The 53,246-nt window shown below is 64.3% G+C and carries 43 protein-coding genes and 1 pseudogene (1 of these 44 only partly in view); 9 read left to right on the top strand and 35 right to left on the bottom strand.

The features are described 5' to 3' along the window. Positions 1-206 precede the first annotated feature (206 nt). From ACZRMO_RS25625 to gspG, 19 genes and pseudogenes are all read right to left on the bottom strand, one after another. Positions 207-1,184 carry a LysR family transcriptional regulator gene (locus tag ACZRMO_RS25625; protein ID WP_463974688.1) on the bottom strand — a complete coding sequence of 326 codons (978 nt, stop codon included), beginning with the start codon at positions 1,182-1,184 and terminating at the stop codon, positions 207-209. Between the two features lie 51 nt (positions 1,185-1,235). Then, the gene (locus ACZRMO_RS25620) at positions 1,236-2,177 is read right to left on the bottom strand and encodes a peptidylprolyl isomerase (protein ID WP_463974687.1); all 942 of its coding nucleotides are present in this window, start codon (positions 2,175-2,177) and stop codon (positions 1,236-1,238) included. Further along, entirely contained in the window at positions 2,174-2,641 is a 468-nt protein-coding gene (locus tag ACZRMO_RS25615; RefSeq protein ID WP_463974686.1) for a YbjN domain-containing protein, read from the bottom strand. Before ACZRMO_RS25615 ends, ACZRMO_RS25620 begins: the two co-directional genes overlap by 4 nt. A 20-nt stretch (positions 2,642-2,661) precedes the next feature. Further along, positions 2,662-3,288, bottom strand: a complete 627-nt coding sequence (locus ACZRMO_RS25610) for a DNA repair protein (RefSeq protein WP_463974685.1) — start codon at positions 3,286-3,288, stop codon at positions 2,662-2,664. A gap of 19 nt (positions 3,289-3,307) precedes the next feature. After that, entirely contained in the window at positions 3,308-5,008 is a 1,701-nt protein-coding gene (locus tag ACZRMO_RS25605) for a putative porin (RefSeq protein WP_463974684.1), read from the bottom strand. A gap of 41 nt (positions 5,009-5,049) precedes the next feature. Then, positions 5,050-5,754 (bottom strand): energy transducer TonB family protein, encoded by a 705-nt coding sequence (locus tag ACZRMO_RS25600; RefSeq protein ID WP_463974683.1) that lies wholly within the window; start codon positions 5,752-5,754, stop codon positions 5,050-5,052. A gap of 3 nt (positions 5,755-5,757) precedes the next feature. Further along, a complete protein-coding gene (locus ACZRMO_RS25595) occupies positions 5,758-6,183 on the bottom strand; it encodes an ExbD/TolR family protein (protein WP_017738393.1) in 426 nt (141 codons plus the stop codon). Between the two features lie 11 nt (positions 6,184-6,194). Beyond that, a complete protein-coding gene (locus ACZRMO_RS25590) occupies positions 6,195-7,994 on the bottom strand; it encodes a DUF2341 domain-containing protein (protein ID WP_463974682.1) in 1,800 nt (599 codons plus the stop codon). Positions 7,995-8,018: 24 nt separating this feature from the next. Continuing rightward, entirely contained in the window at positions 8,019-9,602 is a 1,584-nt protein-coding gene (locus tag ACZRMO_RS25585) for a ShlB/FhaC/HecB family hemolysin secretion/activation protein (protein WP_463974681.1), read from the bottom strand. Positions 9,603-9,867: 265 nt separating this feature from the next. After that, positions 9,868-10,231, bottom strand: a pseudogene (locus tag ACZRMO_RS25580) (transposase); the annotation flags it as partial. 259 nt (positions 10,232-10,490) lie between these two features. Then, entirely contained in the window at positions 10,491-22,994 is a 12,504-nt protein-coding gene (locus ACZRMO_RS25575) for a filamentous haemagglutinin family protein (RefSeq protein WP_463974680.1), read from the bottom strand. Between the two features lie 185 nt (positions 22,995-23,179). Beyond that, positions 23,180-24,382 (bottom strand): substrate-binding domain-containing protein, encoded by a 1,203-nt coding sequence (locus ACZRMO_RS25570; RefSeq protein ID WP_463974679.1) that lies wholly within the window; start codon positions 24,380-24,382, stop codon positions 23,180-23,182. 448 nt (positions 24,383-24,830) lie between these two features. Further along, positions 24,831-26,042 carry a type II secretion system inner membrane protein GspF gene (gene gspF, locus ACZRMO_RS25565; RefSeq protein ID WP_463974678.1) on the bottom strand — a complete coding sequence of 404 codons (1,212 nt, stop codon included), beginning with the start codon at positions 26,040-26,042 and terminating at the stop codon, positions 24,831-24,833. Next, a complete protein-coding gene (gspE, locus tag ACZRMO_RS25560; RefSeq protein WP_463974677.1) occupies positions 26,042-27,460 on the bottom strand; it encodes a type II secretion system ATPase GspE in 1,419 nt (472 codons plus the stop codon). The genes gspF and gspE overlap by 1 nt, the downstream gene beginning before the upstream one ends. A gap of 775 nt (positions 27,461-28,235) precedes the next feature. Beyond that, positions 28,236-30,515: a type II secretion system secretin GspD gene (gene gspD, locus ACZRMO_RS25555; protein ID WP_463974676.1), complete on the bottom strand. Its 2,280-nt coding sequence runs from the start codon at positions 30,513-30,515 to the stop codon at positions 28,236-28,238. Next, the gene (gene gspM, locus ACZRMO_RS25550; protein WP_463974675.1) at positions 30,512-31,015 is read right to left on the bottom strand and encodes a type II secretion system protein GspM; all 504 of its coding nucleotides are present in this window, start codon (positions 31,013-31,015) and stop codon (positions 30,512-30,514) included. Before gspM ends, gspD begins: the two co-directional genes overlap by 4 nt. After that, positions 31,008-32,054 carry a type II secretion system protein GspL gene (gspL, locus tag ACZRMO_RS25545; protein WP_463974674.1) on the bottom strand — a complete coding sequence of 349 codons (1,047 nt, stop codon included), beginning with the start codon at positions 32,052-32,054 and terminating at the stop codon, positions 31,008-31,010. The genes gspM and gspL overlap by 8 nt, the downstream gene beginning before the upstream one ends. Continuing rightward, positions 32,051-32,920 carry a type II secretion system minor pseudopilin GspK gene (gene gspK, locus ACZRMO_RS25540; protein WP_463974673.1) on the bottom strand — a complete coding sequence of 290 codons (870 nt, stop codon included), beginning with the start codon at positions 32,918-32,920 and terminating at the stop codon, positions 32,051-32,053. Before gspK ends, gspL begins: the two co-directional genes overlap by 4 nt. An 8-nt stretch (positions 32,921-32,928) precedes the next feature. Beyond that, positions 32,929-33,378 carry a type II secretion system major pseudopilin GspG gene (gene gspG / locus ACZRMO_RS25535; RefSeq protein WP_017734605.1) on the bottom strand — a complete coding sequence of 150 codons (450 nt, stop codon included), beginning with the start codon at positions 33,376-33,378 and terminating at the stop codon, positions 32,929-32,931. 148 nt (positions 33,379-33,526) lie between these two features. On the opposite strand from gspG, the gene gspI reads away from it, so the two are divergent. Next, positions 33,527-33,892, top strand: a complete 366-nt coding sequence (gene gspI, locus ACZRMO_RS25530) for a type II secretion system minor pseudopilin GspI (RefSeq protein ID WP_463974672.1) — start codon at positions 33,527-33,529, stop codon at positions 33,890-33,892. On the opposite strand, the gene ACZRMO_RS25525 is transcribed toward gspI, so the two are convergent. Then, a complete protein-coding gene (locus ACZRMO_RS25525; RefSeq protein ID WP_463974671.1) occupies positions 33,879-34,310 on the bottom strand; it encodes a type II secretion system protein N in 432 nt (143 codons plus the stop codon). The two genes, gspI and ACZRMO_RS25525, sit on opposite strands and share 14 nt — an antisense overlap. Before the next feature lie 93 nt (positions 34,311-34,403). On the opposite strand from ACZRMO_RS25525, the gene gspH reads away from it, so the two are divergent. Beyond that, complete coding sequence (gene gspH / locus ACZRMO_RS25520; RefSeq protein ID WP_207044415.1) at positions 34,404-34,856, top strand: type II secretion system minor pseudopilin GspH; 453 nt, start codon at positions 34,404-34,406, stop codon at positions 34,854-34,856. Beyond that, positions 34,853-35,449, top strand: a complete 597-nt coding sequence (gspJ, locus tag ACZRMO_RS25515; RefSeq protein WP_463974670.1) for a type II secretion system minor pseudopilin GspJ — start codon at positions 34,853-34,855, stop codon at positions 35,447-35,449. The genes gspH and gspJ overlap by 4 nt, the downstream gene beginning before the upstream one ends. Here the strand turns inward: gspJ and ACZRMO_RS25510 are convergent. The 4 genes from ACZRMO_RS25510 to ACZRMO_RS25495 are packed head-to-tail and all read right to left on the bottom strand — an operon-like array spanning position 35,446 to position 38,046. Continuing rightward, on the bottom strand, positions 35,446-35,838 hold the full coding sequence (locus ACZRMO_RS25510; protein ID WP_463974669.1) for a hypothetical protein: 393 nt from the start codon (positions 35,836-35,838) through the stop codon (positions 35,446-35,448). The genes gspJ and ACZRMO_RS25510 overlap by 4 nt on opposite strands. 60 nt (positions 35,839-35,898) lie before the next feature. Next, on the bottom strand, positions 35,899-36,825 hold the full coding sequence (locus ACZRMO_RS25505) for a FecR family protein (RefSeq protein WP_463974668.1): 927 nt from the start codon (positions 36,823-36,825) through the stop codon (positions 35,899-35,901). A gap of 37 nt (positions 36,826-36,862) precedes the next feature. Then, entirely contained in the window at positions 36,863-37,408 is a 546-nt protein-coding gene (locus ACZRMO_RS25500) for an RNA polymerase sigma factor (RefSeq protein WP_017734599.1), read from the bottom strand. Next, on the bottom strand, positions 37,405-38,046 hold the full coding sequence (locus ACZRMO_RS25495) for a secretin and TonB N-terminal domain-containing protein (protein WP_463974689.1): 642 nt from the start codon (positions 38,044-38,046) through the stop codon (positions 37,405-37,407). The genes ACZRMO_RS25500 and ACZRMO_RS25495 overlap by 4 nt, the downstream gene beginning before the upstream one ends. Positions 38,047-38,262: 216 nt before the next feature. On the opposite strand from ACZRMO_RS25495, the gene ACZRMO_RS25490 reads away from it, so the two are divergent. Then, entirely contained in the window at positions 38,263-38,574 is a 312-nt protein-coding gene (locus ACZRMO_RS25490; protein ID WP_463974667.1) for a hypothetical protein, read from the top strand. A 226-nt stretch (positions 38,575-38,800) separates the two neighbouring features. Here the strand turns inward: ACZRMO_RS25490 and ACZRMO_RS25485 are convergent, their stop codons facing one another. Further along, entirely contained in the window at positions 38,801-39,868 is a 1,068-nt protein-coding gene (locus ACZRMO_RS25485; RefSeq protein WP_463974666.1) for an NAD(P)-dependent alcohol dehydrogenase, read from the bottom strand. Between the two features lie 146 nt (positions 39,869-40,014). Between ACZRMO_RS25485 and ACZRMO_RS25480 the strand changes: the two genes are divergently transcribed. Beyond that, positions 40,015-40,833: an alpha/beta fold hydrolase gene (locus tag ACZRMO_RS25480; protein WP_463974665.1), complete on the top strand. Its 819-nt coding sequence runs from the start codon at positions 40,015-40,017 to the stop codon at positions 40,831-40,833. Positions 40,834-40,953: 120 nt separating this feature from the next. On the opposite strand, the gene ACZRMO_RS25475 is transcribed toward ACZRMO_RS25480, so the two are convergent. Both ACZRMO_RS25475 and ACZRMO_RS25470 read right to left on the bottom strand, forming a co-directional pair. Then, positions 40,954-41,349 carry a DoxX family protein gene (locus tag ACZRMO_RS25475; protein ID WP_463974664.1) on the bottom strand — a complete coding sequence of 132 codons (396 nt, stop codon included), beginning with the start codon at positions 41,347-41,349 and terminating at the stop codon, positions 40,954-40,956. Positions 41,350-41,431: 82 nt separating this feature from the next. Continuing rightward, positions 41,432-42,307 carry a LysR family transcriptional regulator gene (locus tag ACZRMO_RS25470; RefSeq protein ID WP_463974663.1) on the bottom strand — a complete coding sequence of 292 codons (876 nt, stop codon included), beginning with the start codon at positions 42,305-42,307 and terminating at the stop codon, positions 41,432-41,434. Between the two features lie 112 nt (positions 42,308-42,419). Between ACZRMO_RS25470 and ACZRMO_RS25465 the strand changes: the two genes are divergently transcribed. Beyond that, entirely contained in the window at positions 42,420-43,649 is a 1,230-nt protein-coding gene (locus ACZRMO_RS25465; protein ID WP_463974662.1) for a YbfB/YjiJ family MFS transporter, read from the top strand. After that, positions 43,646-44,632 carry an NAD(P)H-quinone oxidoreductase gene (locus tag ACZRMO_RS25460; protein ID WP_463974661.1) on the top strand — a complete coding sequence of 329 codons (987 nt, stop codon included), beginning with the start codon at positions 43,646-43,648 and terminating at the stop codon, positions 44,630-44,632. Before ACZRMO_RS25465 ends, ACZRMO_RS25460 begins: the two co-directional genes overlap by 4 nt. 154 nt (positions 44,633-44,786) lie before the next feature. On the opposite strand, the gene ACZRMO_RS25455 is transcribed toward ACZRMO_RS25460, so the two are convergent. Both ACZRMO_RS25455 and ACZRMO_RS25450 read right to left on the bottom strand, forming a co-directional pair. Continuing rightward, complete coding sequence (locus ACZRMO_RS25455; RefSeq protein ID WP_463974660.1) at positions 44,787-45,908, bottom strand: alkene reductase; 1,122 nt, start codon at positions 45,906-45,908, stop codon at positions 44,787-44,789. Between the two features lie 79 nt (positions 45,909-45,987). Beyond that, positions 45,988-46,665 (bottom strand): type 1 glutamine amidotransferase domain-containing protein, encoded by a 678-nt coding sequence (locus ACZRMO_RS25450; RefSeq protein ID WP_463974659.1) that lies wholly within the window; start codon positions 46,663-46,665, stop codon positions 45,988-45,990. Between the two features lie 158 nt (positions 46,666-46,823). Here ACZRMO_RS25450 and ACZRMO_RS25445 point away from each other — a divergent pair, with 158 nt between their 5' ends. Beyond that, complete coding sequence (locus tag ACZRMO_RS25445; RefSeq protein ID WP_463974658.1) at positions 46,824-47,768, top strand: GlxA family transcriptional regulator; 945 nt, start codon at positions 46,824-46,826, stop codon at positions 47,766-47,768. Here ACZRMO_RS25445 and ACZRMO_RS25440 read toward each other — a convergent pair. Then, positions 47,746-48,252, bottom strand: a complete 507-nt coding sequence (locus ACZRMO_RS25440; protein ID WP_463974657.1) for a GNAT family N-acetyltransferase — start codon at positions 48,250-48,252, stop codon at positions 47,746-47,748. The two genes, ACZRMO_RS25445 and ACZRMO_RS25440, sit on opposite strands and share 23 nt — an antisense overlap. Before the next feature lie 180 nt (positions 48,253-48,432). Between ACZRMO_RS25440 and ACZRMO_RS25435 the strand changes: the two genes are divergently transcribed. Continuing rightward, positions 48,433-49,305 carry an undecaprenyl-diphosphate phosphatase gene (locus tag ACZRMO_RS25435; protein WP_463974656.1) on the top strand — a complete coding sequence of 291 codons (873 nt, stop codon included), beginning with the start codon at positions 48,433-48,435 and terminating at the stop codon, positions 49,303-49,305. Between the two features lie 150 nt (positions 49,306-49,455). Here the strand turns inward: ACZRMO_RS25435 and ACZRMO_RS25430 are convergent, their stop codons facing one another. From ACZRMO_RS25430 to ACZRMO_RS25410, 5 genes are all read right to left on the bottom strand, one after another. Continuing rightward, a complete protein-coding gene (locus ACZRMO_RS25430) occupies positions 49,456-50,418 on the bottom strand; it encodes a Dyp-type peroxidase (protein WP_463974655.1) in 963 nt (320 codons plus the stop codon). Between the two features lie 51 nt (positions 50,419-50,469). Then, complete coding sequence (locus ACZRMO_RS25425; RefSeq protein WP_463974654.1) at positions 50,470-51,288, bottom strand: sugar phosphate isomerase/epimerase family protein; 819 nt, start codon at positions 51,286-51,288, stop codon at positions 50,470-50,472. A 1-nt stretch (position 51,289) separates the two neighbouring features. Beyond that, positions 51,290-52,489 (bottom strand): NAD(P)/FAD-dependent oxidoreductase, encoded by a 1,200-nt coding sequence (locus tag ACZRMO_RS25420; RefSeq protein ID WP_463974653.1) that lies wholly within the window; start codon positions 52,487-52,489, stop codon positions 51,290-51,292. Between the two features lie 2 nt (positions 52,490-52,491). After that, positions 52,492-52,812: a MocE family 2Fe-2S type ferredoxin gene (locus tag ACZRMO_RS25415; RefSeq protein ID WP_017735293.1), complete on the bottom strand. Its 321-nt coding sequence runs from the start codon at positions 52,810-52,812 to the stop codon at positions 52,492-52,494. 77 nt (positions 52,813-52,889) lie between these two features. Then, a protein-coding gene (locus ACZRMO_RS25410) for a fatty acid desaturase family protein (RefSeq protein ID WP_463974652.1) crosses the window boundary here: on the bottom strand, positions 52,890-53,246 show its end. Its footprint extends 783 nt past the window's final position; only the last 357 of its 1,140 coding nucleotides appear in the window; its start codon lies off the right edge, out of view; the stop codon is at positions 52,890-52,892.

Raw genomic sequence — 53,246 nt, 5'->3', positions numbered from 1 at the left:
TGGGAGCTGGCTTGCCTGCGATAGCGGTAAGTCTGCTGCATCTGTGTTGACTGACAGGCCGCTTTCGCGAGCAAGCCCGCTCCCACAGGGGATTGGGTTTACAGGCCAGATCAGGTTTGCACTGGTCAAAAATGTGGGAGCTGGCTTGCCTGCGATAGCGCTGGGTCAGCTGCATCTGTGTTGACTGACAGGCCGCCGCCATCAGCTCAGTCAAACCACTCCTTGCGCCCCTCAAACGTCCCGACGATCAATTCGACGATCACCTGAACGGCCTGCGCATCTTGCACCTGGGCATTGACCGCCAGCCACACCTGGCGCTGCATGCTGTCGGCCAGCAACCCCGGCAGCGCCACCAGGCCGCGGTCGAAGCTGCTCATGTAGTGCGGCAGCAAGCCGATGCAGGCGCCGCAGCGGATCATTTCCAGCATCAGCGAGTAGGCCTGCACTTGCACCACGGCGGCGCGGCGTTGCTCTACGACGTGGTTCCACGGTTGCAGGGCGTCGACCTGCATGTCGGGTTGCCATTGCACGAGCATGTAGTCGTCAAGGTCATCCACGCTGTCCGGGCGGGTGGTCAGCCGTGAGTAGCGCTTGGCGATGTGTGGCAGGTAATGCAGGCGCGCCAGCGGGCGTGGCGGTTGGATGGGAAAGCTCGGGCCGGGCGCGGGGCCGTCGGTGTCGGAGAGCCACAGCACCACGTCCACGTCCACCGCTTGCAGGGACAGGTGGCTGTCGATGGAGATGATCTCCAGGCGCACGCTGGCATTGCGGCGCAGCAAGGCGATCAGGTCGCGACCGAGGATGTCGTGCAGGATCGGCTCGGCCACCGCCAGACGGATCAGCGGCTGTTCCACCACCGGCAGGCGCCGCTCATGGGCCAGCGCAATCAGTTGCGCCTGCAATTGCAGGCCGTCGCGACTGAGCACCAGGCCGTTGCCTTGATAGGTGAACAGCGCATGGCGCACCTGTTCTTCCAGCTGCGCCAGGCGCTTGCGCAACAGCGTCGATTTGATATTCAGGCTGCGCGCCGCCTGCATGAAACAGCCACAGCGCGCACTCACCAGAAAGTAGCGCGCCACCTCGGGTTCGATCTCGCTGGCCAGGGCCGGCCAACTGCTGCGCGGCTCGCTCGCCCCACGATAAGCGGTGGGTGCCTGGGGGCCGGACGGTTCTAGATATGCCATGGGAGACTCCCTGTCTTGTTGGTCTGTGCATCCAATGCGGGCTGTCGCGAATTACTCCAGCACCTTGTTCAACTCGGCACCGTCGATACTCAAGGTGGCGGTGTTGAGCATGCCTTCCAGGTAGGCCTTGGCAATCTGCTCCTGGCGTTGACTGCGCAAGGCCTCGGTCAGGCGTGCGCGCAGCTCATCCAACGTCGCCGTGCGCGCCGGTTGCTGGGCAGTGAGCTTGAGCACATGGAAGCCCGCCGCACTCTGCACCACGTCGGACACACTACCGACCTTGAGCCGCGCCACCGCCTCGCGAACCTGTGGCACCAACTGCTGCAACGGCTGCATCCCTGAGTCGCCACCACGCGGGGCAGTGTTCGGGTCTTGCGAATATTGCGTGGCCAGGGCGGCAAAATCTCCCGGCGTGGCCTGGGCCTTGCGGCTCAATTCCTGGGCCTGGCGCCTTACCGCTTCGGCGGATTGCGGGTCGTTCACGGCAAGGAAAATCTGGCTCACCCGAACCATCGGCTGCGTCACCCACTGCGCCTTGCCGGCGTCGTAGGCCTGTTGCAACTCAGCCGCGCTGGGATAGCCCGCCGGCACTTGGCTGACCGACAACACATAGTCGCGAAACACAATCTGCTCGGTGGCGGCGCGGGTCTGCTGCTCCACCTCCGGGCGCTGGCGCCAGCCCTGGGCGTCGGCCTGTTCCAGCACGGCCTTTTGCGCCAGGCGTGAGCGCAGCCAGGTTTCCAGCGCGCCGCGGTTGCCGCGCAACTGCTCGCGAGTCTCGGCCGGCAGGCTCGCCAGCACGCTTTGCATTTCCGTCAGGTCGATCTGCTGGTTGCCCAGGCGCGCCACCGCCGGGCCGCCCGCTGGCGTGGCGAGCGCCGGCGCCGGCTGCTGCGCCGCCACCGGGTCGCTGCCCGGCCGCAGGCTCAAGCCCACGGCCACCACCAGCAAGGCCAGCGCACCCGCGCCGACCATCAAGGTTGGTTTTTTCACAATACCGGCGCCTCTTCACCCACCGATTGCGCAGCGGCCTGCAACTGCGCGGCCTGCTGGCTGTATTCACGCAGGTAGACAATGAACTCCTGCAACAGGCGGTCCCACAACTCCAGCTGGCTGCGCAGGTAGGTGACGCTCACGCCCGCCACCACCACGTCCATTTCCATCAGCAGGAATTCACCCTGCACCGACAACCGCGCAAAGCGGCGCGAAGCGTTCCACACCTGGGCCAGGCCTTCCGGCAGTTCGCCCTGGATACGCAGCGCGCAGCTGTAGGTGAAATCCACATAGCCGCCCTGCTCGCCCGCCGGGTTGCCGAAGCGCACGGCAAAGCCGATGCCCTGGCTGGCGCTGAGCAATTGCACGATGCCGTTCTGCTCGCTCGGGTTGACCCGGTAGCCGGCTTCTTGCAGCAGTTCGGTGAGGCTCTGGACGGTGACGCTGGTGCTCAATTCGCTCATGGTGAAGTCTTCCTTGTCGATCAGTGATTGGCAGTTGCCTGGGGCGCATCAAAACGGCTCTTGTACAAATCGTCGCCAAAGCCCTGGGCCAGTTCCTCGAACTTGACCCGCGCACCGCTGGCGAAGGGCTGGCGGATACTCATCACCTCAGCCACATCGATTTTTTCGTAGGCCGCCAGCAGTTGCTGGGCCACGCCGTACATCTGTTGATTCTTGACTGCACATTGCTGCACTTGTGTGTCACGTTCGCTTAGCTTGGCCTGCAGGCTGGCGCGCTCGGCCTCCTTGCCCTTGGCCAGCACCAGCAGTTCCTCGTAGGCCTTCTTGAACTTACCGATCTGCTCATTGCTTGCCGCCACCTGGGCTTGCGCCTGGCTATGCAGGCTTTGTTGCTGGCCGGCCATTTGCTCGGCCACGCCACGGGTCTTTTCCAGCTCGGCAGTCAATTGCTTGATCTGTGCCTGGGCCTGCTTGGCCTGCGTTTCAGCGGCGATGCGCGCCGCACTGGCCTGGGCCTGTTCGCTTTGCAACGCCTGCAACTGCTGGGTGGTGCTGCGCAGTTGGGTACGCAGGCGCTCTTCCATGCCTTCGGCGCTGGCGCCGGTGGCGACGAACAACAACAGCAGCCCGCAGATTCGCGTGTTCATGTGGCATCTCCTGTGCGCATCAGAAGCGCGTGTTGAGTTCCAGTTGCATCACATCCACTTCAAACGGCTGGCCGTAGACTTCCGAGGCGCTCAACCAACGCGCACTGGCGTAGATGTTCTTTTCGATGCCGTAGTTGGCACCAATGAAGTAGCCCTTGGCGTTGGTACCGCCGAGGTGGAACGACGAGTCGTTGAAGCCATCGGGCAAGGCGTCGGGTTGGATGTACTTGTAGCCGGCCAACAGGTTCCAGTCGCCGCGCTTGCGCATTTCCAACGCACTGCCGAGGGTGAACGAGACCATCAACGCATTGCCGCCACTTTCAAACTCGCCGTTGCTGTTGAGGTTGTTGACGATCTGCCCTTCGCTGCGCTTGAGCATCTCGCCCTTGTCGTAGCCCAGGTTGTGGATGAAGTTGGCTTGGCTGCGCAGCTTGAAGTCGCTCGGCAACTCGCTGTCCCACACCGCGTTGAGGTCGAGGATGTTGAACTTGGACGCAAGGCCGACGAACTGCGGTTCCGGCGTCTTGCCTGGGGTGGCCGGGTTGGGCGCGATGTCGCGCAGGTTGAACACGCTGTTGCCCTTTTGCATAAAGGCCACGCGCGAGCCGTCGGTGTCGCAACCCGGCTTGCCTTCCCACGGTTTGCACAGGCTGGAGCGCTCGCCTTCGATGTTCTGGAACTGGTAGTAGGCGCCCGCAAGCTTGAGGTTGTTGCTGCGGTTGATCTTCCAATCGGCGCCGATCTGCCCGCCAAACAGCCATTTGGTGTCGCTTTCTTCCTTGTCGAAGCCGTTGCTGCTGGCGGTGTCCGAGGTGTATTCCACCGGGAACGCGCCGAGGGTGCCGAACAGGTTCCAGTCGCTGGCGAGGCGGTGGTTGAAGATCGCCGCCACGCCGTCGAAGTTGAGGTCGTTGGAATACATCATGTCGGTGGAATAGAACGGGTTGGCAATCCGCCCGCCGGTCAAAGTGATCATGTCCGAGGCTTTCCAGCTCAGGTAACCCTGGTCGAGCCAGATGTCCTTCTTGCCAAAACCACCGCCGAGGGTCTGGGTGGTGGACACCGGGTTGTTGTCGGAACCGGTGCCGAGGCGGATGCCGGCGGTCCATTCCGGCGAGATCACCGCTTTCATGCCCAGGCGGGCACGGATGCGGAACAGGTTTTCGCGGTCTTCACGGGTATTGAGCAACGGCGGAATCTGCGTGCTGGAGTTCGGGTTGACGTCATACGGCCCGTTGTTGTTGAGCTTGGCGTAGTCGGTGATGGTGTCGTCGTTCTTGCCCGAGAAGTAGCGCGACTCGTCACGCAGGCGGATATCGCCATCAAAGCTCACGCGGGACACCCAGTCCGGGAAGGTATTGGGCTGCGCCCAGTTTTCCTGCTTGGCGGTGGCCATGACTTCGGCTTTCACCTGGTCGCGGATCTGGTCGCGCACCGCTTGCGGCACGTACTGCACGCGCACATCCCCCGGCGCTGCCGCAGGCCCTGCGGCCACCACCGGGGCGGCGTTCGCCTGGCGCGCTTGCAGGGCTTCTTTTTCCGCCTGGGCAATCAGCCCGTTGGCGGTGTCCTGGGTCAATACGCCCTGCTGCACCAACAGGCGGATCAGGTTGATGGTGACGTTTTCCGAAGGCGCAACCGGGGCAGCCGTCGCGTGGCCAACCAGGGTCGCGATGACCATGCCGACCGCCAGGGTCAGTCGATTCACGGGGGAAATCATGTGTACGCAACTCCTGTAAAAAACCGTAGAAAAGGGTTCGATCATTCCGGGCGCCGGCCCTTGAGGGACAGGCGTACCGGCATCGTTACGGCGGCTGGCACCCGTTGCGTGGCATGGGGCGCCCGCAAGGCGGCCAACACCTGGGCATCGGTTTCGGCATCACCGCTGGACTTGGCCAACTCGGCACGGGTGACCTGGCCATCGGCGCTGAGCCACAAATCGGCCTGCACCGCGTACGCCTTCTTGCGCAACTCCGGGTCCTCGCGCAGCAGGCGCTGAAACACCCCTGCCAGGTACTGCTTGTACGTGCCGGTGCCCAAGCCGCCGCCACCGGAACCGGCCATGCCGCCGCCTTTGCCGGCGCCGATGTTGAAACCGTCATTGCCCGACTGGGCATCGCCGTCGATCTGCATCGGGTTGGCCAAATCGTCCGCCGGCGAAGGCGGTGCTTCCTCAGCGGGCTTGACCTCTTCCGGCTCCGGCGTGGGCACCGGTTCGGGGATTTTTTCTTCGACCTGGGGCTCAGGCTCCTTGGGCTTTTCCGGTGGCGGCGGTGGCGGTGGCGGCAACGGAATAATCGTCGGGATCTTTGGCGCTTCGCGGCGCACGCCACTCATGTCATTGGCCCACTGCCACAAGAACCAGGCCGCCACAGCGCCCAGCAAAAGGCCTGCGCCCCACTTCAACGGGCGCAGCGGCGGCTTGTTCTTTACCGGCAAGGGCGGCATCGGGATCTGTGCGGTCATGGCTCAGCCCTGGCTCGGTTTGCCGGTGACCAGCCCGACTTGGGACAGCTCCAGCCGTCGCAGCAAGTCGAGCACCTCGATCACCTTCTGGTACTGCACCAACGCGTCGCCGCGCACGATCACCGGGAAGTCCGGGTTCTGCGCTTTCTCGATGCGCAGGCGTTCTTCCAGCTCGCCGAGAGTCACCGGGTATGCATCGAGGAACACCTGGCCGCCGTCGTTGACGGAAATCGCCTTGGTCTTGGCCTCCGACAGCGACACCGAGGCGCTGGCCTTCGGCAAATGAATCTGAATGCCCGAAACCTGGGCGGTGGCGGTGAGGATAAACATCACCAGCACCACCATCAGCACGTCCACCAGGGGCGTGATGTTGATGCTATCGACGGCGGCATCATCGTCATCGTCGTGGGAGGCGTTTACGGAAGCCATGCTGATTCTCCTCAGGCCGGTACGGCGGCGTGATGCTCGCGACGGTGCGCAGCTTCACTGGACTGGCTCTCGCCGTGCATCTCCGCCAGGCGGGTGATGAACTCATCGACGAACACGCGCATGTCCGCGCTGACTTCCTTGTTGCGTGTGATCAGGCGGTTGTAGCCAAACAGCGCCGGGATCGCGACGAACAGGCCCATGGCCGTGGCCAGCAAGGCCGCTGCCATACCCGGGGCGATGGCGTTGATGTTCACGTCACCGGCCATGGCCGTGCCGAGGAACACCACCATGATCCCCAGCACAGTGCCGAGCAGGCCGATGTACGGGCCACCGGCGATGGCGTTGGACAGCGTCGAGAGCTTGGAACTGAGGGCCTGGTTTTCGCGGGTGCGCACGCCGTCCATGGAGCAGCGGATCGCTTCGATGGTCGCCGCCGACACCGACGAGGTGTCGGCGCCCTGGGCGCGGCGGGTGCGGATTTCCTTGACCGCCACCAGGTACAGGCGCCACAGCGACGAATGCTGCAAGCGCTCGCCCAGCGGGGCGTCATCGGCATACATCTCCAGGCGCGTACCGATCTGCGCGAAGTGCTCGCGGAAAATCTCGTTGGCCCCGCTGACGCGGCTGACCTGGCGGTTTTTGCGCAGCATGATCACCCACGACTGGAACATCATCGCCACCAGCACCAGGATGATGACCCAGGCGTCCACCGGCACGGCGTTGAGCAAGAAGCCCAGGCTGCCGAAACCGAAGCCCGACTGTTCTTCATCCACGCCGTAAGCCACCAGTTTCGACTCCGCGCCTTGGGCGCTGGCATCGGCCAACAGCAACGTGGCCGGGCGTGCGACCTTGGACAGGCGCAGCTCATCGATGGCGCCGGCGAACGGCAAGTGAGTGCTGCCGGCGTCCGGCAGATCGCCGCCGATGGCCAGTTGAGAATTGAACGCCGGCAGTGCGACCGCCAGGCTGGCCGTCTCGCGGCCATTCACAAACAGCGCGATTTTTTCACCTTCGGCGGTGAACGCCAGGTGCTGCCATTGGCCAGGGTTCAGCGGTTGGGTGGAGACCACGCGTTGGCCATCGACTTCCACAAACGGCGTGCCCTGGTTCAGCCCCAGCAGCAGGCTATGGGGACCGTCGCGGCGCGCCAGGACGATCTGCTCGCCACTGGCCTGATCCAGGCGCAACCAGGCGCTGAAGGTGAACGCGCCGCCCGCAGCGTGTTGCAGCGATGGGCTGGCCGGCAACAGCAGCGGCTGGCCGCCGAACTGCAAGGCGCGGCCGATCACGCCGTCGATGCTCGCGCCGGTGGCGTTGAGCGATGTGTTGGCGTAAGCCGTGGTGTCGCGGGCCGGGGTGCCGTTGGCACCGTCAAAGTGGTACAGCGCGGTGTAGTCCGGGTCGAACGCCAACTGGCCGTTGCTGGTGGCCGGGGCTTTCCCGTTGCCGTAGTACATCCACAGGTCCTGGCGCTGGCCGCCTTCGACCTTGGGCACATCGACCCAGATCAGCGCCATGCCCATCAGCGGGTCGAAGCTTTCGATCTGGTGGTTGAACACGGTCTTGTCATCGGCGCTGACAAAGCGCAGGTCGGCGCCGTCATCCTTCACCCCGTCAAAGGTGAAGTTGCCGGTGTGCAGGCGCACCAGCAGCGCGGTACGGCCCAGGGCCTGGTTGATCGCGGCGCCTTGGGCGGTGGTGTCCACGGTGATCTGTTTGCGGTAGTGCCAGTCGTCTTGCCACCAGGCATTGGCGGTGGCCGGGAGCGTGAAGCCCAGGCAGATCAACAGGCTCAGGAATAGGCGTTGCATGGGTGAAGTCTCCGGAAGAAAAAGTCAGAAAGTCGCCTGCACACTGAAGTGCAGTCGCGAGTCCTGTTTCTGGGTGTTCGGTCCATCGAGCAGCGGGTAGCCCCAATCCAGGCTGCCGGACAACCATTTGCTCAAACTGGCGCGGGTGCCCAGGCCGACACTGGCCAGGCTGTATTCGTCTTCTTGCTCGGGCAGCGGGTCGTGCAGGCGCAGGCGTGCGCCTTCGGCGAACGCATAGAAGCGCCACTCCTGCACATAACTGCCGAGGTACTTGGCCACCGACGGCGTGCGCAGTTCCTGGGACAGCAAGTAGCCCTCGTCCCCAGTGCGCTCTGCCGCCAGGTAACCGCGCACCGAAGTGGCACCGCCGGCGGAATACTGCTCGTTGGATACCAGCGGCCCCGAGGCCAGCTGGAACGCCGCCTTCGACGCCGACTGCCAGTTGTTGGCGAAGGTGTAGGTGTAATTCAGGTCGCCCTTGAGCGCCGCAAAACTGGCGCTGGCCTTGTAGCGCTTGTAGTCGAACTCTTCGGCATCGCTGCCGTAGCCAAAGAACGCACGGGTGCCCACCACCAGGTTCAGGCCCAGGCCCAGCTGGGATTGCTCGGTGTAGCGATAGCCGTTGTAGCCAAGGGTGAACGGCGCGTACTTGAGCGGCACCTGGTCGCGGCTGGCGCCGAATTGCATCTCTTCGTCGAAGTCTTTGAAGTCGATGCCGAACGAGAAGGAGTTGGCCCAGACATTGGTCGCCGGCAGGTTGTAGATCGCCGACACGCCGTAGGAATGGCCCTTGCCAAGCACGTTGCTGCCGCCGATGGTGGCGATGTTGCTGTCGGACTGGTAGCCGCTGAACTGCAAGGTCCAGCGCTCATCCAGCGGCGCGCTGTAGGAACCCGACCAGACCTTGGCGTTGCTGCTGTCCTGGGGCGCGGTGAAATAGGTGAGGGACACGCTGTGCCCTAGTTGCCAGAGGTTGTCGTAGCCCAGGGTGGCCACCGAGCGCAGCTTTTCGGTGTCGGCACTGTAGTCGTTGTTCAGGCCGAGGCTGGCGTGCCAGGGGTTCTGGTCTTCCACCTGCAAGTCCACGTCCATGGTGCCGGGGCGCTGGCCTTCATGCACCAGCGGCGTGACCTGGCGCCCGACGCCGCGGTTGAGGCCGGCGAGCTGGGTTTGCACGGTGGCAAAGTCCGGCACCTCGCCTTCCTTGAGCGCCGGCACTTCGTCGCGGATTTCCACCGGCGAATAATGCTTGGCACCGACCACACGCACGCGGCCGATCTTGGTTTCGCTGACTTGCAGATAGACGATGCCGTCATCGACCTTCTGCTCCGGCAGCTCGACAAACACCGACTGGTAGCCGCGCGCCTGGTAGATCTTTTGCAGCGCATCGCGGGCGCCTTCGATATCGCCCAAGGTCTTTTGCGGGCCGAGAAACGGGTACACCGCCTCCTCGATCGCCGCCGCATCGAGCACGGTATTGCCGCGCACGAAGTACTCATTGACGTCCACCCGGCGTGCCGCGCCCTCCTCCTCGGCCTGCGCGGGCAAGGCCAAAGCCCCCAGCGTCAGGCAGCACAGCGCCAGCGTTGACTTGAACAGATGCTCCACACCGCCCCCTAACTTTCCAAGATTCTGCGCCGTCGCCGTTTGCACGGCGTTTGGCCTGCTCAATTGCTGGTTGTCGAAAGGTGGCTGTGCCGGGCCAGCCAGGTGTGCAGCAAGGCGAAGTTCAGCGAGAACTCCGGCATGTGCAGCAAGGCGCCACAAAACACTTCACCGATGATGGTCTGGATCAACTGCACCGCACGCGGGTTGCCCAGCACGCTGGCGATGTCCCGTTGCAGGACATGGATGCCCCACACTTTCTGGTTCAGGTCGAGGCCGACAAACCAGCGGAACAGCAGGTTGTAATTGAGTTGCTCGTGCAGTTGTTGCTCGCTGGGCACCGAATACAGCAGTTGCAGCAGGAGGATGTGCACCACGGTGTGCGGCGCAATCAGCATGCCCGGCTCGGCCTGGAGCCAGTCGCGATGGCTGTCGAGCACCTCGTCGATCTGCGGGCGCAGCAACACCAGCGAATGCCCCGCCGGGATAAAGCTGGAGACTTCCTTCAACGCGCCCTGCCAATCGTCCTGGGAGACGATCCAAACCCACGGCGCGCCGTAGCGGTACACCGAAACCGGCTTCTTGCGCGCGGCTTCGACGATCTTCGACAGGCGCTGATCGAGCTCCTGCATACCGACTTTCGAGTAACGTTCCATAGTTCCCATTTGCCCCACTCCTGGCGTCCTGCTGACGGCTTTGGCGACGACTTTTGATCGTATCCAGCGCGTTACATAGGAGAGACGGGCGTGGGTGGGAGCTACCGAACTTTTGTCATGAAAGCTTCATGATCGTTCCCACGCTCTGCGTGGGAACGCCTCTGGCGACGCTCTGCGTCGCGCTTTGGGACGCGGAGCGTCCGGTGCGGCATTCCCACGCGGAGCGTGGGAACGATCACAAACTGATCTGCTGGCGCTCCTCATCCGTCAACCGCGCCCGTGCCTGTTCACTCAGCGGCCCGGCGCCCAGCACCTGCACCGGGCTGTTGGGGTTGTAGCTGGAGCTCTTCTGCTCCGGCTCACGCGGCACCGGCTCCGTGCCAAAGCCCAGCACTTCCACGGTGACAATCGACGGCCGCCCCTGCTTCGCTGCCGCCTGCTGGTTGCGCGCCGCATCCTCTGCGGCCTGGGACGCCGCCGCCCCCGCCGCGCTGGCCGAGCTCATGGCGCCGGTGTTGACCGTGGCCGAAACCGGCACCCCGGACGACTTGCCCTGGGTCTGGATGTTCGCCGCGTTCACCACCCGCAGGGCCGCGATGTTGATGTTGCCCGACACCCGAATCCCCGCCTCGCCCGCATCGATGGTGCCCAGCGGCGCGATCAGGTCGATGTCCCCCGCCGGCACTTCCGGGATCGGGTTGAGCGTGGCGATCCCCGCGCCGGTACTCGGCACCGACGGCGACAGGCTCACGTTGCCCCAGTTGTCGTAGACCCGCTTGGGCGGCGTGTACACCACGGTGGTCTTGGAACCGCGCCCGGCGTTGATGTCGCCCGCGGCGGTCCAGCCCATGATCGAGCCGCCAAAGGTGGTCATGATGCGGCTTTGCCCGAGCAGGATGCTGCCCATGGAGTACAGCTGGATATCCCCGGCGCCCTGGGTGATCACCCCGGCCGTGGACGGTGGTGCCGCGCCTTCGATGCCGAAGGTCTGGCCGCCGCCCGGGGTGAACATCTGGATCGAGCCACCGGCATTGGTGTGTACGCCCGAGCCGTTGAACAGGGTGATATCGCCCTGATAGGTGATCGGGTTGCCGGCCACATCCTTGTCCGGGAACAGCGCCGCAATCGCCGTGCGGCCACGCAGGTAGCTGCCCTGGCGCACGCCGCCGTCCTCGTTGTACTCGCGGCCAGCGGCCTTGAGTTCGGCGAAGTACACATCGCGGGCAAACACCCGTTGCTGCTCGGCAGGCAACGCCGCGTAGTAGGCCCGGGCCTGCTCGCTGTCGCCGACAAAGCCGAAGCGCTCGGCCAGCCAGGTGACCAGTTCGTTTTCGTAGGTCTTGGCGACCTTGACGCCCTGCAGCGACTCACCGGGTTGCGCCTGGTTGAGCGGGTTCAGGTAGGTCGCGACGAAGCGCTGGTAATCCGGCCCGTTGGCGCCGACACCGGCCTGCATGACGATGCTCGCACCGGGACGGGTATCGCCCGGCAGGATCGCGCCAAGGCTGGTCACGCTGTGCTCGCCGCCGGCGCCAGTCAGCAGGATGTTGCGCCCGGCGGAGACTTCCAGCAGGCCGGGGCCGGCGACTTGGAAGTTGCTGAAGAGGATGTCGCGGCCGGCGGAGACGATGGAGATGTCGTTGGGGTTCATGTGCAGGAAAAGGTTATTGCTCGAAGGCGCGTCAGTCCGGTCCAGGCCAAAAGCACGACCACTGCTGACGATATCCCGCCCGGCCATCATCCTTATCGCGCCGTTCCCTTCATACCAAGTCTCACCTTCATGCAGTGACCCTGGGGTTGCGCTGAACGTGATAATCCGACCACTGCTTACTCCGACCAGATCCCCGTCCATCGCATAAAAACGCGCCGGTTCAGCACTGCCAACGGCGGACACAGCTGCCGTAGCTGGCCCAAACGCAAACAACGACAAGGAGCCCAAGCTGCCACTGGCTGGCAGGTTACTGGCCACCACAGCATTACCAATACGAGCTTGATAGGCAGGATTCCAAGGGGTGACCAGCGAACTTTGCGCCGCCCCGGACTGGCTGACCGCCATACCACCGCCGTAGATCGAGCCCTGAGCAAGGAACTGCAACTGGCCGTTCTGCCCCGGCGCCAGCAGCAAGGGGTAGCTGTAGTTTCCGTCGTTGTTGGCTTGCAGTTCGGCCGCTTTACCGTAATACAGGCTCCCGCCAGCCGCCGTCGCCCGCACAATTGACGGGTAGACCACCGCCAGGTCAGTCGGCGTACTGGATCGACTGAAGGGCGTCAGGTTACCGCCCAGGGAAAACAGGTCGATAGCCGTGTCCTTGGTCCATAACGTGAACCAACTGGCGCCGGTACCCAGGGTGGTGCCTTGTGCAAACGGCGAGGCATGGTTGATTGGCACCCGGCCCGGGTCTTCAACGTTCTGTACCACCAGATCGCCCAGGGTCTGCACATTGAACGTCGCGTCGCCCGGCACCAGGGTCAGCCCACCACGCGCTACGCCACGGGTCGAGACCAGCGGGTCGAATGCACGTGTCTCACCGGGGCTCTGTTCGGTAGATGTATTGCCGTACAACAGATCGACGCTGCCCAAGGTGGCGCTGCGCAACTGCACATCCCCGCGAAGGTTGACCAGCACGCCATCACGGTGGTCATCGGAGCTTGCAAGACTGGCTGGGTTCAAGCTGCCGCCGATGCGCACCCGCAGATCGCCGCCGCCGGTCAACTGCAAGCTGCCATCGCTGGCGACCCTGCCCGTACTGCCGACTGCCAACACCAGGCCTTGGCTATGGGGGTTTATCGCCGTGTTGCTGAGGCCATAACCTAACGTATTCAAGACCCCGGCGTTGCCGTCGACATTGACCGTCAGGTCGCCGCCACCGAGGGTGCCAAATCCGGTGAAGCCAAGCATGGTATCGGCCCCCGAAGGCGTCGCAGCGTAACTACCGAAGTTGATCCACCAGGCGCTCGGCTGCGCCTGCCCTCCGGTCGCCACCGCATTGCTGCCCTGGCGCCATAGCCAGTTGCCGACGCTGGCCGAGTCGGTCCCGATATCCTTGGGATCGGGACGCCCGACAGTGTTCAGCGTGGTGCTGGTGATATCACCGGTCAAATCTCCCCCGGCCGTGATCGTCAGATTACCCCCAGCCTCCGGATACCAGGCCCGGTACAGGCTGGTGGGCGAGCCGTTGACGAACTGCTCGAACAGGCTGCCCGCGCTCAGCACAGTTTTCGCCACCCCTTGCTTCGCCTTGGGCTGGTTATACGGGTCGCCCTCGAACGTGCCCGACGAGGACGTGCCGGCGGTGTACACCCCATACAACGAGTCCGTGCTCAGATTGCCTGCACTCAACAAGTCCAGGTCGCCGGTGCCGGTGCGGATGACACTCAAGCGGGTGCTCGCGGGCGCGGCGGCGTATTCCGGCGGGAATTTAAGTTGGCAAAGCGCGGGCGCACCAACACACACGACGGATACGGCAGGGTAGCCGATACGGCTGAACATCTCGTCGGTCAAATCGGCGCCAAGCGCTACGGTGATGCCGCGTTGCGCGAATACGTTGACCGCCGACTGAGTGGCCGTGTACGCAACCTTAGACAAACAGAACTGCGGGGACGCACCGCAGAAGTCCTCGACTGACCCCTTGTTCAAGCCGTCAAGTACGGCCTGATCGACCGGGTCACCCACCTTGGCGCTCACCCCGACACCCGCCAGATACGTCACTGCAGCTGCCGTCCAGGTTTGTACGCCGCGAGGCGGCAATTGCTTGGAGAACATGCCGTAATGCGTATCCGCCAGATGCAGGTCGCCGCTGCGCGGATGCGCTTGCAGGATACGGCTGTCGGCGGCCTCGGTATCGGCGCCTGCCACCAGGCGCAACGACCACGATTGCGTGCCTTCGGCCAGCATCGGCGCGATTGCCCAGAGCTGCCCGGACCCGCCAGCACGCAGTTGCACCGACTTCACGCCATCGGGCAATTTCACGTTGGTACCGGCAGGAATCAGCGCGCCTTTGGGCAGGTCCTTGGTGCCATCGAGCAACACAAGGTTGTTGCTCGGATTGGCCTGATGCACGCCTGGCAATGGCACGCCTTTAGGCCAGAGCATGCCCTGCAACACGGTGCCCTCGGTCAGCAGCGTACCGGCGCCCAGTTGCGTGCCTTCGGCCAATGTCTGCGCCTCGCTGAGCAAGGTGCCAGCGGCGAACAACAGATTGCCGCCCGCATCGCGCACATCCGCCGCGACGACGCTGCCGGCCGCCAATACCAGTTCCTGGCCCAGTGTCGCCGTTACCGGCAGCCGGGTGTTGGCCGCAACCGTCAGGCCCTTGATCGGCAGGTCATAGTTCAGCGTGGTGCCCGCCGGGAACGCCGTGCCGTCGGCCAGGGTCACGCCGTTGCCTGGCACCACCACTGTACCGCCCCGGTAGTCGATTCCTGGCAGCAACACCCAACCCTTGTCGTCCGCCGACTCCGGTGGCGGCGCGAAGCCGTCGTTGATGCTGCCGTAGATATTCAGATCGCCACCGGCACGCAGGGTCAGGCTGCCGGATTCACCGGAACCGTAGACCGCATTGTCCTGCTGGCTATGGGGGTTGAGGCTGGCGTAGCGGTAACGGGACAGGTCCAGGTCGCCCTGCACCACCAGGTCACCGTCCGCCGTCTTGCTGACGATTTCCACCCCGGGGCGCACATGGAAGGCATCCGCGTAGGTGGCGTTGTTCAGCCCGGCGAGTTTGTTTTGCAGCAAGTCGGTGTTCTGCAACGCGGCCTTGATAAAGGCGTCGCTCAACACGTGCTTGCCATCCAGGTAGCCCTGGGTGATCTCCTGATACGGTTTGCCACTGGCGGTGGCGTCGGTTTTTTCCGGGGCATCGTCGTAGGTGGCCATGCCATTGAGGCTGATGGAACGCGCGCCCTGGATCGTCACGCGGCCGCTGGCGTCGATGGCGATGTCGTTGCTGCCAAGGCGTGGCGCGTTGAGTTCCAGGGTGCCGCGATTGCGCCCGTCGTTGCCGGCCGCGCCGTCGGTGCCGTGACGCAGGTCGATGCGGGCGCCGCTGGCGAGGGTCAGTTGGCCGTCGCCAGAGCCCAGCACCACCGTGGCGCGGTTGGGCGAGTCGATGATCTTGCCGTAGCTGTCCACGCGCAGTTTGCTGCCGTGGGCGTCGAGTACCGCCGTGCCGTCAAGGGTCAGGCCGTGCTTGCCGGCCAGGGTAATGCTGCCGACGCGCTCACCGCTGGCGTCCACCAGGCCGTTGACGCGCAGGCGGCCGTTGTCGAGGGACACGCTGATGTTGCCGGCCTTGAGGCCGTTGCCGATGGTCAAGTCGCCCTGCTTGAGCTGGAAGCTGCGACCACCATAGACCGCGCCCTGATTGAGGCGCCCGTTGAGGTCGGCAAACTGCTGGTCGAGGGAACCGCTGCCGCCCAGGTGCTGGGACTGGAGTTCCACGGTCGCGGCCTCGTAGGGCATCGAGGTGCCACCGGCGGCGTAATAACCGCTGCTGCTACCAAGGATCCTGCCTTGCAGATCGACGATCCCGGCCGCCGCATCGGTTGCCACCGCGCGCAACTTACCGGCCTGGTTGTGCTGGGCCGACAGGTCGATGGTCGAACCGGCGGCCTGGCGGATATTGCCGTTGCGGCTGTCGAGCAACACGTCGCCGCCCCAGCCGTATTGGGTCACATCGTTGAAGGCGATGGGGCGCCCGGCCACGTCGATCAGTGCGTCATCGGTCAACACCACATCACCACGGGCACTGAGGCTGACCTTGCCGCTGGGCAACACCACCGCACCGGCCACGCGAATGCTGTCGCCTTGCAAGGCCAACTCGGCACCCTGGCCGCTGGCCGTACCGCGGGTACCTGCGGAGGCGCCGATATCAATCGCGCCACCGGCGGTAATGCGGTTCACCGAGCCTGCGACACCGGTCATCAGCGGTGTGCGAATGGTCAGGTTGCCGCCGCTGTACTGGAAGCCGGTGACCGGGTCATAGGCGCCCTGGCTCTGGTACACCTTCAAGCTGCCCTTGTGGTTGGCGGTGACGCGCTCGCTGGCGTTGAGATTGACGTTGGCAAACCCGAGGGCCAGGCGGTCGAAGCTTTTTACATTGCTCGGCTGGCCAAAGTCGCCATAGCCGAACTCGATGCGCTCGGCGTTGATGTCCAGGCGCCCGCTGCCGGTGCCCGCGCCGCCTGTCACCACGGTGCCAGGGGCGTTGGTGGCGCCCAGCCAGATCAGGTTGGCAGTGTGGATCGTCGCCACATCGTTGGCGCCACCGGCGCCATACATCGCCGGGGTGGACAGCATCAGGTTGCTCAGCAGCGACTTGCCGGTGAGCGGGTCATAGGTGTCGAGGCTGGTGCTGCCATAGAAGTTGAAGCTGTCACGGGCGGACAGTTGCAGGGTTTCCAGGGCGGGTGCGCCGAATTGCGTGTCGCCGCGCAGCAGGCGGTCGAGCAGCGCTTGGGTCAGGGTCAGGCCGGCAGGTACACGGTTCCCCGCTGCGGCCAATGCTTCGACGCTGCCAAGGTTGATCGCGCTGACACCGAGGTTGAGGTGACGGGTGCCGTAGCGCACTTCATCGCCCAACTGGAAGGTGCCGTTGGTCAAGGCGACGATGCTGCCATCGGAATACAGACCGGTCCCGCCACTGCAGGCGCCGCTGTCGCAGGCACCCACGTTGATCCCCTGGCTGATCCCGTTTTGCGCAGAGCCACTGACCACATTGAGCAGCCCGTTGGACACCGCCAACATGTTGTCCACCTTGTAGATAAACCCGTCACGCGCGTCGTAGCTGGCCTTGCCACGCCCCAGGGTGTTGATCGAGGCGCCCTGCTCGACCACGATGGCGCCGACGTCGCTGACCAGGAACACTTCGGGCGCAGCAAGTGTTGCACCTTCACGCAACGTGACCGTGCTGTAGGCCGCATTGAGGCCGGACGCCAGGCTGATAAAGTTGCCGGACTGGCCGTATTCCACAACGGTCATGCCGCCGACCATCAGCCGTGAGGCGCCCAAGGCATTGAGGGAGTCGGCCTTGAGGGTGATGCCGGCAAAGTCAGCGGTGGCTGGTTTGCCAGCGCCTACCACTTCAATGCCCAGTGTGCTTGGGTCCATCACGGCCACCGTACCGCCGTACCCACCTGAAGCAGCCTCAAACCGCCCTACGCCCTCGAACGAAAAGCCATCGGCACCCGCACCGGGGCGCAGCGCCAGCTTCAAGGTCTTGGCGTCGGCTTCCAGCATCGGTCGCGGCACACCTATTCGCGCGGCATCGGCCTTGGCGAACTGGGCATAGCTGGTTTCGTTGTACTGGGAGTAACGGCGCAGGGTATCGGCCGAGGTCAGGATCAACTGGCTGGCGATGCTGTTGCTGATCCCGGTATTGGCAATCGACAGGTGCCCGGAAGTGGCCCACGAGCCGTTGCGCATCAAGGTGGTCGCCGCGTCGCTGCCAAGCCCGGCGAGGCCATTGACCTCCACGCGAAAGGCCCCCGGCAGCAGCGCGTAGGTGGAGGGCATCAGGGTGTAGGTGCCCGCCGGCAACCCCGGCACGCCCGCGCCGATCGTGACCTGCTGGCCGATCATTGGCGCTGAGGCACCACCTTCCGGCGCCACGGGCGCTGCACCCGGCTGGATCCCCGGCACAATCGCGTAGACCGGGTTGGTGGCCAGGCCCGGTAACACAAACCCGCCGTTGGCGCCGAACTGCACCAGCGGGTTGAAGCGCGCATCGGTAGAGCCGCCACGCCCAGAAATAAAACCGGCCCCAAGCAATTCGCCGCCGCCGGAAAGATCCAGCGTGGCCTGCGGCTGCACGGCCACCGTGGTACCGCCGAGGATCACCCCGACGCTCAGATCGCTCATCGCCGTGGCCACGCCACCCTGGCCGATAAACGTGACCTTTTGCCCGTTATAGCGGTACTCCTGGCCGTCCAGCGTGCCGCCATACGGCAGCACCAGGCCTTTGCCGCTCACCGAGGTGAGACTGCCCGGCAACAGTTGCACCAGGCTGCTGCCCATGCTGCCGATGTCGATCAGGCCCAATGGCGCACGCACCACACCGCCCTGGCGAACCGTCGCCGCGCCCAGTTGCAGGCGGCCGAAGGCCGAATACGGTATGGCGGCGTCGGCGGTGCCGGTACGGCCGATGGTCAGCGTACGCAGCGGGTCAAAAAGAATACTGCCGCCACCTTCGTCCCCCTGATAACCCGCAATCACCCGCGCACTGGCCTGGGTGCCCGGATACAACTGGGCCGCGCGCAGGGTCATATCACCCTGGGTCAGCAATTGGGTGCTGATACCCGGAGCAATTTCGTTCTCATTGGGCCCCGCGAGGAAGCGCAGGTCGCCCTGGCTGGTCAGGTTCACCTGATCAAAACCGCGACGCTCGATGTCCAACAAGCTCCAGTCCGCCTGATTCAGGCTGCCCTTGAGGCCAAACAACACACTGCCGCGCACATCGATCAGGTTGCCACTGGCATTGAACTGCGCGGCCGTTTCCAGAAACGACGGCTTGGGCAGCTCGATAATCGGGCGAATGTACTGGTCTTTGCCGGGCGTGTTGATGCCGTTGAGCAATAGATACGGCGCCGACAGGTTGACCCGCGAATCACCCGCGGCGTTTTCACTGAGGGCAAACGCCGAACCGAACAGTCGCAGGCTCTGCCCCATCGCCAGTGCAACGTCGCCATCAAAGCCCATGATGCCGTTGCTCATCAGCGCCAGGTTATCAAAGCCGCCCGCGCTGACTTGATCCACCCCCAGGCGCCCATGGCCATATTCCAGGCCTGCGGCTGCGTCTTCTGGCGTGCCCGCCAGGTCGTGACGCTGATGGGTCTGGCTGATCAGCAATTCGCGGCCCTTGAGCACCTGATCGACGGCGGTAAACCGCTCGTAGTTGGGGCTTTCCAGCACCACCGCCAGGCTGCCGCCCGCCGCGCCAGCGCCGCCCGCCCTGGCGACAAAACTGCCGTCCAGGTACAGGCCGTTATTCGACGCCAGGCTGATGCTGCCGCCATTGCTGGCCTGCTGCACCAGGCCTTGCCCGGCAATGTTCAATGACGCCTGGGTGCCGGAAGCGTCGAGGCGCGCACCTTCGCGCACCACCACAAACAAATCACTGGCGGTGGCAATGCCCGTCGCCAGGTCGAGGGTGCCGCCGATATTGATCGTGCCACCGTCACGGACCACGCCATAGGCGCGGCCACGGTTATCCAGCGCGGTCGCCGCCCGCGCTGCGGCATCGATCAGCGCGTGTTCACCGACCCAGATCGAGCGGCCATGGCCGAGGGAGTTCACCGCATCGGACGCGGCGGCGCGCAGCCCACCCAGGGTGATGCTGCCGCCCCAGGCATTCAGCGTGCCGTCCATGTTCAATTGGCCGACGCTGCGCAGGTTGATGGCCTGGCCTGGGTCAACATTGATCACCGCGCCTTGGCCCACGGTCAGCACGGCGTTTGCCATTTGCTCGGCGGTGGAATTGATCTCGCCGGCGTTCAAGCTCAAGGTGGCGCCACGGCGCTGAGTCAGTACGCCCTTGATCGCGTCTTCCTGGTAGAGCGCCGGGGTCCAGCGTTCCAAGGCGATGGCCGGATCGCTGCCGGTGACGGCAGACAACGCCTGCTCACCGGCGCGCAGCACCGGAGCAGTGACATCGACCTGTGTGCCGTCGGTGACGAGCAAGCCTTCGTTGCCCGTGATGTCGTAGGCCGAAAAGCCCTTGTTGAAGAAGTCGCCCGCCAGTTTCAGGGTGTCGGCATCCGCAGCCACGGCGCTGTCGCCGATCTGCACCTTACGCGCCTGCAACGCCAGGGTGCCGCCGCCGTTGACGCCGTAGCCGCGCAGCTCGCCGTCCAGGCCCAGGGCACCGAGTGCGCTCAAGGTCACGTTGCCGCCCTTGCCGCCCGCCAGCTTGCCGTCCACACCGAGCGTGGCGCCGGAAGACGCGTCCACCACGCTACCGGCCGCCAGGCTAATGTTGCCGGTGCCGCGCAGCGAGACCATGCCGCCGTTCACATAGGCCACGCCGGTGTTGTTGGCAGCGTCCTGCAGCAGGTTGTTCCAGCGCCCGCTGACGTCCAGCTTGACCCCATCAGCCACCGTCAGGCTGCCATCGCCCGGCAGGATCGTATCGGCCACCGCGCCGTCCTGGAGCGGATCGACCTGACTGAGAATGTTCCCGGCATGAATGCTGCCGCCGTGGGCCGTGAGGTTGGCGTTGAGCGCCACCCCCGGCGCGAACAGGGTGATGGTGCCGCCATCGGCGACGTTGAGCGCACCGTTGACGCTGACCTGCTGGTTGGCTGCAACCTTGACCGCGCCCAACTGGAAGCCGTTGAGCTGTTCGCTGTCGAGCACAACCTGGCCCTGACGCTCGCTCGGCAGTTCCGTGGTGAGATCGAGGCCGTCGGCGATTTTTTGCGTGTTGCTGTCGATCAGCACCTGCTCGGCCGTCGCGCCCAACGCATAACGCAAGGTGCCCGTGGTCTTGTTATAGATCGGCACGTACTGGCCAATGATCAACTGCGCGCGCTGGGCCATCGCGTTCTGCGATTGCTGGTAGCCGTCGAGGTTGATCGCCGGCGCCTGCATCTGCCGCTCGCCCTGGAACACATCGCTGACCACCTGCCCTTCGAGCACCGCGCTGGTGGTGCCGACCACCAGCTTGCCGGCATCGCGGCCCACGGTATAACCGGCCTCGTTGCGCCCCTGCGGCGCGATCAGCGGGTTGTAGTAGTACTCGGTCTGGCCCCAGCGCACGCTGGTGTCTTCATAACCCTTGTAGATCCCGGAATAGAGAATGTCCCCCGGCGCCCGCGACAGCTCATACAGGCGACGATCCGGGCCCTTGAGCCAGGTCTGGCGGATATAGCCGTCCTGCACATCCACGGTGCCGCCCGACAGGTTGATCTGCGCGCCCTGCTGGGTCACCACATCCTTGCCGGTAAACGTCACGGTGCCGCCCTGGGCCATCCACTCACCCACCGAGTGGCCCTGGGTGCCGAGGTAACCGCCGACTTCCAGCAAGCCGCCCGCGGTGTACCAGCGGTCCGTGGCATAGCCGTTGGTGCCCGCCGCGACAAACACCAGCTCGCGCAGGTCCACCCACACGTCGTTGTTGATCAGTTGCCCATTGTCGCGGTTGACCGCGGCATCGCGCTGCTCGTTGCCCTGCACGTTGATCTTGATGTTGTTGGCTTCCATCGCCACCTTGACGCCGACCGCCCCCGACACGTCGATGATCGCGCCATCGCGCACCAGGCTGCGCTGGCCGGCGCTGACTGCGACTTGCCCGCCGGTGGCCAGGGTGATCGAGCCTTTCTGGAAATCCACGGTGCCGCCGCTGACGATCTCGATACGCGACTGGTCGGTGCGGTCGGCCACCGCACTGAGGTGGTCGAACTGGCCGTCGATCAGGTTCGCGGGCTTGCCGTCGAGCAGGGTCAGGCCGTTGTTTTTCTGGGTATTCAAGGCCGTGCTGCCGCGGGCATCCAAGAGGATTGCGGTGGTGCTACCGGCGCCGAGGGTCACGCTGCCGGTGGTGTCGCTGGCCGAGTTGAGCAAGTGAATCGTACCGCGTGTGTCCACCGAGGTGCTGGCCAGCGCCACGCCGTTTTGCTCGACCTGGTGACCGGTCAGGGTGATGTCGCCGGTGGAGGCCATGATCAGGCCGCTGTTGCTGACCTTGCCCGCCGCGCTCTCGAAGTTGAGGGCCGTGGCGACTTCATTGCCACGGGTGGTGGAGCGCTCGTTGCCCGCTGTGCCGACGCCTTTGCGGATATAGAAGCTGTCACCGGCCGCCAGGGTAGTCTGGCCCTTGGCGGTAATGATGGTGCCGGCGTTTTCCACCTCGGTGCCGAGCAGCAAGGCATAGCCGCCGGCATCGGTGGAGGTAGCGGCGTTGTGGGTCTGGATCAGCGCACCGCGTTGCACCTCGACCTTGCCGGCCGCGTCGGTGAAGGTCGGCTGGGTGCCGGTGGTATCGACGTAGAGGCCGCGCTGGGTGAACTGCTCATCGGTGATGTTCGCCGCCGCCGCCACCAGGTTGCGCACATTGACCTGGCTGGTGCCGCCGAAGACCACGCCGTTGGCGTTGATGATCATCACCGTGCCCGCGCCCTTGATCTGGCCCTGGATCTCACTCGGCCGCGCATTCGGGTCATTGACGCGGTTCAGCGCGGCCCAGTTGGACTGCTGCTGGAAGTCCACGGTGGTGTTGCGCCCGACGTTGAAGGTCTCCCAGTTGAGGATCGCCTTGTCGGCGGTCTGCTCGATGCTCACCGTGGTCTTGCCGCCCGCCTGGGTCTGGGTCGGCGCCTTGGCGTTGATCCAGCCCTGGGTCAGGCTGTTATCCACCTGCAAACCGCCCTTGCCCAGGCCATCGGGAATGTTCGACACCTGCCCCAACGCCGCCTGCCGCCCCGCCGCTTGCGCCGCCTGCTGGGCCGCAATCGCCGCGACGCTGGTGTTCAGCGTGCTGATGGACCGCGCCAGGCGCTGGTTGACCTGCGCCTGCTGGCTCAGCGTCGGCATGCCCGGCACCTGCCCCGCGCTCAAGCGCGCGGCGGTGGTGGCGCGCGTCGCGCCTTTTTCGGCAAACCACGCAGCACTGAACGCCTGGGCGGCATGGGCATTGCCCGCCACCATCAACAAGGCAATGGCCTGGGCCAGCGGCTTGAGGCGCAACACGGTCTGGGCACGCGGGCCCTGGGCATTCAGCTTGAGCGTGGGTTTGCAGCGGACCATCGGGAATCTTCCTTCTTTGTTAGCGCCCCGGGGCAAGACAGGCGCACGTATGAGGGTTAGGCGGTTGGCGAGGGGCGCGACTGAACTTCTGTCATGCAAAGTTCATATACGGCTGCTAACGCAAAAAAAATCAGCAACGGCACAGGCCGTTGCTGATCGGTGTTGCGGGTCGTTGAAAGCAGGGGTTACAGCGGACGACCGATTTGGTTGCAGACGCTGGTGTTGCCGATGCCTTGGGCGTTGGAAACGGTCGCGAAGGTGTCGGTTACCGCTTGTTTCCAGTTAGCTGGCAGCGGTACGAAGCGGTTGTCGTTGATGGCAGTGTCGTTGTTACCGAAAGCACCGAAGTGACGAGCGAAGAAGCCCTGCACTTGACCAGTCTGGTTAGCGTCGGCGTAGCACTGGCTGAAGATCAGGTTGGTGAAGCCCAGGATTGGGTAGCCAGTGGATGGGTAAGCGAAGGTGGCTGGGCCGCTTGCAGCAGCAGCAAACACTGGAACCCAGTTGTCCTGGTTGGTGGCATCGATGAACGAGCCATCAGCACGGGCTTCGGTTGGAGCAGGGATCTGACCGATAGCAGCCGATACGTTGCCTGGAGCAGGCGAAACACCGCCAATCTTGGCAACTTTGGTGGCGTCATCCAGACCGGCCAAAGTAGTGGCCGCGTAGTCCGGGCTCATGTAGGTGATACGGCCTTGGGCAGCGTTCAGCGCAGTCATCACGCCTTGGCTGGTGGTAGCAGGCACTGCGCCGGCTGGCAAGGTACCGGCGCTGACGCCAGCGACGAAGCCGTAGCTGTCTTTGAAGGTGGTGGTGATGGCGAACTTCTTGGCTTCGGTGCACTTGGCGTTGAGGAAGCGGGTGAACAGCTCGGTGGTGCCGCTCGACTCGTCGCGGTAAACCACGGTGATCGGGCCAGTACGGCCGGAGCCAGTGATTTGGTTCCAGGTGGTCAGGCGACCGGAGAACACGCCGCACAGTTGCGGAACAGTCAGGTCAACCGCGTTGGTGCCGGTCTTGTTGAACGGAATGGCAACCGAAGTGGCCACCGAAGGCACCTGGATCAATTTGCCCCAACCCGGTTGTTTGTTGTTTTTGTAAGCCAGCAGCTCGGCAGCCGACAGCTTGGAATCGCTACCCGCCCAGTGCACGTTCTTGTTGGTCACACCGGCGACAAACTTGGTGTAGTCGTTGTTCAGGAAAGCAGCCTTGCCGTTGCCGCTGCCGACGCCGATGTAAGGGGCGAAGCCGGCAGTCAGTACGCCGGCAGTCTGGTACAGCGGCTGTGGCAGAGTAGCGCCGCCGCCGTTTACGTCTGCGAATGCAGCCTGTGCCGAGCACAGGGCAGCGAGGGTCATGGATACCGCGAGAACGTTGCGCTTAAACATGAAGAAGCTCCTTTCGTCGTGTTTGTACGTTTGGGGTAGATGGCTCTTGCATGACGCCATGGCTTCGGTCCCAAGCCGTCTTGCGGGGGTGGCCAGGGGTGAAAACCATGGGAGAGAAAGTCGCAGTTTCCGATGACGGTTATGGGAAAAAACCTCGGGAGGAAACGCTTGATTTTTAAAAAGATTCTCGGGTGTTTTGGTCATGGTTCCGAGCGGTTTGGGGGTAGGTGACAGCGAGGTTTCAGTGGGTCGGGCTGGAGGCCGTGTAGACCTTGGGATATGACGGAATGAGGAACCCGAGGTTGAACGGGAGCACAGGAAATTGATCGTTCCCGCGCTCCGCGTGGGAATGCCGCCGGTGACGCTCTGCGTCACGCCTTCAAGAACGGACGCAGAGCGTCCAGGGATGCATTCCCACGCAGAGCGTGGGAACGATCATTGAGTGTGTTCAGGTGACGAGTTGGTTGATTTCGATGATGGGCAGCAATACGGCCATGACGATGACGAGCACGACCGCGCCCATCACCACAATCATCAGCGGCTCCAGCAACGCCGTCATGCCCATCGCCCGCCGCTCAATATCCCGCGACAACGTCTGCGCCGCGCGCTCCAGCATCGGCGGTAGCGAACCGGTTTTTTCGCCGCTGGCGATCAGGTGGATCAGCACCGGCGGGAACACCTTCTCCACCGCCAGCGCCGGGGCCAGGTTGACGCCTTCGCGCACTTTGGCGGTGGCGTCACTGACGCACTGGTCGAGGCGGTCGTTGGACAGGGTTTGCCGCGCCGCCTCCAGCGCGCGCAACAGCGGCACACCGGCGCCGCCGAGGATCGCCAGGGTCGAAGCGAAGCGTGCGGTGTTGAGGCCCAGCACAAAGCGCCCGATCAGCGGCAGGCGCAACACGCGGCTATGCCAATTCAGGCGCGCCACGGGGTTGCGCAGATACAGGCGCCAACTCCAGAAACCGCCGACGATCCCGGCAAAACACAGCCAGCCCCAGGCGCGGATGAAGTCGCTGGCGTTGAGCATCGCCAGGGTCAGCCCCGGCAAGTCCTGGCGCGCCTGGGAGAACGCGCTGACCACCTGCGGCACCACGTAGCTCAACAGGAAAATCACAATGCCGATGGACACCAGCCCCACCACCCCAGGGTAGATAAACGCGGTGAGGATCTTGCCGCGCAGGTTGTTGCGTTCCTCGATGTAGTCGGCGAGGCGTTCCATCACCTGGGCCAGGTCGCCGGACTCCTCCCCCGCCGCGATCAGCGCGCGGTAGATCGACGGAAAGTCCCGTGGCCGCGCCGCCAACGCCTCCGCCAGGCGCATGCCGCCGCGCACATCGGCGCGCACGGCGGCCAGGGTCTGGGCGATGTGTTTTTTCTCGGCCTGCTCCACCGTCGCGCTCAACGCTGCTTCCAACGGCAGGCTGGCGCCCAGCAGGCTGGCCAATTGGCGCGTGGCCCAGGCCAGGTCGTTGTCCGACAGCTTGGGGGTGAACACACTGTTGCCGCCCGCCGCTTGCTGATTGCCTTCGAGCTGCACCAGCAACGCGGTCAAACCGCGCCCGCGCAGGCTGGCAAACGCCGCGCTCTGGCTGTCGGCCTCCACATGGCCGGACTCGACCTTGCCGCTGGCATCGGCGGCTTCAAAACGATAGCGATTCATCAGGCGTCCCGTGTCACACGCAGGATTTCTTCGGGGGCGGTGGCGCCGCTGCGCACCCAGCGCTCGCCGTCTTCACGCATGCTGAACATGCCGGCGCGGCGGGCGGCCAGGCGCAGGTCCTGCTCGCCGGCGCCCTGGTGGATCAGGCTGCGCACGTCGTCATCGACGCTGAACAACTCGTGAATCCCGGTACGGCCGCTGTAGCCGATCTGGTTGCAGTGCGCACAGCCGACCGGGCGCCAGGTGCCGGGCGCGGCCGGGTCTTCCTGCTTGCAATGCGGGCACAGGCGGCGCACCAGGCGCTGGGCCAACACGCCCAACAACGACGACGCCAGCAGGAAGGGCTCGACGCCCATGTCGATCAAGCGGTTGACCGCCGATACGGCGTCGTTGGTGTGCAGCGTCGCCAGCACCAGGTGACCGGTGAGCGAGGCCTGCACGGCGATTTGCGCGGTCTCCAGGTCGCGGATCTCGCCGATCATGATGATGTCCGGGTCCTGGCGCAGGATCGCGCGCAGGGCGAGGCCGAAGGTCATGTCGATCTTGGCGTTGACCTGGATCTGGCTGATGCCCGGCAAGTCGTATTCCACCGGGTCTTCGACGGTGAGGATATTGCTGGTGCTCGCATCCAGCCGCGCCAGGGCGGCGTAGAGGCTGGTGGTCTTGCCGCTGCCGGTGGGCCCGGTGACCAGCACGATGCCGTGGGGCTGGCGGATCAGGCTGTCGAGGCGCGCCAACAGTTGCGGCTCCATGCCCAGGGTTTCCAGCTGCAAGCGCCCGGCTTGTTTGTCCAGCAGGCGCATGACCACGCGTTCGCCATGGCCGGTGGGCACCGTGGACACTCGAATGTCGATGGGCCGCCCGGCCACGCGCAGGGCGATGCGGCCGTCCTGGGGCAGGCGTTTTTCGGCGATGTCGAGTTGGGCCATGATCTTGATCCGCGAGACCAGCGCGCCGTGCAGGGCCTTGCGTGGGGACACCACGTCACGCAGGGTGCCGTCGACGCGGTAGCGCACGACGGAGTGGGTTTCGTAGGGTTCGATGTGGATGTCGCTGGCTTCGTCGCGGGCGGCTTGGGTGAGCAAGGCGTTGATCATGCGGATCACGGGGGCGCCGTCCTGGGTGTCGAGCAGGTCGGTGACTTCGGGCATGTCTTGCATGAGGCGGTCGAGGTCGACCTCGTTTTCGGCGGCTCCCACAACGGCGGCGGCGCTGCCGGTGTCGGCGTAGGCGCTGGTGAGGAGGCCGTCGAGTTCGTCGTCGCGGACTTGTTCGATGGGGGATTGGCCGAATTGGCGGTGGACTTCGCTGATGGACCAGCCGGGGGTTGAGGGGCATACGGTCAGGAGCATGCCTTCGGCGTTGTTGCGCAGGAGGATGCGTTGGGATTTGGCCCAGGCGTAGGGGAGTAGGCTCATTGGCGTGGCCCTGTTTTTATGGGTACATATCCGTTTTTTGGGTAACGGCGGCTTAGGGTTCCGCCCTTACGGCGGCTCACTTTTGAAGAGCGCAAAAGTAAGCAAAACGCTCTTGCCCCAACACTCGGCACCTCGCCTAGGCTCGGTGTGCCCGTAATCCGACATGGATTTGGGGGGCCGCCGCCACGCGCCATCCATGGCGCGGGGCGGCTAAACCGGCATCCCTGCCGGTTTACCCCCCAAATCCACATCGAATTCCGGCCAGCGTGTTTAACGGGGCGCCTAAGATCAAAAGCAAGATCAAGAGCCAGAGCAAACCACAGTCCCATCTGATACATGGAGATCAAACTGTGGGAGCGGGCTTGCTCGCGAAAGCGGTGTGTCAGAAACAGATATTTTGGCTGATCCACCGCATTCGCGAGCAAGCCCGCTCCCACAGTTGATCGGTGAACAACATGAGAAATACCGGTCGGCTCTAAGGCCGCCGCGCTCTGGCTTTTGATCTGGAATCGCCCCGTCAAACCACGCTGGCCGAACGCAGGCTTGAATCCGTGGGTAACCCGGCAGGACGCCGGGTTAGCCGTCCTGGGCCAGGGATGGCCCATGACGGCGGCCCACGGATTCAAGCCTTCGTTCGGGCATGCCGAGCCTAGGCGAGGCACCGAGTGGTGGGGCGAAGGCCTTTTGCTTACTTTTGGGCCTTTCCAAAAGTGAGCCGCTGTAAGAGCGGAACCATAAGTCGCCGTTACCGCAGCAACGGATATGTACACCGCAATCACTGCGGCACCGCCCGAATCACAGCCCGCGGCGCCCCAGGAATCGCCTTCTCCACCGACGGCAACTGCGGCGCCTGCACATCCGGCATCGCCCAACTATGCTCCGGCTGCAACCCCCCTTGCGCCCGCCGCATAAACTCATACCGATTCAACGTAATACTGCGCCCCGCCCCACTGTCCCGAATAATGTAGGGCCGCAAAAACACCATCAGATTCGTCTTCGTCACACTGCGCTTCTCATTACGAAACAACGCCCCCAACCCCGGAATATCCGCCAACCACGGCACCGCATCATTGCTCTGGCTGTACCCATCCTGCAGCAACCCACCCAGCACCATGATCTGCCCGTCATCCAGCAAAATACTGGTATCAATCGCCCGCTTGTTGGTCACCGTCCCCGCCTCCACCGAAGCCCGCGTATCCACGCTGCTGACCTCCTGATAGATATCCAGCTTCACCGTACCGCCCTCGGAAATCTGCGGCCGCACATTCAGCTTCAGCCCCACTTCCTCACGCTGCACCGTCTGGAACGGGTTGTTGCTGGTCCCCCCGCCCCCGGTCACGTAGCTGCCGGTGACAAACGGAATGGTCTGCCCGACAAAAATACTCGCCGCTTCGTTGTCCAGGGTCAGCAGGTTTGGCGTCGACAGCACGTTGGTGCCGCCCTTGCTCTTCAACGCGCGGGCCAACACCTTGAGATCAAGCACCTTGCCAATCCCCGGAATATCCACAGTGCCATTGACCAACCCGATGTTCAGCCCCTTGGGCAACACATCGATGCTGGTCTTGCTGGTCGGCGTCGCATTCACGCCACTGCCGCCAAGGTTGACCCCGCCAAAACCACCCTTGCCACCGAGGTTGCCCGCCTGCCATTGCACGCCAAACTCGGTGGCATCGTCCTCGCCGACTTCGACGATCAGGCTTTCAATCACCACCTGCGCGCGGCGTTGGTCGAGCATGTCGATCACTTCCCGCAGGTTGCGGTACAGCGGGTCCGGCGCGGAGATCAGCAAGGTGTTGGTGGTGGCGTCGGCCTGGATGGTCACGCCGCCGGCGCTGAAGGCGGTGTCCTGATCCTGGCTGGTGCTGGCGCCGGTGGTTTGTTTGTCCTGGCTGTAACTCGATTGCACGCCGCTGCCGGTGGGTGTGCCGCTGCTGTTTTGCGCGGCAGTGCCCTGGGTGTTCTGGCCCGTGCCGCCCATGGCACTGAGCTTGCCCCGCGCCTCGTCGCTGACCCCGGACTCACTCTCGCCGGTCAACAAACCGCGCAGCGACTGCGCCAGCTTGCCCGCCTGGGCGTTGCGCAGGTACACCACGTGCATATTGCTCGGGTTGCTCTGGGCGTTGTCGAGCTTGTAGATCAGGTTGCGCGCCAGCTCGGTGCGTTCGGGGCTGCCGGAGCGGATGATGATGGAGTTGGAACGGGGGTCGCCGACCACGTTGATCTTCTGGGTCTGGTCGGCGCCTTGGGTGTCGAGCAGTTCGGCGACCATCGCCGCGATGTCGACGGCGATGCCGTTCTGCACCTTGACCACGTCGGTGTCGATGGCGCTGGGGGTGTCGATGCCGTTGATGATCTGCGCCACGCGGGCGAGGTTTTCCGCGTAGTCGGTGATGACGATGCTGTTGTTGCCGGGGTACGCGTTGATCGGGTTGTTCGGCGACACGATGGGGCGCAGCACCGGGATCAGGTTCACTGCGTTTTCGTATTGCAGGCGGAAGGTGCGGGTCTGCATGCCGCTGCTGCCGGCGCTGTAGATCGGCCCGCCGAGCAGCTTGGCATCGGCTTCGGGCACTACTTGAGCGACACCACCCACGTCCACCACGCTGAAGCCCTGCATGCGCAGCGCCGCCAGCAGCATGTCATAGGCCTGGTGCGCCGGCACCTGGCCTTCGCTGACCAGGGTCAGGTTGCCTTTTACCCGCGGGTCCACGAGGAACTGTTGGCCGGTGGCGCGGGACAAGGCGCGCACCACCGCCTGGATATCCGCATCGACAAAGTTGAGCTGCACCGGCTGGTCACCCAGGGGGTTGCGCGCCTTGATCGCGGCCGGGGCGTGGCCACGGGCGCTGTTGGTGATCGGGTGTTGCACGGCGGGTTTGGGCGCGAGTTCGCGTTGGCGGTCCAGCGGGCTGTCGCTGCTGCGGCGGGTGTCGGCCAGGGGTTGGCCGAGTTCGCTGTCCACCAGCAACGGCTTGCTCGCCTGGTTGCTGCACGCGCTGAGGGCCAGCAACAGCAACGGCGCGGCCATACGAAAAGGGGGAACTGACCACTTCATGAAGCTTCCTTAGCGCCAAGCGCCTGATCCATGCGAACGGTCCCGGACACAGTGCCGGCCGAGTTATCGACGGCATCCCCGGCACGTTGCAAACGCGCTTCGGACACCTCCAGGGAAAACGAACGGGGATTGCCCAGCAGCCAGTCCACCACCGCGTCGGCCGGGGCGTTGTCGAAGGTCAGGTGCCAGCCGCCAGGGGCCTGCGCCTGCAATTGGTAATGGCCTTGCAGGCCCGCGCTGTCCAGGGCCTGGCGCAGCGCGGCTTCGTCGGCCTGGCGCGGCGCGGCGACACCTTGCAACAGCACCTGCAAGGCTTCGGCCTGGGCGCGCAACTTGGGGGTTTCGGCCTGCCAGTAGTCGATTTTTTTCAGGGCGGGCTGGATCAGGATCAGCCAGGTCAATACCCCCGCCAGCAGCACGCCAACGCCACTGAGCATGCGTTTTTCGCGCAGGGCCAGGCCGTTCCAGAACAGCCGCAATTGCCGCGTCCACTTATTCATCGCTGGCTCCCGCAGCCGCCGGGCCAATGCTCCAGCCCTGCTCATCGCGTGTCGCGGCAAAACCGGCCTGGGCCAGCGCGGCCTGCCAGTCGGCCTGGGCCGTCGGGTTGCGGCTGTCCGTGAGCAGTTGCAGGTACAGGCGCCCTTGTTCGAAGGTCAGGCGCTCGACGCTGGCGACCATAAATGGCAGGTTGCTGCCCGCCAGTTGCAACAGGCTGCTGAAGCGCTGGCCAGGGTCGGCGGCGGCACCGGTCTGGCGTGCGGCCAATTGTTGGCGAGCCTGCTGCAAGGGGTTGAGCACCACCGGCAACTCGGGAAATGCCTGGCGCACCTGCTGGCTCATCAGCGCCTTGAGGCGCTGGCCTTCATCCACCTGGCGCGCGGCGTAGAGGTTGAGGCCCAGGGTCCACACGGCCGTGGCCAGGGCGACACAGGCCAGCGCCCTGCCCCAGCCGCCGCTGGCCGCCTGGCTGAGGCGAGCGTGCAAACCCCAGGCGGGGGCTGCGCCCGTCCAACGCTGCGCGGCGTCCACCAACGGCACATCCAGCCCTTGCTGGCCCAGCGGATGCACGGCGGCTTGGTGCAGGCTGTCGCGGGTCAACAGGTAGCCGTCATCCAGGGCCGCCGCGCCCATCGGCAAGGCGTAGGGCGCCGGGTACAGGCCGCGCAACTTGAGCGGCACCTGGGCCAGCTGTTCCAGCCCGGCCTTGGGCACCCAGGCCACTTGCACGCGGCCTTCGCTGTCGCGCGGGCCGTGGGCCACGTGCATGTGTTCCAGCGGGCCGAGGATCAACGCTTGCGCGGCGCAGGCCACGGCGGCGGCGGTTTTCGCGGCGGGCAGTGGCGGCAGTTCAAGGCTGGTGAGCAGGCTGTCGCGTGGGTGCAGGAAGCACTCCGCTGCCTGACGGTGCTTGCTCAGTTGGATCAGGCTTTCATGGCCTTCGGCGACAACCACGCCTCGGTCCAGCCAAACGAATTTGACTTCACTTTCGGCACTCAATTGGTCCAGCGGCGGCAAGCCAATACGCAAGCGTTTCATACGCCCACCCGCGACCAGATCACCTGCGGCTGGCGCTCTTGCGGGCGATGCAGCAACGCGTCGATGCTCACCCGCCGTTGCTCACGCCGCGCCTGGCCCTGCACGCGAAACCACTCGCTGGTAATGCCCACCTGCACCGACTCCACCGCCACCTGGGGCAAGTGCAGGCGGTTGACGAAATCCCCACGGTTGATAAACCACTGGCCGCTGTCACGCTCCGCCACCAAGCCTTGGGCCTGGGACAGGCTGAGCTGGGGCACCACGGCGCTGAGCACTTCGGCGCTGGCGGTGTTGCCGTTGACCCAGCTCTGCCCGGGCAGCACGCTGATAAATGTTTGCAGGCGGCGCAGCAGCACGGGGTCAAGGCCTTCGATGGCGCTCAACTCGTCCACGCTGCGCAGCATCGGGTATTTGGCCGGCACTTCGTAGGAGCCGATCACCCGTTGGCTGATGCGCCGGCTCACCGCCGGATCGACTCCCAGCGTACGGCACAGGCGCTCGAAGCTTTGCAGTTGCTCGGCATCCGGCAACTGGCGGTTGACCAGGTTGCGCAGGTTGAACTTGCCCTGCTCGTCCTCGATGCGCCCTTCAAACGCCCCCCGTTGGACGTAGGCCCAAGGCTGATCGAGGCGCGTCAGCACGTCCTTCTGGCGTGCCTCCCAGAGCATCTGCCGGCTGCGCTCAAGGCTGCCCTGCAACAGCCACTGACCCTGCACACGCAATTGTTCGGCTTCGAGGCTGCGGGTGAACACGGTCTGGCGCGTGAGCATGGCGCCGGCGATCACCGCGACCACGGCCGCGATCAGCAACGCGCTGATAATTGCCATGCCGCGCTGCTTCGCCGCTGGGGGCGAATGCCGTTTCATGGCGCGCCTTACAACTGCCAGGAGCCGATATCGGCGTTCACGCCGTCGCCATCCGGCTGGCCATCGGCGCCGAGGGAGAACACATCGACCTCACCGTTGGCACCCGGGTTGAGATAGTGATAAGGGTGGCCCCACGGGTCATTGGGCAGGCGATCGAGGTAGGCGCGCCAGCTGCTGTTTTTTGCATCCGCCGGGCGTTCCACCAGCACTTTCAAACCCTGGGTCATGTTCGGGTAGCTGCCGTGGTCGAGGCGATAGAGTTTCAGCGCCTGCATCAAGCCGCCGATGTCTTGCTTGGCGGCGGTGGCGCGTGCCTGGTCCGGGCGATCCAGCACCTTGGGCACGACCATTGCCGCGAGAATCCCGAGGATGACCACCACCACCATGATCTCGATCAAGGTGAAGCCACGCTGGCCGCGAGGGCTGGGCAATGGGGTTGTTAGGCGCGCGATATCCATCTCGACATTCCTTGGCTGGGGTGCATTTCGTGGCGCAGTGTTGCAAGAACACATGTCAGTCGTATTGAAAATCCTCGGGAGTTTCGGTCGCCAATCGGTCAACTCGCGGCGCTAGTCTGCGGGCCTGTTTCCCGCCTTTGAGAGCGCCATGTACGGCCGTCGCAACGCGCAAGGTTTTACCCTGATTGAAGTGCTGGTGGCGCTGGCGATCATCGCCGTGGCCATGGCCGCCGCCGTACGCGTGGCCGGGTTGATGACCCAGAGCAATGGCTTATTGCGCGATAAATCCATGGCGTTGCTGGCGGCGCAGAGTCGCCTGGCGGAACTGCGCCTGGAAGGCCACCTGCGCGATGGCACAAAGACGTTCGACTGCGACCAGGGCCGCCTGAAACTGCGCTGCGAGCAAACCATCAACGCCGACGGCCGCCTGTTTCAAGTGACCCTGCGGGTGCTCGACGCCAGCCGCGAAGCGCCGCCCCTGGCGCGCCTGGACACCCAGGTCATGGCCGAGTGAGGCGTGGCAACACGGGGCCGTCCGGCAACTTGTCGAGGTTGACGCGGACCTTTTCGCCGCCGCGCTCAAGCTCCACGGCGCTGCCTTCAATCGCCGTCAGGCGCACACCGGGGCTGAGGCGTTCGCCCACGAGGAAACTGCGCGGCGGGCCATCGTTGAGGCTGAGGATCGCCACCGCACCGCGCGCGCCGGCCAGAACGCCGGTGACCTTGACTTGCAGGGCGCTCGGCGCGTTGGCAAACCACTGCAACGCCGGGTTTTCGCTGCGGGCCGCCAACGTTTGGGGCGAGGCCTGGGGCGTGTGGGATTCGGCGGATGTGAGCAGCAGCGGCGTCCAGATCACCCCGCCAGCCAACGCCGCGAGCAAGGCCAGCGCCTGCACGCCGTGGGCGGGTGAAACACGTAGGGCGAATGCCATGGGGTGGACCTCCTGTTTGTCCGTCGCCTCAGCCTACAGGCCAATTCGCACTTTTTTATTTCACAACCTCGCCAGTTCTCCAGGAGCCGACCGATGAAACAACAAGGTTTCACCCTGATCGAGTTGATGGTGGTGCTGGTGATCATCGGCATCGCCAGCGCCGCCATCAGCCTGACCATCAAACCCGACCCGCTGAAACTGCTGCGCAAGGACGCCGAGCGCCTGAGCCAGTTGCTGCAAATCGCCCAGGCCGAAGCCCGCGCCGACGGCCGCCCGATCAGTTTGCGCGCGGATGCCAAGGGCTTTCGCTTCAACCGCCGCAGTGACGATGGCCTTGGCGTGGAAGCGTTCCAGGGCGACGCCCAACTGCGCCCGCGCTTATGGGAGAGCACGCCGATGCAGCTGACCGTCGAACCCCGACAAACCCTGGTGCTCAATGCCGAATGGATCAACCCGCCGCTGCGCGTGGTGCTGTCGGACGGGCAACACAGCCTCAGCCTGCAACGGGACGCCGCCGGTTTGCTGCGGGTGGTGAGCCAGCCATGAACAAGTCCGAGCAAGGCTTCACCCTGATCGAAGTGATGGTGGCGATCATGCTTATGGCACTGGTCAGCGTCATCGCCTGGCGCGGGCTCGACAGCGTGACCCGTGCCGACCAGCATCTACAGGCCAGCACCGAACAGACTGAGGGGTTGTTACGGGCGCTGAACCAGATGCAGCGCGATATCAGCCTGCGCGCCAGCGTTGAACTGGCCGAACCCGGTACGGCAAAGGACGCAGGGCTCGCCGCCGTGACGGTGCGCAGCTCCGACAGCAAGGGCTTTCGCCTGGAGGTGATCCGCAGCGCACCGGCCACAGGTGATGGCTTGCAACGGGTGCGCTGGTGGCTCAAGGGCGATGCGCTTTACCGGGCCGCCGCGCCCGCGCGGGACCGCTTCCCACTGCCGGCGGCCAAGGACGGCGTGGTGGTGCTGGCGGGCGTGAGTGATTTGCAGGTACGCGTGTGGGACAAGGACAAAGGCTGGCGCCAGTTGAGCGGCAATAAGCGCGAGGAGCCGTTGGGGTTGGAGATCAGCCTGGTGCGCCAGACACCGCAGGGCGTGGAGCGTTATCGCCAGGTGGTGGGGCCATTGAATTAGCGAAAGTCAGACAGCACAAACGAGGTATGGGCCCTGAGGTATTGGTCCACCTCATCCAGCGAACCTAGCGATGCCCGGCAGCGCTCGGCCCCGTCGCGACTGACAGTGACCACGTAGCCGTTGACGTCCTGGCGCAGCGTCGCGAGGTCCTTGACCACCTGACCATTGGCATCGGTCACGGAGGTCGCGACCAGCGGCTTGGCTTCGAGGGTTTGCGCGGTACGCTGTTTGAAGGCTTTGCGCTTGGCTCGGTACAGCGCGGCACCGATCATGCTGGCCAGCATGAAAATGACGATGGCGACGATTTCGAAACGGTACATTGGCCGGCCCAGGCGCCCGGGATGGGTCTCGCCGAGCCAGTGCACGGCCTTATAGATCAGTTCTTCCATGGGGTACTTTTTCGGCATCAAGCAGGCAAATGTCGCTTGAGCCTACAGGACCGCCCTGCGTCAGCTCAACAGCACGACGCCACCCGGCAGCTCCGTGCACTTGGCGCCGTACGCGTCGCGAATCAGCAACGCCACGCCGGCCAACTGCTGCAAGCTGAAGCGCGCCTGCACCCGGCGCTGGCCCAGTTCCTTGTTGAGCAACACCAGCATCCCCGGGCGGTAGCGATTGATCTCGTCCACCACCGTGGTCAGCGTGGCGTTGTTGAACACCAACACCTGTTCGCGCCAGGCCACCACGGCCTGGGTGTCCACCACCACCGGCGCGCCGATGCCCGCCGCGCTGTAGGTCAGCTGACGGCCGCTGCCCAGGCTCACACTGTGGCCGCCCGCATCCACCGACAGCGAACCCTCGATGCAGGTCACGCACACACTGTGGTCGGTGTTGCGCATGTTGAAGCGGGCCTGCGCGGCACTCACCCAACCGTCCCCGGCCTGGACCCGCAGCGGTTGTGCAAGACGGGCGACCACCTCGACTTCGCCCTCCAGCAATTCAATCCCCTCCCCGATCCGGCTGATGCGCGTCTGGGTATTGAGTTCCAGGCTGACCCCGTCACTCAACAGCACTTGGCGCTGCTCACCGACCTCGGTGCGATAGTCGGCCGTGAGCCCGGCGAAACCACCCGGCGTGCCGACACGCACCATGACCACGGCCGCCGAGGCGGCTATCGCGCCGCCCAGGAAGGCACGCCGACCAAAGCTGCGCGGCGGCGCGGCGTGCTCGAGGGCGGGGGCCAGTTGCTGCCACAACGCCTTGGTTTGCTCGAACGCCCGGGCATGTTCCGGGCTCTGGGCGCGCCAGGCCTGCAAGGCCTTGGCATCGGCCACGGTGGCGCGGCCCGACGTCAGCAGGAGCAGCCAGTCGCGGGCTTCATCGTGCAAAGGGCTGGCAGAGGCTGCCCGGGCGGTGGAGAGGTTAAAAATGTTCAAGCGCGCACATACTCACGGTTTTATCAGGGACTCGACACTAAGACGGTTTTCCGGCCCCGGGACCGAACCGCTGAATCACTTTTCTTTCGAGGCGCTTGGCGCAGTGGCCGAGGGCGGCCTTGATTTCCTTCTCGACCATGCGCGTGGAAATGCCAAAACGCTGGGAGATCTCCAGGTGAGGCGCTTCTTCCAGGCGCGCGGCGATGAGGATTTTGCGGCGGCGTGCGGGCAGCTCATACAGGGCTTTGACCAGCGATTGCACCTCACGCTGGCCGCCCACTACCCGCGATGGGTCCTGGGCTTCGTCGGCGGTTTGCAGCAGTTCTTCGACTTCGCTGCCGGTGAGCAGGCGCGCGTCGGCCTGGCGGCGGTCGGCGGCGATGTTCAGGGCCATGCGGTAGAGGTAGGCGTTGGGTTGTGCGAGGTTTGGCGGCACGTCCATGCGGTCCACCCGCAAGTAGGTTTCGTGCAGAACGTCGTTGGCCAGGTCCTCCGACCCCAGGCGCTTGCGCAAACGCACCTTGAAGTCTTCGTAGGACGCCAGGAACAAACTGACCATCGTGCTGTGCCCGGTATTTTTCATCCGTGCGTGGCTCCCTTCCCTGCTGTGCATTCCATGCGTGTTCCTGTGGTGTCGGGCATCAAAAGCAAAGTCACCGGCTGGCGCAACGAGCTCGGCGCCGGGCGTTCGATCCGGGCCGCGCTGAGGTTGCGCACCAGTGCTTCATCGCGTTGTTCATCGCCGGTGGAGCTGACCAGCCGGCTGTACTCGATCAACCCCTGCGGGTTGACCCACACCTGCACCAAGGCACGAAAACTGCCGGGACGGGTCAAGGGCGAGCCGCACAGGCTGGTCTCGATGGCCTGCTGCAAGGCCGTGGCGTAGCTGTTGTTGATCCGCGCGGCGTTGCGTGCCGGCGCGCCCTTGGTGGCAGGCCGGTTGACCTGCGCCAGTTGCAGGGTGAACGCATCACTGCGTGCATAACGCGCCATCAGGCCACTCCCTGTCAGCAACATTGCCAGAGCCTCCTGCGCCGTGAAGCGCCCATGCACGCTGATGGAGCGCCGGCCCCGGGTCAGTTCGCGGTCTACCAGCACCGCCATGCCGGTGGCGCGGCTGTACGCTTGCAGGGCGTGCTCCAGGTTTTGCGCCGGCAGGTCCAACGTCAGCAACGGCGCTTGCGCCTGCGCCGCGCGGCCTCCTGCCAGCAGCCACAGCAAGACCAAGGCGCATACGGTGCGCCGCCAGGCCCCCTGCTCACCCCCCGCTCTGCATCGCTGCACGGCCGACGTGTCCTTGAAAACCGTCATCCTGAGGCCAGTTTATGAACCTGATGTTACGGTGATGGCAAAAAAAACGTCACGGTGACGGGATGCCCGCTGCACTACACTTTCAAGCCTTACCGGCCCACTTCCCAGGGCCTGCCAGGAGGCCCGATGAAACTGTTTCCCAGCCTTGCCAGCCTGTTGCTGTGCGCCGCCCTGCCCGTGCTCGCCCACGCCGACAACAGCGCGAGCACCTGCACCGAAGTCACGGTGGATGGCTACAAGGCGCCCGACTACGGCTGCCTGAGCCAACAGATGGGCAGTGACACCAACGCGACCAAGGCGGCGAAAAAAAACCGTGAGGCGCAAAACATTCCCGTCGAAAAACGCGCGCCGAACGCCGTGGGGCTATCCACTCCGGCGGCGACCAGTGTGCGCATGGGCAATACCTTCGGCACCTCGGTGAAACCGCAACGGCCTTGAGCCGTTTGACGAAAGTTTCATCGATGGTGGTGGGGGCGACGATTTTGTATGAGCACTTGTCGGTCTAAGCGACAGCGCTGAGCAAACATGTGGCAGCGGGCTTGTGTGGGAGCGGGCTTGCTCGCGAATGCGGTGGATCAGTCAACATATCTGTGTCTGATACACCGTCTTCGCGAGCAAGCCCGCTCCCACACAAGCCCGCTCCCACATGAGACTTGCGGTGTTACTAGGCCGCGTTGCGCTCTTTTTTCAGGCTGTCCATATCAATCACAAACCGATACTTCACATCCCCCTTGAGCATCCGCTCATACGCCTCATTGATGCCCTGGATATCGATCATCTCGATGTCCGAGACAATCCCGTGCCTGGCACAGAAGTCCAGCATGTCCTGGGTCTCCTGAATCCCGCCGATCAACGACCCCGCCAGGCTGCGGCGCTTGAAGATCAGGTTGAACACCGAGGGCGACGGGTGCGGGCTGTCGGGGGCGCCGACCAGGGTCATGGTGCCGTCACGCTTCAGCAGGTTGAGGAACGCGTCGAGATCGTGGGGCGCGGCGACGGTGTTGAGGATGAAGTCGAGGCTGTTGGTGACGGCGGCCATTTCATCGGCATTCTTCGACACCACCACCTGGTCGGCGCCCAGGCGCAGGCCGTCTTCGCGCTTGTTCGGCGAGGTGGTGAACAAGGTCACATGGGCGCCCATGGCGTGGGCAATCTTCACCGCCATATGGCCGAGGCCGCCAAGGCCGACCACACCGACTTTCTTGCCAGGGCCGACCTTCCAGTGGTGCAGCGGCGAATAGGTAGTGATGCCCGCGCACAACAATGGCGCCACGGCGGCCAGGTTGCGATCATCGTGGGAGATGCGCAGCACGAACTTCTCCTTGACCACGATGCTGTCGGAGTAGCCGCCAAAGGTGTTTTCACCGCCAAACACCGGGCCGTTATAGGTGCCGGTAAAACCGTTCTCGCAGTACTGTTCCTCACCCTCGGCGCACGACGCGCAGTGCTGGCAGCTGTCCACCATGCAACCAACGCCCGCGAGGTCGCCGACCTTGAAGTTCTTCACGCTGGCGCCCACCGCCGTGACGCGGCCGACGATTTCATGGCCGGGCACCGACGGGTACAGGGTGTTGTTCCACTCGTTGCGTGCGGTGTGCAGGTCGGAGTGGCAGACGCCGCAATACAGAATGTCGATTTGCACATCGTCCGCCCCCGGCGCGCGGCGCTCGAAGGTGTAGGGCTTGAGGGCATCCTTGGCGTTCTGCGCGGCGTAGCTGTAAGTCTTGGCCATTTCGTTCACCTGTGTGATCGGACAGTGGAAGTCAGTGGACCAGCATAGACGCTGAACCGTTCAACCGAGCACACCGGTACAAGCCCTTCGTCCGGTTTCACGCAATAGTGCGCTAGCGTTTTCAGCCCCCCACCCAGGAGTTTTCCATGAGCACATTCGTTGCCAAAGACGGCACCCAGATCTACTTCAAGGATTGGGGCAGCGGCAAGCCCGTCCTGTTCAGCCACGGCTGGCCGCTGGATGCGGACATGTGGGAATACCAGATGGAATACCTGAGCAGCCGCGGCTACCGCACCATCGCCTTCGACCGTCGTGGCTTTGGCCGCTCGGACCAGCCGTGGACCGGCAATGACTACAACACCTTTGCCGACGACATCGCCCAACTGATCGAACACCTGGACCTCAAGGACGTGACCCTGGTGGGCTTCTCCATGGGCGGCGGCGACGTGTCCCGCTACATTGCACGCCATGGCAGCGCTCGTGTCGCCGGCCTGGTCTTGCTGGGCGCAGTGACGCCGATCTTCGGCCAACAGGCGGATTACCCGCAGGGTGTACCGCTGGATGTGTTCGCCGGGTTCAAGGCCGAGCTGTTGAAGGACCGCGCGCAATTTATCAGCGACTTCAACGCACCGTTCTACGGCATCAACAAAGGCCAGAACGTCTCCGCCGGCGTACAAACCCAGACCTTGCAGGTCGCCCTGCTGGCATCGCTGAAATCGACGGTGGATTGCGTCACCGCGTTCTCCGAGACCGACTTCCGCCCGGACATGGCCAAGATCGACGTGCCGACCCTGGTGATCCATGGCGATGGCGACCAGATCGTGCCGTTCGAGACCACCGGCAAAGTCGCCGCCGAGCTGATCAAGGGTGCCGAGCTGAAAGTCTACAAGGACGCGCCCCACGGGTTTGCCGTGACTCACGCCCAGCAGTTGAACGAAGACTTGCTGGCGTTCCTCAGCCGCTGATAAGCAGAAAAGGTAACCTGTGGCGAGGGAGCTTGCTCCCGCTGGACTGCGCAGCAGTCCCAAGCTTTGGGGTCGCTTCGCGCCCCAGCGGGAGCAAGCTCCCTCGCCACAGGGAATGCTCTACTGGCTGACGGGCTGGCGTTTACCGAGCACCAGGCGGCCTGGCCCGCTGATCAGCAGCGTGGTGAAAATAATCAGCAGCAACCAGCCAAACTGCGCCTCGAACAGGCTCCACTCCGGGTGCACCACCAGCAACGCAATCAGCAGCACGGCGAGGATCGGCAGACACGCCCAGCGTACCAACACTCCGGCAATGATCAGCAGCGGGCACAGCACCTCGGCGAAAATCGCCAATGACAACGTGACCGTCGCGCCCAGGTGAAACGGGTCCTCAATCAGCTTCAATTGCTCGCTGAAATTGAGCAACTTGGGCAAGCCATGCACCCATAGCAGGAACAGCGCCCCGCTGGCCCTTAAAAACAGCAGCCCCAGATCCTGATACTTCGATTCGTTCATATGCGCTCCCGGTGAGTTGACCCTCTGATGAGGTCAATTCTGTCGGCAGATGCGTGCGCACGCTTGCAAGCCTGTGCTGACCTCAATCCCCCGTGCCGGCAAACGCCGCGACGATTTCATCGATCACCACCCGCACCCGCGCGGTGTGGCGCAGGTCGGCGTGGGTCACCAGCCACACGTCATAGGGCAACGGCCGCACACGCTGCGGCCACAGGCGCACCAGGCCGTCGCGGTCGCCGGTGTACACCGGGATTTCGCCGATGCCGATGCCCGCGGCAATCGAGCGGCGCACCAGCAGGCTGGAACTCAGGGCGGCAACGATGCGCCCACGGCCCAGCGGCTCGGACACCAGCGTCAGGTCCTTGTGGTACTGCAAGTACGGCTGATACACCACCAGGTCGTGGCCGTCGAACAGGCTGCCGGGCTCGGGCACACCGTGCCGGTCGATATAGCCTTGGGACGCAAACAACCCCACCGGCCAGCGGGCTATGCGCCGGGCGATCAGGTCAGGGTTATCCGGCCGGGTATTACGCACCGCGATGTCGGCTTCGCGCTTGGCCAGGCTGAGGATCTGGGTGGAGGCATCCAGTTGCACACGCACGTCGGGGTGCTTGTCGTGCAGGCGGGCGATGGCCGGGATCAGGAAGTCGATGGCCAGGGAGTCGGTGGTGCTGACCCGTACGGTGCCGGTCAGGCGCTCATCCAGCCCTTGGATCTGACGCTCAAGGTCGAGGGCCGAGCGCTCCATTTTCTCCACTGCGCGCATGGCCGCTTCGCCCACGGCAGTGAGCGCATACCCCTCGGAGGTGCGCAGGAACAGCGTCGCACTCAAGGACTTTTCCAGGGCGTTGATGCGACGGCCGACGGTCGCCTGATCCACCCCCAGCACCCGCGCGGCGCCGCGCAAGGTCGATTCGCGGCAGACCGCGAGGAATACCCGTGCATCGTCCCAGTTCATGGTTTTCTCCATTGCTGCATATATGCATCGGCGTGCCGCTTATTCGCAGCATTATTGCATCATCAATCATCGATATGCTGGACGCCAGAGAAAAACACCCAGGACCGCCATCATGCTCGACACTCACACCCCCTCCCACCGCGCGATCTGGCTGCCGATCTTCGCCGGCCTCTGTGCCAGCCTGGTCAGCATTGGCCTGGCGCGGTTTGCCTACACGCCGTTGATCCCCAGCTTGATCCAGGCCCACTGGTTCAGCGCCAGCGACGTGGTGTACCTCGGCGCCGCCAACCTGGTGGGCTATCTGGTCGGCGCGCTGATCGGCAGGCCCCTCGCCCAACGGACCTCGAACAAAAGCACCCTGCGACTGATGATGGTGGCGGTGACCTTGGCTTTTTTTGCCTGTGGCTTCCCGTTGTCGCTGGTGTGGTTCTTCGCCTGGCGCTTGCTGTCGGGCATTGGCGGTGGCGCGATCATGGTGTTGGTCGCCGCGACGGTGCTGCCCCACATACCAGCGGCACGTCGAGGCTTGGCCAGTGGCGCGATTTTCCTGGGGATCGGTTTGGGCATTGCCGGCTCCGGCACCCTGGTCCCGCCGCTGTTGAGCCTGGGCTTGCAGCAGACCTGGTTTGGCCTGGGTTTGTTGGCATTGGTGCTGACGGCCGCGAGCTGGTTTGCCTGGCCCAACGACGCGCTGCACGAGGCGGTGGTGCACGCGGTTAAGCCAGTGCCAACGCCCGCCGGTGTCTACTTGTTGTTTGCGCAATACGCGTTTATGGCGGCGGGCCTGGTGCCGGCCATGGTGTTCCTGGTGGATTACGTGGCCCGTGGCCTGGGCGATGGCGCACAAGTGGGCGCGATGGTCTGGGTGATGTACGGCCTGGGCTCGATTGTCGGGCCGGTCACTTACGGTTTCCTGGCCGACAAGCTCGGCGCGCGCTCCAGTATTCGCCTGGTGTTGGTGGTGCAAGCGGTGGCCGTCGGCCTGTTACCCTTTACCGGCTCGTTTATTGCCTTGGCGATGCTGGCGGTGATCCTTGGCTCGTTTCCACCGGGCATCGTGCCACTGGCCCTGGCGCGCGTGCATGAGTTGCTGCCCAACCATCACCAGCAACAAGTGGCATGGAGCCGCGCGACGGTTTCCTTCGCGACGTTCCAGGCACTGTCCGGGTTTGCCTATTCGGTGCTGTTCAACGGCAGCGGCGGCAACCATGCACTGCTGTTCATGCTGGCGGCCGGGGCGATTGTGATCGCGCTGTTGCTGGAACTGGCCCTGCTGCTGAACCGCCGACCGCTCGCAACGGTCCCAACCCATACGCTCACCCTTACAGGACTCACCCAATGACCCTGCCTACCGACATGACCCTGATCGAAATCACCACCCCCGGCGGCCCCGAGGTGCTCAAGCCGCGCCAAGTGCCCGTACCCGCCCCGGCCGCCGGTGAGATCCTGATTCGCGTGCACGCCGCCGGGGTCAATCGCCCCGACGCCCTGCAACGCGCGGGTAAGTACCCGATGAAACCCGGCATGAGCCCGATTCCCGGCCTGGAAGTGGCGGGTGAAGTGGTGGCGCTGGGTGAAGGCGTCAGCGAATACGCCCTTGGCGACAAGGTCTGCGCCCTGACCAACGGCGGCGGCTACGCGCAATATTGCGCGGTACCCGCCGGCCAGGCGTTGCCGATCCCCGACGGCCTGTCGTGGATTCAAGCCGCCGCGATCCCGGAAACCTTCTTTACCGTGTGGGCCAACCTGTTCGGCATCGGCGGCGCCCACAAGGGCCAGCGCGTGCTGATCCACGGCGGCACCAGCGGCATCGGCACCACCGCGCTGATGCTGTGCCGCGAGTTCGGCATCCACACGTTCGCCACCGCCGGCAGCGCCGACAAATGCGCCGCCATCCGTGACCTGGGTGCCGAGGCGATCAATTATCGCGAGCAGGACTTTGCCGAGGTCATCGGTGCCGAGGGCGTGAATGTGATCCTCGACATCATGGGCGGCTCATACCTCAACAACAATCTGAAGGCGTTGAGCATGGACGGGCGCCTGGTGATGCTGGGTTTTCTCGGCGGCGCCAAGGCCAATGATGTGGACCTGCTGACCATCCTCGGCAAACGCGCGATTGTCACCGGCTCGTTGCTGCGCGCGCGGACCAAAGATGAGAAAGCCGCCATCGCCGAGCAATTGCGCGAGCATGTGTGGCCGGTGCTGTCAGCCGGGCGCTGCCTGCCGATGATTGATCAGGTGTTTGATTACACCGAGGCCGACAAGGCCCATGGGCGGATGGAGGGTGGCGAGCATATTGGCAAGATTGTGTTGCGGGTGATCTGAACCCATCACCCATCAACTGCAGAAAGCTGGCTTATGTGGGAGCGGGCTTGCTCGCGAATGCGGTGCATCATTCAACATATCTGTGTCTGATACACCGCTTTCGCGAGCAAGCCCGCTCCCACATTTGATCTGCTGTGTATTTAAGGCCGCCGTTTTAACGGTAGGTTGGATAGTCGGTATAACCCTGCGCCGAACCACCATACATGCCTTCAACCCGCAGCGGGTTCAGCGGCCAGCCGTTAAACAGCCGTTGCGGCAAATCCGGGTTGGCAATGAACGGCCGACCAAACGCAATCAAATCCGCCAGCCCCGCTTGCACCAGTTTCTCACCGCGTTCAGCGGTGTAACGCCCGGCATAGATGATGCGCCCGCTGAAGCTCGCGCGCACGGCACGGCGGAAGGTTTCCGGCAGTTCCGGTGCGTTGTCCCAGTCGGCTTCGGCAATGGACAGGTAGGCGATGCCCGCCGCTTCCAGCACTTTGACGGCTTCGATATAGGTGTGGTGCGGGTCTTCTTCCACCAGGCCGATGTAGACCCGGTCCTGGTCCGTGCCGCTGAACAGCGGCGAAAAACGCACACCCAGGCGTTGCGGGCCGATGGCCTCGCTGACGGCCTCGACGATTTCCCGCAGGAAACCCAGGCGGTTGTGCAACGAGCCGCCGTATTCATCCTCACGCTGGTTGGCATGGGCCGAGATGAACTGGTTGACCAGGTAACCGTTGGCCGAATGAATCTCCACCCCATCAAACCCGGCCGCTATGGCGTTGCGTGCCGCCTGGGCATACAGCCCGACCAGGTCCTTGACCTCTTGCGTGCTCAGCGCGCGCGGTACCGGCGGTTGCACCAGTTCACCGGCGCCCGGCGCGGTTTCGATAAAGGCCTTGACCTGCTGCGGCTGGATCGCCGACGGCGCCACCGGTGCTGCGCCGTCGGGTTGCAAATCGTGGTGGGACACGCGCCCCACATGCCACAACTGGGCAAAGATCACCCCGCCCTCGGCATGCACCGCGTCGGTGACCTGGCGCCAGCCCTCGATCTGCGCCGGCGTGTAGATGCCCGGCGTCCACGCATACCCCTGGCCACGCGGTTCGATCTGCGTGCCTTCGCTGACCATAAACCCCGCCGACGCGCGTTGGCGGTAGTACTCGGCCATCAGGTCGGTGGCGACATCACCCGGTTGGGCGCTGCGCTGGCGGGTCAACGGCGGCAGCACAATGCGGTTGTTCAGGGTGTGTCGGCCCAGTTGCAGCGGGGTGTTCAAAACGTTGTCTGTCATGTGGGGTTTTCCAAATCCGGGACGAGCAAAAGCCTTGGCGACTCCATGGAGTCGCCAATCAATAAAGGGATGAATTAAGTTACGCGGTGAGTTTCAGCAGCGCCTTGGCCACATCGCTGGAGCTGCCCGGGTTCTGCCCGGTGACCAGCAAGCCATCGACGATCACAAAGGATTGCCAATCGGCGCCCTTCTCGTACTGGCCGCCGAGTTTCTTGAACTCGTCTTCCACCAGGAACGGCACCACGTCGGTCAATTCCACCGCGGCTTCTTCCGAGTTGGAGAAACCGGTGACGCGACGGCCCTTGACCAGCGGCTCACCGTTGACCGCCTTGACGTGGCGCAGCACGCCCGGCGCATGGCAGACAAAGCCGATGGGCTTGCCGGCGCGTTCGAATGACTCGATCAGCGCAATTGAAACCGGCGACTCCGCCAGGTCCCACAGCGGGCCGTGGCCGCCTGGGTAGAACACGGTGTCGAAGTCGTCGGCATTCACCGCGTCCAGCTTCAGCGTGGTGGCCAGGGCTTTCTGCGCAGCCGGGTCGGCGGCGAAGCGGTGGGTCTGTTCGGTCTGGAAGTCCGGCAGGTCGCTGACCGGGTCCAGCGGCGGCTGCCCGCCGGCCGGGGATGCCAGCACCACTTCGGCACCCGCATCCAGGAACGCGTAATACGGTGCCGCAAACTCTTCGAGCCAGAAGCCGGTCTTGCGGCCGGTGTTGCCCAACTGATCGTGAGAGGTCAAAACCATCAATACTTTCATTGTCGAGTGCCTCGGGATGACTGAGGGTTGAAGCTTAGGAGCCGGGGCGCAACGGCACAACGTCATATCCGCAAGGTTTTCGGACATGCACGCTGGCAGTTGCCGTTTGCCCGCCAGCCGCCGACAATCCCACCTCCCCCGCCCCTTGGAGAGATGCGATGCACAGCGTTGCGCTGCTGGTTTACCCGAATTTTGAATGCCTGAGCCTCAGTGTCGGCTCGGTGTTCGAGTGCGCGAACCTGCTGCGGGGCGAGCCGGCCTATGAGTTCCACCTGGTGTCGGAGAGTGGCGGCGCGGTGATGACGTCCCAGGGGTTCTCGGTGAACACCACGCCGATCCGGGCGGAGGGCTACGACACGCTGATCGTCGGCGGCTATATGGAGTTCCGCCTGCCGGAGGCCAACCTGCTGGCGTTGGTCACGGCCGCCGCGGCCCAATCGCGGCGGGTCGCTTCGTTGTGCATGGGCATCTTTGTGCTGGCCGACGCCGGCCTGCTGGAAGGCAAGCGCACCACCACCCACTGGATTCACGCGCCGGCCTTTCGCAAGCGCTACCCGCAGATCCAGTTGGACGAAGACCGCTTGTTCGTGGTGGACGGCCAGATCTGGACCGGCGCCGGCATGAGCGCCGGCGTGGACATGGCCCTGGCCATGGTCGAGAACGACCTGGGCAGCGACCTGGCACGGCGCATCGCGCGCAAACTGGTGATCGCCCAGCGCCGGGGCAGCGAGCAGTCGCAACTGTCGGCCTTGCTGGAGCTGGACCCGAAATCAGACCGCGTGCAACTGGCCCTGGCCTATGCCCGCGAAAACCTCACCCACGATCTTTCCGTGGATGCCTTGGCCGACGTCGCACGGCTCAGCCCGCGCCAGTTCAGCCGGGTGTTCCGCGAAGAAACCGGGCAAACCCCGGCCAAGGCCATCGAAGCCCTGCGGGTAGAAGCCGCGCGCACCCTGATGGAAACCAGCCGCCACCCGGTGGAAGTGGTGGCCCGCGAAACCGGTTTTGGTGACCGCGAGCGCATGCGCCAGGCGTTCCTGCGCGCCTTCGGCCAGCCGCCGCAGGTGATGCAGCAAGCGTTTAATGCAGCGCCACCCGCGTGATCAAGTAGCTCACCAGGTTCGGCTCATCCTCCAGCTCCAGCGTCTGCACCGGGCGCGGCAGGTTATCCAGCACGGTGCGCCAGAATGCCTGGGACACTTCATCCTGGTCATAGAAACGCACCAGCCAATTGGCCTCGCCGCTGCACAGCACCTGGGTGGCGATGGCGCGGCCGATGCCTTTGCGGCGGTAGCGCTTGAGAATGAACAGATCGGCCAACTCCAGGGCGTCCATCCCCGGGATCTCGCTGCCTTCGATCAGCAGGAAGCCGGCGATATAGCCGTCCACCAGCAACAGGTTGGCGCTCCACTGCGGGTCTTGCCAATAGCGCGCCAGGTGTTCGTCATGGATGTAGAAACGGCCGTCCCCTTCGACATCTTCCTGCTCCCAGTCCGACGACTCGTAGGCGTAGTACTGGTAGAGATTGCGGATCAGCTCGGCGTCTTCGGGGCCGGTCTGGATCAGTTCTACGGTGGTTTCAGGCATGGGACTCTCGGTGAAAAAATGCAGGGCGCCATTGTTCACAAAACCTTCATGCAGGCCAATACATTGTCCAACCTTTCTGTTTGCTGAACCGAAGGCGGATTTGTGCCGGCCCACGGCAACATCCTGAAACATTTAGCCTAGACTGCGCGGGATTCCGTTTTTTTCTCAAGGACACGCACTGTGAGCAATGTCTGTACCGCGGGCCTGGATGTGGGCTTTGCCTCCCTGGATTACTTGCAAATCTTCATCCTGGGCGTGATCCAGGGCATCACCGAACTGTTGCCGGTGTCGTCCACCGCCCATATGCGCGTGGTGCCCGCCCTGCTCGGCTGGCAAGACCCGGGCTCGGCGTTTTCGGCGGCGATGCAGTTGGCGGCGCTGGCGGCGGTGGTCAGTTACTTCTGGCGCGACGTGCGCCAAGTGACCACCGGCAGCATCAGTGCGGTGCGCCGGGGCGACTACAACGACCGCTGGTTCAAGCTGGCAGTGGCGATTGTGCTGGCGACCATTCCCATCGGCATCGCCGGATTGGCGCTGTCTTCGACCTTGAACGCGTGCAACTCGCCGTTGCGTGGGTTGATGGTGATCGGCATTTCCTGCGTGGTCATGGCCGTGCTGCTGGCCGTGGCGGAAGTGCGCGCACGCCACACCCGGGAGATGGGTGAGATGCGCCTGCGCGATGCGTTGATCGTCGGCATTGCGCAGATTGGTGCGTTGATTCCGGGGGTATCGCGTTCCGGCTCGACGTTGACCGCCGCGCTGTTCCTCAACTTCAAGCGTGAAGAAGCGGCGCGTTTCTCCTTCCTGCTGGGCCTGCCGGCCATTGCCCTCGCCGGGCTGAAGGAGCTGTGGGTGCTGCTGCGCGCCGACCTGCCGGCGCATGCCTGGCCGCATCTGCTGTTTGGTCTGGTGGTGGCGAGCGTCTCGGCGTTTTTTGCGATCTGGGGGTTGATGAAGTTTCTGGAACGGTTCTCGACCTGGCCGTTTGTGATTTACCGGGCGTTGTTGGGGGTGTTCCTGATTGTGGCGGTCAGCACTGGCCTGCTGACCTGACACAATCCTCAAAACACATCCAATCTAATGTGGGAGCGGGCTTGCTCGCGAAAGCGGTGTGTCAGTCAGCCTATTCAGTGACTGATCCACCGCTTTCGCGAGCAAGCCCGCTCCCACAAAAGCCAGCTCCCACAGTTGGACTGTGTTGTTTTAGAGGCCGCCGCTTCGGTCGGCCAGTTCTTCGAGCAAGTCAGCCGACGGCACAAAAAACAACCCACCGGTCACCGCCGTGCTGAAATCCAGCAACCGGTCATAGTTGCCCACCGGGCGCCCGACAAACATATTCTCCAGCATCAACTCCAACGGCTGCGGCGAGCGCGCGTAGCCGATGAAATAGGTGCCGAACTCCCCCGCCCCCGGCCGCCCAAAGGGCATGTTGTCGCGCAGGATCTTCACTTCATTGCCGTCCTCATCGGTAATCACCGTCAGCGCGCTATGAGAGTTGCTCGGCTTGGCTTCATCGTCCAACTCGATATCCGCCAGCTTGGTGCGCCCGATCACCTTCTCTTGGGCCTCCACCGTCAGGCCGTTCCAAGCGTTCATGTTGTGCAGGTACTTCTGCACCAGCACGTAGCTGCCACCGCGAAACTCGCTGTCTTCATCACCGACAATGGTGAACCCTTCGGCCTTGCGCCCCACCGGGTTCTCAGTGCCGTCGACAAAGCCGATGATGCTGCGCATATCGAAGTAGCGGAAACCCTGGACCTCATCCACCACCTTGACGCTATCCCCCAGCGCCGCCATCAACTGGGTGGCCAGTTCGAAACACAGGTCCATCTGCTCGGCGCGGATATGCAGCAGGATATCCCCCGGCGTCGCTACGGCCATGCGCCCTTGCACCCCAAACTCACGAAACGGATGCAGCGCCGCCGGGCGTGGCGCGCCGAACAACCGGTCCCAGGCATCCGAGCCAAACCCGCAGACACAGGTGAGGTTGCCGTCCGGCACGCGCTTGCCCACCGAGCGCACCAACCCGGCGATGTCGGCGCACCAGGCACGCACCGTATCGACATTGCCGGGCGCCAAGGTGGCGACCATGAAAATCGCGCTGCGGGTGATCGGGTGGCACACCGACTGTGGTTCCAGAGGTGGCAGAACAGAGGATGGGGTCATGGTGAGCGTCCAGGCTTAAAGGGCGAGATTTAACCCGCGCAGATTAGCAGATCATTTCTGACAGCTGCACCACACCTCGCGGATCAACGCTTGCAGCTTCAAGGCTTCGCTCCAGCGATCACTGATCTCGCGACCGTCTGCGCCGGTAATTGCGTACGGCGGCGGCCCCAGCTCGCAGGTGAAGGACAGGCTGTGCGGCGTGTCGGGCCGCGCCAGCCAGTCTTCGATCCCGTAGCGCCACCACTCGGTGAAGCGCTGCACCCAGGGTTGGTGCTGGGGAAAGTCCAGGGAAACCTGCACCTGTTCGCTGCTCGCCACACGCCCATGGAAGCCCCAGCTGTGGCGCAGGATTGTGCGGATCTGTTCATCATCTTCAACGGCGCCCGGCTCGGGCAGTTCGCGTCCGACCACGTAGTGCGACAGGTCGGCCAACAGCTTCAAGTCAGGCATCTGCGCCAGCAGATCCAGGGTAAACAGCAGGTCGTTGGTCAGCCGATAACGATGGGTTTCCAGTAGCACCGGAAAATCCACCTGCTCGGCCAGGCGCTGCCAGCCCTCCACCAGCCGCGCCGCGTCGGCCTGGGTACGCGGGCGCACGTCAGCCTGCAAGGTGAGGTGGTGACAGCCGTAGCGGCTGATCACATCCAGCGCGGCGGCCAGGTCATCCACCGATTGCGGAAAGAGTTGGCCCTCGATCTGCAAGCCCCTGGCCGAGGCGGCGGCGTGCAAACGCGCGACATCGGCGGGCTTCCAGTAGTGGTCGGTGATGCCGTCGAAACCGGCGGCTTGGATGCGGTCCAGTTGCACCTCGAGAGGACCGGGTTCGGTCTGCATCGCCCACAGGGATTGGAATACCAGGAATTGGCGCATCTCAGCCTCGCAACAGGTGTTTGAGGGACAGCTCGGGGTCGGCCAGGTTGGCCGCGTTCAGCACCACACGCGCCGTGATCAGGCGTTCACACAGCTTGATGTCCTTGGCCGCGCCATTGCCCGGCGCCCAGCCGCAGGCGCCTTGCAACCGCTGATCAGCGTCGAGGTAGAACAGCAGCAAGCCACCGCCGGGCAAGGTGCGGCTGACCACTGCGGGCGTCATCCCCCCCACGGTCAGCAAGCCCCAGTCGTACTGGTCGGACCAGAAACCGGGCAGCGCGTCGAAGGGCAACTCGCGCCCCAGCAAGTTCAGCGCCGCATGCCGGCCCTGGGCTTCGGCGTTGCGCCAGGTTTCCTGGCGCTGGTACAGACCATCCTGGCGAAACTCGCAGACATCGCCGGCCGCATAGATGTTGGCCGCGCTGGTGCGCAGAAACCCATCCACACGAATGCCCTGCCCCACGTCCAGCCCCGCCGCCGTCGCCAACTCGATATTGGGCTGCATGCCGATACCCACCACCACGCGGTCGCAGGGCAGGCGCTGGCCGTCCACCAGCAGCACACCGTCCGCCTGGATGGACTCCAGTGCCACGTTCAAGCGCACATCCACCCCGTGCTCACGGTGCAGATTCAGCAACGCCTCGGAAATGGCCGGCGGCAACACCCGCCCAGCCAGTCGCGGCCCGGCTTCCAGCACCGTGACTTCACAGCCCAGGCCACGGGCGGTCGCCGCCACTTCCAGGCCGATAAAGCCGCCGCCGACCACCACCAATCGCGTGCCGGGCTTTAGCGCATCACGCAGGGCCAACGCTTCATCGTGGGTGCGCAGGTACAGCACGTTGGCGGGCGCCTGGGGCAAGCGCCGGGCGCGGCCACCGGTGGCCAGCAACAAACCGGCGTAGGGCAGCCATTGGCCGTCGGCGAGTTGCAGGCGGTGTTGCTCGGGCTCCAGTTGAGTCACCGGGTTGGCAGCGATATGTTCGATGTTCAATTCAGCCAAGCGCTCGCGGTCGCACAGGCTGTAGCCGGCCAGATCCGCAGAGCCTTGCAGCAGCCCTTTGGACAGCGGCGGCCGTTCGTAGGGCAGATGGGGCTCGTCGCCGATCAGGATCAGCCGCCCGCTGTAGCCTTCTTCGCGCAGGGTCAGCGCCGCACGGCCACCGGCATGGCCGGCGCCGACGATAATCAAGGGAGCGTTCATCGTCACACCGTGACGGCGAGCAACACCCGCCCCGCTTCGACCCGCACCGGGTAGGTCTTGAGGTTGACGCACACCGGCGCGCCCATGGCCTTGCCGGTGCGGTAATCAAAGCGTCCGTTGTGCTTGGGGCATTCGATCACGTGGTCCATCACCAGGCCGTCGGCGAGGTGGATTTTCTCGTGGGTGCACAGGCCGGCCGTGGCGAAAAACTCGTTCTCGGCCGAGCGATACACCGCGTAGGTATGCGCGCCGTGGTCGAAGCGCAGCACGTCTTCTTCGTCTATTTCGCCCACGGCGCAGACGTCGATCCATTGATCGTTCATGGTGTTTGTCTCCAGGTGATTGGCTAATTCTGTGGCGAGGGAGCTTGCTCCCGCTGGGCTGCGAAGCAGCCCCCAGATCAGCCTTCGGGATTGGTCTGGAAGAACGCGCCGGTTTCATTGGGGCTGCTGCGCAGCCCAGCGGGAGCAAGCTCCCTCGCCACAACAGGCTCGCCTGCACCGGGAATAGGCCGCTGGATGAAGTAGTTCGGATCGCTGCGCTGCTTCCACACCGTCGGCAGGATTTCCTTGTACGCCTCGAAGATATTCGCGTACGGCGGCGGGCAGTCACCACGGATCTCTTCGTGCAGTTGCTCAAGGGCGTGGTACGGCACCATCGGGTACATGTGGTGTTCGAGGTGGTAGTTCATGTCCATGTAGATAAAGCGCAGCACGCGGTTCATGTAGATGGTGCGGCAGTTGCTGCGGTGGTCGAG

The organism is Pseudomonas sp. B611 (genome assembly GCF_055407965.1).
Note: the sequence above shows the minus strand (reverse complement) of the source record. Positions and strands in the feature narration are given on the sequence as shown.

Excerpts from the sequence above, each read along its gene's own strand:
- ACZRMO_RS25625 (WP_463974688.1), bottom strand. The coding sequence starts at position 1,184 with ATGGCATATCTAGAACCGTCCGGCCCCCAGGCACCCACCGCTTATCGT.
- ACZRMO_RS25615 (WP_463974686.1), bottom strand. The coding sequence starts at position 2,641 with ATGAGCGAATTGAGCACCAGCGTCACCGTCCAGAGCCTCACCGAACTG.
- ACZRMO_RS25610 (WP_463974685.1), bottom strand. The coding sequence starts at position 3,288 with ATGAACACGCGAATCTGCGGGCTGCTGTTGTTGTTCGTCGCCACCGGC.
- ACZRMO_RS25605 (WP_463974684.1), bottom strand. The coding sequence starts at position 5,008 with ATGATTTCCCCCGTGAATCGACTGACCCTGGCGGTCGGCATGGTCATC.
- ACZRMO_RS25600 (WP_463974683.1), bottom strand. The coding sequence starts at position 5,754 with ATGACCGCACAGATCCCGATGCCGCCCTTGCCGGTAAAGAACAAGCCG.
- ACZRMO_RS25595 (WP_017738393.1), bottom strand. The coding sequence starts at position 6,183 with ATGGCTTCCGTAAACGCCTCCCACGACGATGACGATGATGCCGCCGTC.
- ACZRMO_RS25590 (WP_463974682.1), bottom strand. The coding sequence starts at position 7,994 with ATGCAACGCCTATTCCTGAGCCTGTTGATCTGCCTGGGCTTCACGCTC.
- ACZRMO_RS25575 (WP_463974680.1), bottom strand. The coding sequence starts at position 22,994 with ATGGTCCGCTGCAAACCCACGCTCAAGCTGAATGCCCAGGGCCCGCGT.
- ACZRMO_RS25570 (WP_463974679.1), bottom strand. The coding sequence starts at position 24,382 with ATGTTTAAGCGCAACGTTCTCGCGGTATCCATGACCCTCGCTGCCCTG.
- gspF (WP_463974678.1), bottom strand. The coding sequence starts at position 26,042 with ATGAATCGCTATCGTTTTGAAGCCGCCGATGCCAGCGGCAAGGTCGAG.
- gspE (WP_463974677.1), bottom strand. The coding sequence starts at position 27,460 with ATGAGCCTACTCCCCTACGCCTGGGCCAAATCCCAACGCATCCTCCTG.
- gspD (WP_463974676.1), bottom strand. The coding sequence starts at position 30,515 with ATGAAGTGGTCAGTTCCCCCTTTTCGTATGGCCGCGCCGTTGCTGTTG.
- gspM (WP_463974675.1), bottom strand. The coding sequence starts at position 31,015 with ATGAATAAGTGGACGCGGCAATTGCGGCTGTTCTGGAACGGCCTGGCC.
- gspL (WP_463974674.1), bottom strand. The coding sequence starts at position 32,054 with ATGAAACGCTTGCGTATTGGCTTGCCGCCGCTGGACCAATTGAGTGCC.
- gspK (WP_463974673.1), bottom strand. The coding sequence starts at position 32,920 with ATGAAACGGCATTCGCCCCCAGCGGCGAAGCAGCGCGGCATGGCAATT.
- gspG (WP_017734605.1), bottom strand. The coding sequence starts at position 33,378 with ATGGATATCGCGCGCCTAACAACCCCATTGCCCAGCCCTCGCGGCCAG.
- gspI (WP_463974672.1), top strand. The coding sequence starts at position 33,527 with ATGTACGGCCGTCGCAACGCGCAAGGTTTTACCCTGATTGAAGTGCTG.
- ACZRMO_RS25525 (WP_463974671.1), bottom strand. The coding sequence starts at position 34,310 with ATGGCATTCGCCCTACGTGTTTCACCCGCCCACGGCGTGCAGGCGCTG.
- gspH (WP_207044415.1), top strand. The coding sequence starts at position 34,404 with ATGAAACAACAAGGTTTCACCCTGATCGAGTTGATGGTGGTGCTGGTG.
- gspJ (WP_463974670.1), top strand. The coding sequence starts at position 34,853 with ATGAACAAGTCCGAGCAAGGCTTCACCCTGATCGAAGTGATGGTGGCG.
- ACZRMO_RS25510 (WP_463974669.1), bottom strand. The coding sequence starts at position 35,838 with ATGGAAGAACTGATCTATAAGGCCGTGCACTGGCTCGGCGAGACCCAT.
- ACZRMO_RS25500 (WP_017734599.1), bottom strand. The coding sequence starts at position 37,408 with ATGAAAAATACCGGGCACAGCACGATGGTCAGTTTGTTCCTGGCGTCC.
- ACZRMO_RS25490 (WP_463974667.1), top strand. The coding sequence starts at position 38,263 with ATGAAACTGTTTCCCAGCCTTGCCAGCCTGTTGCTGTGCGCCGCCCTG.
- ACZRMO_RS25485 (WP_463974666.1), bottom strand. The coding sequence starts at position 39,868 with ATGGCCAAGACTTACAGCTACGCCGCGCAGAACGCCAAGGATGCCCTC.
- ACZRMO_RS25480 (WP_463974665.1), top strand. The coding sequence starts at position 40,015 with ATGAGCACATTCGTTGCCAAAGACGGCACCCAGATCTACTTCAAGGAT.
- ACZRMO_RS25475 (WP_463974664.1), bottom strand. The coding sequence starts at position 41,349 with ATGAACGAATCGAAGTATCAGGATCTGGGGCTGCTGTTTTTAAGGGCC.
- ACZRMO_RS25470 (WP_463974663.1), bottom strand. The coding sequence starts at position 42,307 with ATGAACTGGGACGATGCACGGGTATTCCTCGCGGTCTGCCGCGAATCG.
- ACZRMO_RS25465 (WP_463974662.1), top strand. The coding sequence starts at position 42,420 with ATGCTCGACACTCACACCCCCTCCCACCGCGCGATCTGGCTGCCGATC.
- ACZRMO_RS25460 (WP_463974661.1), top strand. The coding sequence starts at position 43,646 with ATGACCCTGCCTACCGACATGACCCTGATCGAAATCACCACCCCCGGC.
- ACZRMO_RS25455 (WP_463974660.1), bottom strand. The coding sequence starts at position 45,908 with ATGACAGACAACGTTTTGAACACCCCGCTGCAACTGGGCCGACACACC.
- ACZRMO_RS25450 (WP_463974659.1), bottom strand. The coding sequence starts at position 46,665 with ATGAAAGTATTGATGGTTTTGACCTCTCACGATCAGTTGGGCAACACC.
- ACZRMO_RS25445 (WP_463974658.1), top strand. The coding sequence starts at position 46,824 with ATGCACAGCGTTGCGCTGCTGGTTTACCCGAATTTTGAATGCCTGAGC.
- ACZRMO_RS25440 (WP_463974657.1), bottom strand. The coding sequence starts at position 48,252 with ATGCCTGAAACCACCGTAGAACTGATCCAGACCGGCCCCGAAGACGCC.
- ACZRMO_RS25430 (WP_463974655.1), bottom strand. The coding sequence starts at position 50,418 with ATGACCCCATCCTCTGTTCTGCCACCTCTGGAACCACAGTCGGTGTGC.
- ACZRMO_RS25425 (WP_463974654.1), bottom strand. The coding sequence starts at position 51,288 with ATGCGCCAATTCCTGGTATTCCAATCCCTGTGGGCGATGCAGACCGAA.
- ACZRMO_RS25420 (WP_463974653.1), bottom strand. The coding sequence starts at position 52,489 with ATGAACGCTCCCTTGATTATCGTCGGCGCCGGCCATGCCGGTGGCCGT.
- ACZRMO_RS25415 (WP_017735293.1), bottom strand. The coding sequence starts at position 52,812 with ATGAACGATCAATGGATCGACGTCTGCGCCGTGGGCGAAATAGACGAA.